The 56,334-nt window shown below is 69.0% G+C and carries 41 protein-coding genes and 6 pseudogenes; 29 read left to right on the forward strand and 18 right to left on the reverse strand.

The window, feature by feature from the left end; genetic code table 11:
- Nucleotides 1-165 precede the first annotated feature (165 nt).
- The 9 genes from ACZ6ZQ_RS33745 to ACZ6ZQ_RS33785 all read left to right on the forward strand — a co-directional run bounded on the left by ACZ6ZQ_RS33745 (nt 166) and on the right by ACZ6ZQ_RS33785 (nt 11,333).
- Nucleotides 166-1,209 (forward strand): peptidase U32 family protein, encoded by a 1,044-nt coding sequence (locus ACZ6ZQ_RS33745; protein ID WP_469772328.1) that lies wholly within the window; start codon nt 166-168, stop codon nt 1,207-1,209.
- A gap of 20 nt (nt 1,210-1,229) precedes the next feature.
- Entirely contained in the window at nt 1,230-2,063 is an 834-nt protein-coding gene (locus ACZ6ZQ_RS33750; RefSeq protein WP_469772329.1) for a hypothetical protein, read from the forward strand.
- An 8-nt stretch (nt 2,064-2,071) separates the two neighbouring features.
- Complete coding sequence (locus ACZ6ZQ_RS33755; protein ID WP_469772330.1) at nt 2,072-3,271, forward strand: acyl-CoA dehydrogenase family protein; 1,200 nt, start codon at nt 2,072-2,074, stop codon at nt 3,269-3,271.
- On the forward strand, nt 3,268-3,573 hold the full coding sequence (locus tag ACZ6ZQ_RS33760; protein WP_469772331.1) for an acyl carrier protein: 306 nt from the start codon (nt 3,268-3,270) through the stop codon (nt 3,571-3,573). Before ACZ6ZQ_RS33755 ends, ACZ6ZQ_RS33760 begins: the two co-directional genes overlap by 4 nt.
- A gap of 8 nt (nt 3,574-3,581) precedes the next feature.
- The gene (locus ACZ6ZQ_RS33765; RefSeq protein WP_469772332.1) at nt 3,582-5,258 is read left to right on the forward strand and encodes an AMP-binding protein; all 1,677 of its coding nucleotides are present in this window, start codon (nt 3,582-3,584) and stop codon (nt 5,256-5,258) included.
- On the forward strand, nt 5,259-5,780 hold the full coding sequence (locus tag ACZ6ZQ_RS33770) for a flavin reductase family protein (protein WP_469772333.1): 522 nt from the start codon (nt 5,259-5,261) through the stop codon (nt 5,778-5,780).
- A 77-nt stretch (nt 5,781-5,857) separates the two neighbouring features.
- Nucleotides 5,858-6,667: a 4'-phosphopantetheinyl transferase family protein gene (locus tag ACZ6ZQ_RS33775; protein ID WP_469772334.1), complete on the forward strand. Its 810-nt coding sequence runs from the start codon at nt 5,858-5,860 to the stop codon at nt 6,665-6,667.
- 201 nt (nt 6,668-6,868) lie between these two features.
- Complete coding sequence (locus ACZ6ZQ_RS33780; RefSeq protein ID WP_469772335.1) at nt 6,869-9,208, forward strand: AMP-binding protein; 2,340 nt, start codon at nt 6,869-6,871, stop codon at nt 9,206-9,208.
- A gap of 532 nt (nt 9,209-9,740) precedes the next feature.
- On the forward strand, nt 9,741-11,333 hold the full coding sequence (locus tag ACZ6ZQ_RS33785) for an ISL3 family transposase (RefSeq protein ID WP_469772336.1): 1,593 nt from the start codon (nt 9,741-9,743) through the stop codon (nt 11,331-11,333).
- Between the two features lie 39 nt (nt 11,334-11,372).
- Here ACZ6ZQ_RS33785 and ACZ6ZQ_RS33790 read toward each other — a convergent pair.
- Both ACZ6ZQ_RS33790 and ACZ6ZQ_RS33795 read right to left on the reverse strand, forming a co-directional pair.
- Nucleotides 11,373-11,921 (reverse strand): annotated as a pseudogene (locus tag ACZ6ZQ_RS33790) (DUF4262 domain-containing protein).
- 300 nt (nt 11,922-12,221) lie between these two features.
- On the reverse strand, nt 12,222-12,818 hold the full coding sequence (locus ACZ6ZQ_RS33795; RefSeq protein ID WP_469772337.1) for a TetR/AcrR family transcriptional regulator: 597 nt from the start codon (nt 12,816-12,818) through the stop codon (nt 12,222-12,224).
- A 169-nt stretch (nt 12,819-12,987) separates the two neighbouring features.
- Here ACZ6ZQ_RS33795 and ACZ6ZQ_RS33800 point away from each other — a divergent pair, with 169 nt between their 5' ends.
- On the forward strand, nt 12,988-13,950 hold the full coding sequence (locus ACZ6ZQ_RS33800) for an alpha/beta hydrolase family protein (RefSeq protein WP_469772338.1): 963 nt from the start codon (nt 12,988-12,990) through the stop codon (nt 13,948-13,950).
- 387 nt (nt 13,951-14,337) lie between these two features.
- On the opposite strand, the gene ACZ6ZQ_RS33805 is transcribed toward ACZ6ZQ_RS33800, so the two are convergent.
- A complete protein-coding gene (locus ACZ6ZQ_RS33805; protein ID WP_469772339.1) occupies nt 14,338-14,511 on the reverse strand; it encodes a hypothetical protein in 174 nt (57 codons plus the stop codon).
- 575 nt (nt 14,512-15,086) lie between these two features.
- On the opposite strand from ACZ6ZQ_RS33805, the gene ACZ6ZQ_RS33810 reads away from it, so the two are divergent.
- The gene (locus ACZ6ZQ_RS33810) at nt 15,087-16,013 is read left to right on the forward strand and encodes a hypothetical protein (protein ID WP_469772340.1); all 927 of its coding nucleotides are present in this window, start codon (nt 15,087-15,089) and stop codon (nt 16,011-16,013) included.
- A 510-nt stretch (nt 16,014-16,523) separates the two neighbouring features.
- Complete coding sequence (locus ACZ6ZQ_RS33815; RefSeq protein ID WP_469772341.1) at nt 16,524-17,690, forward strand: ATP-binding protein; 1,167 nt, start codon at nt 16,524-16,526, stop codon at nt 17,688-17,690.
- Nucleotides 17,691-18,152: 462 nt separating this feature from the next.
- Here ACZ6ZQ_RS33815 and ACZ6ZQ_RS33820 read toward each other — a convergent pair whose 3' ends face one another.
- On the reverse strand, nt 18,153-18,308 hold the full coding sequence (locus ACZ6ZQ_RS33820; protein ID WP_469772342.1) for a hypothetical protein: 156 nt from the start codon (nt 18,306-18,308) through the stop codon (nt 18,153-18,155).
- A 325-nt stretch (nt 18,309-18,633) separates the two neighbouring features.
- Complete coding sequence (locus tag ACZ6ZQ_RS33825; protein ID WP_469772343.1) at nt 18,634-19,218, reverse strand: DUF642 domain-containing protein; 585 nt, start codon at nt 19,216-19,218, stop codon at nt 18,634-18,636.
- Nucleotides 19,219-20,293: 1,075 nt separating this feature from the next.
- Here ACZ6ZQ_RS33825 and ACZ6ZQ_RS33830 point away from each other — a divergent pair.
- Nucleotides 20,294-20,383, forward strand: a pseudogene (locus tag ACZ6ZQ_RS33830) (fic family toxin-antitoxin system, toxin component); the annotation flags it as partial.
- A gap of 36 nt (nt 20,384-20,419) precedes the next feature.
- Here the strand turns inward: ACZ6ZQ_RS33830 and amaB are convergent.
- Nucleotides 20,420-21,952: an L-piperidine-6-carboxylate dehydrogenase gene (gene amaB / locus ACZ6ZQ_RS33835; RefSeq protein WP_469772344.1), complete on the reverse strand. Its 1,533-nt coding sequence runs from the start codon at nt 21,950-21,952 to the stop codon at nt 20,420-20,422.
- A 43-nt stretch (nt 21,953-21,995) separates the two neighbouring features.
- Nucleotides 21,996-23,387: a 2-oxoadipate dioxygenase/decarboxylase gene (hglS, locus tag ACZ6ZQ_RS33840; RefSeq protein WP_469772345.1), complete on the reverse strand. Its 1,392-nt coding sequence runs from the start codon at nt 23,385-23,387 to the stop codon at nt 21,996-21,998.
- Between the two features lie 461 nt (nt 23,388-23,848).
- On the opposite strand from hglS, the gene ACZ6ZQ_RS33845 reads away from it, so the two are divergent.
- Nucleotides 23,849-24,647, forward strand: a protein-coding gene (locus ACZ6ZQ_RS33845) for an IS5 family transposase (RefSeq protein ID WP_469772368.1) whose coding sequence is annotated in 2 segments (ribosomal slippage) — nt 23,849-24,307 and nt 24,309-24,647 — 798 coding nt in all. Because the reading frame shifts where the segments join, the coding sequence is not laid out codon by codon here.
- On the opposite strand, the pseudogene ACZ6ZQ_RS33850 reads toward ACZ6ZQ_RS33845, so the two are convergent.
- Both ACZ6ZQ_RS33850 and ACZ6ZQ_RS33855 read right to left on the reverse strand, forming a co-directional pair.
- A pseudogene (locus ACZ6ZQ_RS33850) lies at nt 24,619-24,954 on the reverse strand (ankyrin repeat domain-containing protein). The gene ACZ6ZQ_RS33845 and the pseudogene ACZ6ZQ_RS33850 overlap by 29 nt on opposite strands.
- A gap of 182 nt (nt 24,955-25,136) precedes the next feature.
- Entirely contained in the window at nt 25,137-28,106 is a 2,970-nt protein-coding gene (locus ACZ6ZQ_RS33855; protein ID WP_469772346.1) for an aminotransferase class III-fold pyridoxal phosphate-dependent enzyme, read from the reverse strand.
- A gap of 81 nt (nt 28,107-28,187) precedes the next feature.
- Here ACZ6ZQ_RS33855 and ACZ6ZQ_RS33860 point away from each other — a divergent pair, with 81 nt between their 5' ends.
- The gene (locus tag ACZ6ZQ_RS33860) at nt 28,188-28,622 is read left to right on the forward strand and encodes an Lrp/AsnC family transcriptional regulator (protein WP_469772347.1); all 435 of its coding nucleotides are present in this window, start codon (nt 28,188-28,190) and stop codon (nt 28,620-28,622) included.
- 527 nt (nt 28,623-29,149) lie between these two features.
- Here the strand turns inward: ACZ6ZQ_RS33860 and ACZ6ZQ_RS33865 are convergent.
- The gene (locus ACZ6ZQ_RS33865; RefSeq protein WP_469772348.1) at nt 29,150-30,481 is read right to left on the reverse strand and encodes a cytochrome P450; all 1,332 of its coding nucleotides are present in this window, start codon (nt 30,479-30,481) and stop codon (nt 29,150-29,152) included.
- A gap of 663 nt (nt 30,482-31,144) precedes the next feature.
- Between ACZ6ZQ_RS33865 and ACZ6ZQ_RS33870 the strand changes: the two genes are divergently transcribed.
- From ACZ6ZQ_RS33870 to ACZ6ZQ_RS33880, 3 genes are all read left to right on the forward strand, one after another.
- Nucleotides 31,145-31,876, forward strand: a complete 732-nt coding sequence (locus tag ACZ6ZQ_RS33870) for a hypothetical protein (RefSeq protein WP_469772349.1) — start codon at nt 31,145-31,147, stop codon at nt 31,874-31,876.
- A gap of 135 nt (nt 31,877-32,011) precedes the next feature.
- Nucleotides 32,012-33,400 carry a cytochrome P450 family protein gene (locus ACZ6ZQ_RS33875; RefSeq protein WP_469772350.1) on the forward strand — a complete coding sequence of 463 codons (1,389 nt, stop codon included), beginning with the start codon at nt 32,012-32,014 and terminating at the stop codon, nt 33,398-33,400.
- A gap of 50 nt (nt 33,401-33,450) precedes the next feature.
- Complete coding sequence (locus ACZ6ZQ_RS33880) at nt 33,451-33,591, forward strand: hypothetical protein (RefSeq protein ID WP_469772351.1); 141 nt, start codon at nt 33,451-33,453, stop codon at nt 33,589-33,591.
- A 469-nt stretch (nt 33,592-34,060) separates the two neighbouring features.
- Here ACZ6ZQ_RS33880 and ACZ6ZQ_RS33885 read toward each other — a convergent pair.
- Nucleotides 34,061-34,569, reverse strand: a pseudogene (locus ACZ6ZQ_RS33885) (winged helix-turn-helix domain-containing protein); the annotation flags it as partial.
- A 49-nt stretch (nt 34,570-34,618) separates the two neighbouring features.
- On the opposite strand from ACZ6ZQ_RS33885, the gene ACZ6ZQ_RS33890 reads away from it, so the two are divergent.
- A complete protein-coding gene (locus ACZ6ZQ_RS33890; protein ID WP_469772352.1) occupies nt 34,619-34,882 on the forward strand; it encodes a hypothetical protein in 264 nt (87 codons plus the stop codon).
- Between the two features lie 233 nt (nt 34,883-35,115).
- Here the strand turns inward: ACZ6ZQ_RS33890 and ACZ6ZQ_RS33895 are convergent, their stop codons facing one another.
- On the reverse strand, nt 35,116-36,267 hold the full coding sequence (locus tag ACZ6ZQ_RS33895) for a Glu/Leu/Phe/Val family dehydrogenase (RefSeq protein WP_469772353.1): 1,152 nt from the start codon (nt 36,265-36,267) through the stop codon (nt 35,116-35,118).
- Nucleotides 36,264-39,185 (reverse strand): FAD-binding and (Fe-S)-binding domain-containing protein, encoded by a 2,922-nt coding sequence (locus ACZ6ZQ_RS33900; protein ID WP_469772354.1) that lies wholly within the window; start codon nt 39,183-39,185, stop codon nt 36,264-36,266. The genes ACZ6ZQ_RS33895 and ACZ6ZQ_RS33900 overlap by 4 nt, the downstream gene beginning before the upstream one ends.
- 158 nt (nt 39,186-39,343) lie before the next feature.
- On the opposite strand from ACZ6ZQ_RS33900, the gene ACZ6ZQ_RS33905 reads away from it, so the two are divergent.
- On the forward strand, nt 39,344-40,258 hold the full coding sequence (locus ACZ6ZQ_RS33905; RefSeq protein WP_469772355.1) for a LysR substrate-binding domain-containing protein: 915 nt from the start codon (nt 39,344-39,346) through the stop codon (nt 40,256-40,258).
- An 8-nt stretch (nt 40,259-40,266) separates the two neighbouring features.
- Here the strand turns inward: ACZ6ZQ_RS33905 and ACZ6ZQ_RS33910 are convergent, their stop codons facing one another.
- The 4 genes from ACZ6ZQ_RS33910 to ACZ6ZQ_RS33925 all read right to left on the reverse strand — a co-directional run bounded on the left by ACZ6ZQ_RS33910 (nt 40,267) and on the right by ACZ6ZQ_RS33925 (nt 43,321).
- The gene (locus tag ACZ6ZQ_RS33910) at nt 40,267-40,410 is read right to left on the reverse strand and encodes a hypothetical protein (RefSeq protein WP_469772356.1); all 144 of its coding nucleotides are present in this window, start codon (nt 40,408-40,410) and stop codon (nt 40,267-40,269) included.
- Between the two features lie 186 nt (nt 40,411-40,596).
- The gene (locus tag ACZ6ZQ_RS33915; RefSeq protein ID WP_469772357.1) at nt 40,597-41,397 is read right to left on the reverse strand and encodes an amino acid ABC transporter ATP-binding protein; all 801 of its coding nucleotides are present in this window, start codon (nt 41,395-41,397) and stop codon (nt 40,597-40,599) included.
- The gene (locus ACZ6ZQ_RS33920) at nt 41,394-42,323 is read right to left on the reverse strand and encodes an amino acid ABC transporter permease (RefSeq protein WP_469772358.1); all 930 of its coding nucleotides are present in this window, start codon (nt 42,321-42,323) and stop codon (nt 41,394-41,396) included. Before ACZ6ZQ_RS33920 ends, ACZ6ZQ_RS33915 begins: the two co-directional genes overlap by 4 nt.
- A 32-nt stretch (nt 42,324-42,355) precedes the next feature.
- On the reverse strand, nt 42,356-43,321 hold the full coding sequence (locus tag ACZ6ZQ_RS33925) for an ABC transporter substrate-binding protein (RefSeq protein WP_469772359.1): 966 nt from the start codon (nt 43,319-43,321) through the stop codon (nt 42,356-42,358).
- Nucleotides 43,322-43,901: 580 nt separating this feature from the next.
- Here ACZ6ZQ_RS33925 and ACZ6ZQ_RS33930 point away from each other — a divergent pair.
- Entirely contained in the window at nt 43,902-44,378 is a 477-nt protein-coding gene (locus tag ACZ6ZQ_RS33930) for a hypothetical protein (RefSeq protein ID WP_469772360.1), read from the forward strand.
- 274 nt (nt 44,379-44,652) lie between these two features.
- Here ACZ6ZQ_RS33930 and ACZ6ZQ_RS33935 read toward each other — a convergent pair whose 3' ends face one another.
- Complete coding sequence (locus tag ACZ6ZQ_RS33935) at nt 44,653-46,773, reverse strand: amylo-alpha-1,6-glucosidase (protein WP_469772361.1); 2,121 nt, start codon at nt 46,771-46,773, stop codon at nt 44,653-44,655.
- 143 nt (nt 46,774-46,916) lie between these two features.
- Here ACZ6ZQ_RS33935 and ACZ6ZQ_RS33940 point away from each other — a divergent pair, with 143 nt between their 5' ends.
- From ACZ6ZQ_RS33940 to ACZ6ZQ_RS33975, 8 genes and pseudogenes are all read left to right on the forward strand, one after another.
- Nucleotides 46,917-47,981, forward strand: a complete 1,065-nt coding sequence (locus ACZ6ZQ_RS33940; protein WP_469772362.1) for a LacI family DNA-binding transcriptional regulator — start codon at nt 46,917-46,919, stop codon at nt 47,979-47,981.
- Nucleotides 47,982-48,104: 123 nt separating this feature from the next.
- Nucleotides 48,105-49,349: a sugar ABC transporter substrate-binding protein gene (locus tag ACZ6ZQ_RS33945; RefSeq protein ID WP_469772363.1), complete on the forward strand. Its 1,245-nt coding sequence runs from the start codon at nt 48,105-48,107 to the stop codon at nt 49,347-49,349.
- A gap of 6 nt (nt 49,350-49,355) precedes the next feature.
- Entirely contained in the window at nt 49,356-50,537 is a 1,182-nt protein-coding gene (locus tag ACZ6ZQ_RS33950) for a carbohydrate ABC transporter permease (RefSeq protein ID WP_469772364.1), read from the forward strand.
- Nucleotides 50,534-51,433: a carbohydrate ABC transporter permease gene (locus tag ACZ6ZQ_RS33955; protein ID WP_469772365.1), complete on the forward strand. Its 900-nt coding sequence runs from the start codon at nt 50,534-50,536 to the stop codon at nt 51,431-51,433. The genes ACZ6ZQ_RS33950 and ACZ6ZQ_RS33955 overlap by 4 nt, the downstream gene beginning before the upstream one ends.
- 470 nt (nt 51,434-51,903) lie before the next feature.
- Nucleotides 51,904-52,296 carry an ATP-binding protein gene (locus ACZ6ZQ_RS33960; RefSeq protein WP_469772366.1) on the forward strand — a complete coding sequence of 131 codons (393 nt, stop codon included), beginning with the start codon at nt 51,904-51,906 and terminating at the stop codon, nt 52,294-52,296.
- Between the two features lie 176 nt (nt 52,297-52,472).
- Nucleotides 52,473-53,581 (forward strand): annotated as a pseudogene (locus ACZ6ZQ_RS33965) (telomere-associated protein Tap); the annotation flags it as partial.
- A gap of 118 nt (nt 53,582-53,699) precedes the next feature.
- Nucleotides 53,700-54,703: pseudogene (locus ACZ6ZQ_RS33970) on the forward strand (IS5 family transposase).
- Between the two features lie 679 nt (nt 54,704-55,382).
- Nucleotides 55,383-55,745, forward strand: coding sequence for a hypothetical protein (locus ACZ6ZQ_RS33975; RefSeq protein ID WP_469772367.1), 363 nt, complete (start codon nt 55,383-55,385; stop codon nt 55,743-55,745).
- The last annotated feature ends 589 nt before the right edge of the window (nt 55,746-56,334 follow it).

Here is a 56,334-nt window from a genome sequence, read left to right on the forward strand (position 1 = left end):
AACGCAGCGTGGGGGCACCTCCCGTGCCCGAAGGGCTACGGGGGAGGGCGTGCCGGGCGTCGCGCGCCAGGCGGGATTTGTCAGACACGGCCTAGGAGACCGGCAGCACCGGCACGGCCCGGTCCACAGCACGACAACACGCAGCGCAACGGGGGCGGATGAACAGTGAGTGACGTAACCGACCAGTGGGAGATGGCCCCGCCGCACACGCAGCGGGAAGCGGCGTTCGTGGCAGTACCCGAGCCTGCCGCGGCGGCATCGGTGGGGCTGGACGCGCCGGTGCGGAACCTGCAGATGCTGGAACTGCAGATCACCGCAGGCGCCACCGAGATCTACCTCGCGCACCGGCCGCCCGCCGAGACGGATGGCAGTTTCGACGCGCTGCCGGGCAAGCGGGACGGGGACCCGACCCAGGTGTCCAACCGGCGCCTGCTCAAGGAGATCATCACGCAGGCCCACGAGGCCGGCATGAAAGTCCACCTGTGCGCGGACGCCCCCGCCGTCACCGCGGGCGACAAGGACGCGTTCTGGGCGCATGTCGCCCAGGGCATCGACGCGGGCGCCGACACCGTGGTCGTCGGCGCCCTGCCCGCCGCCCGGTGGATCGCCGACGCCCACCCCGGGGTTCCGCTCGTCGCGGGCACCCATCTCGGCGTGAGCACCGTCGCCTACGCCCAGCGTCTGCAAGAGGCGTACGGGGTGCGCAGGGTCGTCGTCCCGCACGCCACGACCCTGGACGAGATCGCCGCCTTCTGCGCCGTGGACGGCCTGGAGGTCGAAGTCCCCGTCCAGACCGGGTCCGGCGCGAACTGCCACGCCTGCCGACTGCCCGACCAGCAAGGCTCCGGCCTCGGCTGCCGCGCCGGCTACCAGGGCACCCCCGGCCCCGCAGACACGACCGTGGATCTGGGCGGCTTCCTCGACGGGGCGTCGGACTGCGCCCTGTGCGACGTGCCGTCCCTGGTGGCGCTCGGGGTGGCGGCGCTGCAGATCCCCGGCCGGGAAAGCCCGATCGTCCGCCAGAACGCCAAGATCACCCAGATGTACCGGCGGGCGCTGAACGGGGTCGCCAAGGGATGGAGCACCAAGCAGACCATCGCCGACATCGACCGCGTCGAGCTGATGTGGCAGATGGGCTGGGTGCCGCGGATGTGCGAGCAGCAGCGCTGCCGCTTCCGCGACACCGGCCGCCGCCGCGCCCACGTCTAGGCCGGAAGGGAGAAAGACGCATGACTCTGGAAGTCCGCCTGACCACCCCCGACCGACTCAGTGAAGTCCTTGGCCTGCCCGTCGACGCGGTGAGCATCGGGCAGGAAGGCTGCGCGGCCAAGCTGCCCGACGAGGGCACGCTGCGCCGGGCCGTGGACCGCATCCACGAGGCGGGACTGCGTGCCGGGATCGTCCTGCCGGCCGCCTGGCAGCGCACCGGCACCCAACTCGTCGACACGGCGCTGAGCTTGGTCGGCCAGGGGCCGCTGACCGTGACCGTCAACGACCTCGGCACCGCCGCCGCCCTCACCCCCGCCGCGGGCTGCGAGCTGGTGGCAGGGCTCGCGCTGCTGCCCGGCCGGCCGCACGATGCGGCCGAGACACCGCGCCGCCCGCTCGAGCCGGCCGTGTTCGAAGAGGCCTACCTCCATGAGCTCGAAGCCTTCGGCATCACGGCGTTGGAGGCCGAGGCGGCAGCCACCGTGCCTCAGCGGCAGGGCCTGGTGGTGCGGCGCCTTGCCGATGTCACCCCGCTCGCCTGGGCCCGCTCGTGCCCCACGGCCCGCCACCACCAACTGGCCCCGCCCCACTGCATAAGCGCTTGCGATCAGCCCACCACCATGGTGGCCACCCATCGCTGGCAGCTCGGGCACGGGCACCGTGAACCCATCCCCGTCGCCGACCGGCCCGCCCAGGTGCCGCTGGTGGTGTACGGCAACGCCGTCTACGCCACCACACCCACCGCCCTACCGGCCGGCGACGACGTCATCGTCGACGCCCGCTTCTACACCCCCGAGCAGCTGGCCACCCGTGTGGCCGCGCTGCGGCCCACCGTGTCAGCGGCGTCTTTCTAGGAGCTTTCATGGTTGATCTCGCCTTGAGCAGTGACCAGCAGGACATCGTCGACCAGGCCCGGGCCCTCGCCCGCCGCTGCCTGGCACCCCGCGCCGCGGAACACGACCGCGATGCCGGCTTCCCGGCGCAGAACTTCGCCGATCTCCACGACGCCGAGCTTCTCGGCCTGCTGGTGCCTGCCCAGTACGGCGGCGCCGGTGCCGACCTGACCTCGTGGGGGCTTGCGGTCGCCGAGCTTGCCGAGGCCTGCGGATCCACCGCGCTGATCTTCGCCATGCACTCCGGTGCCGCACGCCTTCTCGCCGCAGACGCCGCGACCAACCCGGTCGCCGAACGCGTCCTGAAGGAGGTCACCTCCGAGGGCAAGCTGCTGAGCTGGGGATTCTCCGAGCCGGGCACCGGCGGCAACATCCTCAACCCGCAACTGCGGGCCACCCCGGACGGCGATGAGGTGCAATTGGCCGGCACCAAGGCGTTCTGCACCGGCGCCGGGCACGCCGACTACTACCTCATCAACGCCCACAGCGGCGAGGCCGAGTTCCGCCGCAGCCAGACCATGGCCGTCGTCCCCGCCGGACATCAGGGCCTGTCCGTCAAGCAGACGTGGGATGCGATGGGCATGCGCGCCAACAGCGCCAACACCCTGCTGCTGGACTGCCGCATCCCCGCCGCGAACTGCGTCGGCGGCCCCGGCGGCGGCATGACCCGCCTCACCCATGCCCTGCCCGCCCTCATCCTCGGCCTGGCCTCCGCCTCCCTCGGCATCGCCCGCGCCGCCCAGAGCTTCGCGAACGACCACGTCATGCGCCGCAAGCTCGCCCCCACCGGCCAGCCCCTGGCCGCGTTCCAGGGAGTGCGGCTGCATGTCGCCGACATGGCCACCACCGTCCACACCGCCCGCCTGTCGCTGCTGCACGGCGCGTGGACGGCCGAGAACGATCCGCTCGAAGCGCTCCCGGCGCTGAACATGACCAAGTACATCTGCAACAAGGCCGCCATCGCCGTCGCCGACACCGCCATGCAGGTCACCGGTGGGCACGGCTTCCTGCGCGCCAACCCGCTCGAGCGGCACTACCGCGACGCCCGCGCCGGCGCCGTCATGGGCGCCAACCTCGACGCCTTGCGCGACATGATCGGCAAAGCCGCCCTCGGCCTCGACCCGCGCAGCGACACCATCACCGCACCCACAGGAGAGAGCACGCCGTGACCGCCACCCCCGCTGCCGCCCCGACCGACGACGAACTGCTGACGGCACTGCGCGAAGCACTCGCCGACATTCTCGACCCGGCCGACCTCGCCAACGTCGACCTCGACGGCCTGGAGCGCGGCACACCGCTGCTCAGCCTGCCGCTGGACTCCATCACCCTGGTCGCCGCGATGAGCCGTATCGAGAACACCTTCCGCGTCTTCATCCCCGAGCAGAAGGCGTTCGCCTTCACCCATGTCGGCGACCTCGCCGACTTCGTCCGCGAGCGGGTGGCGGCCAAGGCCGCCCGCGCCGACAAGTGAGGGACCCCATGGCCGCAACCACCCTCGGCGAAGACCTGCTGGACTACCACCGTCTCGGTGACCACGACGCGGACGTCACCTTCCTCGACTCCCGCGGCATCACCGCATCCCTCACCTACCGCCGGCTCGCCGAACAGGCCAGGGGAGCCGCGGGGGCGCTCCTGGCCCGCGGCCTGACCCGCGGCGACCGCGTCCTGCTGCCGCTCGGCACCGGCCCCGATCACCTGACCGCCTTGTGGGGCTGCCTGCTCGCCGGCCTGGTCCCGTGCACGATCGTCGTCCCGCCCAACCCGGCCGACGACACCGCGACCGGCACCCGCCAGTTCCGTGCCGTCGTCACCGTCACCGAACCCGCGGCCGTCATCACCGCCGATTCGGACACCGCTACCGCCCTCGCCATCGAGAAGGGGCCGCTCCACCTGACCGTGGCGGACCTGGAGCATCCGCCCGTCCCCGACGACCAGCTGCCCGTCCCGGGCCCGGACGATGCGCACCACATCCAGCTCACCTCCGGCTCCACCAGCGCCCCCAAAGCGGCGGTGCTGACCTACGCGCAGGTCAACGCCAACATCCGCGCCATCCACCAGGCACTCGAACTGGACGCGGCACGGGACCGGGTGTGCCACTGGCTGCCGCTCCATCACGACATGGGCTTCATCCTGTCCTTGTCCACCCTGACCCGCGGGGTGCCGCTGGACCTCATGCCGTCCATCAGCTTCCTGCGCGACCCGCTGTCCTGGCTGCGGCACATCTCCCAGCGCGGCGCGACCATCACCACCGCCCCACCGTTCGGCTACCGCACCGCCACCGACCGCTTCCGCCGCACCCCCGACACCGACCTCGACCTGTCCACGCTCCGGCAGGCCTACGTCGGCGCCGAGCCGATCCCGCTGCAGGTCCTGACCGACTTCCGCGACACCTTCGCCAAGCAGAACCTCGGCGAAGACGTGATCATCCCCTGCTACGGCATGGCCGAGACCGTCCTCGCCGCCACCATGTCCCTCCAGCACCGCCCCCAAGGCGACCTGTCCTGGGGGAGGATGAAAGCCCTGCGCCTGGACCGCGAAGACCTGCACCACCACAACAAGGTCACCGACGCCACCGCCAACCGGCCCTCGCTCACCGTCATCGCCTGCGGCCTGCCGCTCGGCGGCCTCACCGTCCACATCCGCACCCCCGACGCCACCGCCTGCGGCGACAACGAGATCGGCGAGATCCACCTCCAGGGCGACTCCGTCATGGCCGGCTACCTCCAGCCCGGCGGCACACCGGCACCGGTGGCCGACCGCACCCACGCCACCGGCGACCTCGGCTTCACCCGCGAAGGCGACCTCTACATCGTCGGCCGCGTCAAAGAACTCCTCATCGTCAACGGCCGCAACCTGCCGCCCTACGACGTCGAGGAAGCCATCGAAACCCACCCCGGCATCGACGCCGGCAACAGCGCCGTCTTCTCCTACACCGACGACACCGGCGAACACGTCGTCGCCGTCGTCGAAACCCGGCTCCGGGCCGATGACCACCCGCGCATCAAGCGCGAAGCCGCGACCCTGGTCCGCCAGTCGTTCGGCTTCAACCTGCACGACGTGATCGTGCTGCGCCGCGGCGGCATACCCCGCACCACCAGCGGCAAGCGCCAGCGCGGCCGCCTGCGCGAGGACTACCTGACCGGGAGGCTGACCTAGATGCCGCACAGCACCGTGCCCCGCACAGCACCCGCCGCCCCCGACACCGACGACCAGGAGCGACAGCAGCGGTTCCGCCGCGTCATGGGTGAACTGGCCGGCGGGGTCACGGTGCTGACCACCATGTCCCCGAGCGGGCCGATCGGCATGACGACCAGCGCCGTCACCTCACTGTCGCTCGACCCGCTGCTCGTCCTGGCCTGCCTGGCCAACCGCTCCGGCACCCTCGCCCTCATCCGCGAGCACGGCACATTCGCGGTGAACATCCTCGCCGCGACCATGGACCACACCTCGCAGGTCTTCGCCGAAAAGCCCCTGCTGGAGCGGTTCGCCGGCGTCCCGCACCACTACCAGGACACCGTGCCGATCCTCGACGAAGCCGTCGCCTCCCTGACCTGCCGCGTCCACGCCACCCACCCCGGCGGAGACCACACCATCCTCATCGGCGCCGTCACCACCACCAGCCACGGACACGGCGAGCCGCTGCTACGCCACCGCGGCACCTACCGCCGCCTCGCCTGACAGGACGGCGCCACCGCTGCCGCCGCCTCCCTCCAACCGGTCGACCACACCGTCCCGCGAGGACGAGAGGAAATCGGATGACAGCCTGGACACAGCACCACCTCCTGCCCCAACTCGCCCTCCCACCGACCGGATACCGCCCGGCCCCCGGCCACATCGACGTCTGGACCCTGCACGCCGACCCGGACACCGCCAGTCGCGCTCAACGTCTCAAAGCCCTGCTCGACGCCTCAGAACGCCACCGCGCGAACAGGTTCCTCAGCACCGACCGACGCGACACCTACGTCCTTGCGCACCTGGCCCTCAGACTCATCCTCGCCAGCTGCCTCGGCACCGCACCGCGAGCCGTCACCATCTCGCGCGCCCCCTGCCCCTCCTGCCACAAGCCCCACGGCAGACCCACGCTGCGCCAGAGGAACCTGCACTTCTCCCTGTCCCGCACCCGCACCACCGTCATGATCGCCCTCGCCCGGACCCCCGTGGGCATCGACCTCGAAGCCGCCGACCGCGTCGAGGCGGCACTGCTGCGCCGACTGCACCCCAACGAGCAGGAAGCCATCCACCGACTGCCACCGGCACACCGCTCCCGCGCGCTGCTTGAATGCTGGGTCCGCAAAGAGGCCCACCTCAAGGGACACGGAACGGGCCTCGGCGCAGGCCACCTTCAGACCACGGACATCGGACTGGGACCCGAGTTCGGCCACAGCGCCGACGTACCCGCCGGCTGGCTTCTGGCATCACTCGCTGCGCCTCCCGGCTACGCGGCCGCCGCGGCCCTGCAGTCCCGCACCGCAGCCTGCCGGCAGCCGACCATCGCCCACCACGGATGCGCCCTGTGCAGCCATCCGGCACACGCGGACGATGCCGGAGCCACGCTGTCGGCGTAAGGCGGCCCGCTCGGTACAGCTGGGTGCCGATGGCTTTCCGGGTGGGTTCTGACCCAAGTGTGGTGAGCGGGGGAGCCGTTTTGGTGAGAACTGGCTCCGCCGAGTACGCCGGGCCACATACGTATCCGTACTCGACATCCAAGGGCAACCATGACGACTGCGATACCAGAATTCCTCAAGGCCTATACCCCGAGCAGGGGCATGAAACGGATTACTCCGTTCTCCCGGACGCCGGCCACCGGTCGTTACGGTGAGGCGTGGCACCTCGCGGCTCAGCGCTTTCCGAACCAGCAGATCATCCTGTCGCGGCCTGCGGACATCGCGCCCGACGCAGGCAATCTCTTCAGCTACCGGCGGTGGGCCGCACTGGTCGATGACGTGGCCGCTCGCCTCTACGCGGCCGGAGTGCAGCCGTGGGACCGAGTCGCGGTGATGAAGGCGAACCACCCAGACGTCCAGGTCATCGGGTCGGCCGCGGCCCGCATCGGCGCCATCCCCTTCCAGCTGGCCTGGAACCACGGCAACGAGGTGGCCACCACGCTGCTGCAGCGGATGGAGCAGCCGTTCCTGGTGACCGACCCGGGCCGTCTGGAGATCGCCGAGCTGGACGCGGAAGCGCTGGCGAAGCTGACCCGCAGGACCATCGTCATCGGCGCCGGTGATGCGCTGCCCGCCGGTGCCATCTCCTTCGAGAGTCTGGCCGGCAGCCCCGCCGCGCCCGTCGAACTGCGCAAGTTCGACGAGCCGATGGTCGCCACCCACACCTCGGGCACCACGGGCATCCCGAAGCTGGCGCTGCACAGCGCCGAGACGCTGCACTCCATCGCGCACGTCCAGACCGAGCGCTGGGGCGGGATGGGTTTCCGGCACAGCGACACCTTCGCCTTCTTCGACCCGTTCTTCCACCAGCACACCCTCACCGCGCTGTTCGCCATCGCCACGGTCGGGCCGAAGTACGTCGCGGTCGCGGACGTGCCCGACGACAGCATCGCGGATCTGATCGCCGAGCACCGCCCGACGATCGTCGACATGCTCCCGAACATGTACCTGCACCAGCAGCACCTCCTCGACGACCCGCGCAGGCTGTTCAAGCAGGTCCGCTTCTACATCAGCTCCTTCGACGCGGTGCACACCCGCTCGATCCGCAAGTTCCTGGGCGCCTCGGACGCGCGGCTGCCGGTCTGGGTGCAGTCCTGGAGCCAGACGGAGAACGGCGGTCTCGCGCTGCGGCCGTACTTCAAGTCGGTGGTGCGCGAAGTCGGTCAGTTCCCGCCGCCCACCCAGTACATGGGCTGGCCACTGCCGACGGTCGCCAAGATCCGTATCACCCACCCAGCCACCGGAAAGCAGCTTCCCAAGGGCGAGGTGGGCCTGGTCGAGATCAACCAGCCCGGCCGTTGCCTGGCCTATGTCGGTGAGCAGGACCGCCACGACAACAAGGTCAGCGGCTTGTGGTGGAACACCGGTGACCTCGGCATCAAGTCGCGCAGCGGGATGATTCGGCTGGTCGACCGGGAGATCGACCGGATCGAGGGCACGAGCGGCATCGCCATCGAGGACGTGCTGCTGGACCGGCTGCCCGAAGCGAGCGAGGTGATCGTGCTGGCCCGCCGGCAGGACAAGCCCGGCGTCGTCTACTCCACCTACTCCGGCAAGGAGATCGACCCGCAGCGGTGGCGCGCGGCGCTTGCCGGTCTGCCCGGCCTCGACAGCCCGATCCACCTGGACTGGAGCGACATCCCGCGCACGGCCACCTGGAAGGTCAGGCGAGTGGCGCTGCGGCAGCAGCTGTTCAACGAGGCGCCTGTCGGCAAGGGCACTGGAGCTGACCTCCGTCCGTACCGGACACACGACTTTTCTACCGAAACGGGGAGACCTTCTCGTGCCCAGGAACCACAAGAGCCAGATGGTACGGCGCCTCCAGGACAACTGGAGCATGAGGATGCTTCGCGCCATGCAGCTGGAAGGCACGTTGCCGTACTTCCGTGCCATGCAGACGGCCAACTCGCCCCGGATCACCATGGACGGCCGCCCCCGCATGATGCTGGGGTCGAACAACTACCTTGGCCTGGCCGACCACCCGCTGGTCATCGAGGGCGCGCGCCAGGCACTGGAGCGCTTCGGAGCCGGATCCACCGGCAGCCGGCTGCTGAACGGCACGATCGACCTGCACCTCGACTGCTCGAGCGGATGCTGGCGAACCCGAAGACCAGCCCGATGCTCTACGCCGACGCCGCGTGCGAGATCGAGGCGTCGATGGCGGCGCTCGAGGCCATCGCCCGCGCCTTCGACGAGGGCGACCGGTCCGACGAGCTCAGCGCGCGGGTGCTGTTCGTGCGGGAGCAGATCCGGCATGGCATCAAGCGCGCCGTGTCGACGGCGGTGGACGCGCTGGGCGGCATCGCCTTCATCACGTCGCCCGAGATCGCCTACCTGCTGGCGGCGGTGCAGGCAGCCGGCTTCCACCCTCCGTCCCGCCGGGCGACAGCGGACACGCTGCACGCGTACCACGCAGGCACCGGCGCGGTGACGCTGCGCTGACCAAGCAGCGTCCCGCCCCCGAGACTGCTGTGTCGAGTCAAGCTGCATGGGGAAGATCTTCAAGGTTCACTGTTCACTCCACCGCTGTGGCTGCGGCTGGCATCCCAAGCCGTCGGGCACGGTCGCTGCACCCTCCAGATCCGCTTTCGCGCACCAGCGCCCTGTGGCGGCTGCTGACCAGCGGGCAGACCTCGACACGAGCATGGTCGCTACCAGTGCGCAGCCCCGGTCGCGACCTCGCGTGTTGCGCGCACCGCCCACTCTCGAGGGGCCTCTCACAGCGAGGTCTCAAACGCAGAAGTCGCCGACTGTTCCTGTCGTGCAGTTGTCCCGGCTGGCTTTGTTCACGAGTTAGGGGTTCTGGCACAGATCTTGGGGAGTCGTCGCAGAGCGTTACCTCAGTGTTCGATTGTGAGGAGACGGGTTCGCGTGAGACCGCGTACGCCTTGTCGTCCAACGATCGGAATTGACGCTCCCTCAGGTGTCTGTCGGCGGCTGCTGGGGTCGATCGTTGACCGTGATGGTGCTGGTCATGCAGACAGAGGCACCGTTCTGGGACTCGCTGGTGTTCGACGGGATCGATGATGTGGACGTCGAGGGGGTTACGGCCGCGTTCGGCACAGTCGAGGTGATGGCGAGAGGCCGCGCGGTGGGGGCGGCATGTCCGGACTGTGGCCGCTTCTCGGACCGAGTCCACGACCGCTATCAGCGCAGGCTGAAGGACCTTCCGCTCGCTGCACAGGGCTTCGTGATCCGGTTGACGGTCCGGCGTTTCATCTGCGGAGTGGCGGACTGCCCGCGCCGGACGTTCGCCGAGCGGTTCTCCCGGTTGGCCGCCCCGCACGCATGGTTCACCACGCGGCTCAACCACGCCCTGGAGCGAGTGGGGCTCGCGCTGGCCGGGCGGGCCGGCGCTCGGCTGGCTGCCCAGCTGGGCTTTGGCGTGGGACGGATGACCTTGTTACGGAGGGTCATGGCATTGCCCGATCCACGGTTCAGCACGCCGCGTGTGCTGGGCGTGGACGACTTCGCGATCCGTCGCGGCCAGACCTACTCCACCGTCTTGACCAGCGCCGAAGACCATCGCGTGGTCGATGTGCTCCCGACCCGCGAAGCCGGGCCACTGGCCGCCTGGCTGATCCAGCGCCCAGGCGTGGAGATCATTTGCCGGGACCGAGCTGGCGCATACGCCGAGGGCGCCCGCCGCGGTGCCCCTGACGCTCTGCAGGTCGCCGACCGGTTCCATCTGTGGCAGGGCCTCGGCCGAGCCGTTGAGACCTGCGTCGCCGCCCACCGCGAGTGCCTGCGCAACCCGTCGCCCACCGGCACGCTGCCAGGCGTGACCCGTCCCGACCCCGGTCGGCCGCAGGACGACTTGGCGCCCGTGGGCCGGCGGGCCGAGCGGAAGAAGGCAGCGCACGCCCTGGTCCACGAGCTCCTTGCCCAGGGCCACTCCCGCCGGGCGATCGCCCGGCACCTGGGCTGGGGTCTCAACACCGTGCTCCGGTACGCGAACGCCGCACGTTGGCAGGACACCTTCCGCGAGAACCGCCCCCGGCCCAGCAGACTGGATCCCTACAAGCCCTACCTGAAGCGGCGATTCGCCGAGGGATGCACCAGCGTCACCCGACTGCACGGCGAACTCATTGCCGCCAACGCGCCCGTCACCTACCAGATGGTCCGCGCCCACATCGCGACCCTCCGCAGGACTCCGGCCGACGCGGCACCGCGGCCGCCGACTGTGCGGCAGGTGACCGGCTGGCTCACCCGGCACCCCACGACCCTGAACGAGGAAGACAGGGCCGGCCTGAAGGAGGTCCTGGCCCGTTGCCCCGAACTGGACCAGGCCGCCGGACACGTCCGCGACTTCGGCGAGATCCTCACCGACCGCGTCGGCTCCACACCCCCCACCTGGATCGACGCAGTCGACGCCAGCCAGCTACCCGGCCTCACCGGCTTCGCACTGCACCTGCACCGAGACTTCGACGCCGTGACAGCCGGGCTCACCCTGGACTGGAACTCGGGCAGCATCGAGGGTGCCGTGAACCGCATCAAGAAGATCAAACGGCAGCTCTACGGTCGAGCCGGATTTGAACTGCTCCGCAAAATGATCTTGCTCCAGTAGTTCCTCGCGACGGTTGCTCTGTCGCTGGCCGGCACGAGGTCATAGTTCGGTCGTCCAGATCCCGACAGGGTGCTCACTCGGTGGCAGCCACAACTGAGGCTGTGATGCCCGATGCCTCACCTCAGCCTGTTCGTCCCAGTGAAAGCGGTCATCCGCGTCGGGCCACGCAACTTGCAGCACAGGGAAAGGAGGCCGCCGGTAGAACCCGATGGCCTGCCCGAAGAAGGTCCGGTATCAGCGCAGATCGACCTGCCTGAGCGCGACTTGGTGACCGTCGACAATGTCGGCATGGCTCTGGCCGTCAGCCAATACAGCGCCCGCAGCGGACTTCGCTCCGAGCCTGTTGAGCATGCGGTGCATGTCATGGATATCGAGTCCGAACATGGCGAGTTCAGGTGCGCCGTGAGTGTGTGACAGGCCGATCGTGTAGGCGAATCCAGGACCGATCTCGTCCTCAGGAACCATCACGACGTGCCATCCGTGCCGCTGCACGTTCTCGATGATCGTCAGATCCATGCGGTCCGCTTCGTCTCGGTCGCCGTAGTCATGGCAGAGGACGCAGCGGCACTGGAACGGATCAGCAGTCATACGCGGAGGCTACGAGGTGAGTGTTTGAGTCGGACAGCCGGGCTCGTGACCACCTTTTCAATCGAACGATACTGTCACCCTCTGCGACCGGTCCCCAAGATCTGTGCCAGAACCGAGTTAGGACAGCGGATGTTCGGGACGTTGAGCAGCGTTCTGATGGGGTCGTGTTCGATGTTCATGAGAAGTGACAGCACCGGCTCAGGGGCGCTGTTGCCTGCTGGCGTCCCCGGCTGTTGAGAGGCGGCCGCCCGGATCGCGTGGAAGCGCAGAGGGGCCAGGTCGCGATGCCGCTCGTCGACATCAGGACGTGTGATGCCGCTGGAGTCCTTGGAGGAGGAGGGCGATCAGGCGTCGGGGGTCGTAGCGGGGGTCGTTGTCGCGTCCGATGCAGAGGTTGCCGATGCCGCGCATCAGCTCGTACGGCTGCGTGCCGGGCCTGATGTCGCCGGCCTCGACCGCGGCGTCGAGCAGTTGGGCGCAGACGGGCAGCAGGCGGTCGAGGAAGTAGGCGTGCAGCGCGGCGAAGCGGTCGTTGTCGGACTGCAGGGCGTCGGCGAGACCATGTTTGGTGACGAGGAAGTCGACGAAGAGGTCAATCCACTGGTGCAGTGCGTCGAGTGGGGAACCGGCACTGGCCAGCAGATTCGGGCCGGCCTCCGCGCATGCCTCGATCTGGTGGTGGTAGACGGCGGTGACGAGATCCGCCCGGGTCGGGAAGTGGCGGTAGATCGTGGCCATCCCGACGCCCGCCCGGGTCGCGATCTGGCGGATCGGTGCGTCGACGCCGGAGGTGACGAAGACCTCGGCGGCGGCGGTGAGTACCGTCTGCCGGTTGCGCTGGGCGTCGGACCGCTTGCTTCGGGCGGGCGACTGCTCTGCGGGGCCCTCGGTGGCCATCACGTTCTCCTTCGACACCTCTTGACAAAACGGAGCGCCGCTCCGGATAGTAAGTGGAGCAGTGTTCCGTTTCAGCTTAGCCGAAACGGCACGCGCCCGACCGTCTTGTCCGCCCGCCGGTCGCAGGAGACCGGCGGGCGGCAGATGCCACCGAAGGGGAACCCACATCGTGAGCACATCCACCACCAGCGCCGACGCCTGGGGCACGCCCGTCCCGGTCCTGTCCTTCAGCCCCGTAGTCCTCGCCGTGCCCGGACGGCCCGTGGACCTCCAGGTGCGCGTCTCCGCACCCGCGACCGGAACCAGCCTCCCAGTCATTCTCCTCTCCCACGGTCACGGCCCCTCGAACAACCTCTCCTCGCTCAACGGCTACGCGCCGCTCGCCAACTTCTGGGCTGCCCATGGATTCGTCGTCGTCCAGCCCACCCACCTCACCTCCAGGACACTGAGCCACCTGGTCGCCGGCGCACCCGGCGCACCCGACTTCTGGCGCTCCCGCGCTGAGGACATGACCCACATCCTCGACCGGCTCGACATGATCGAGAGCACCGTGCCGCAGCTCGCGGGACGGATCGACCACACCAAGGTCGCCCTCGTCGGACACTCGCTCGGCGGCTTCACCGCCGCCCTCCTGCTGGGCGCCGGGCTCACCGACCCCGACACCGGGAACGTGGTGCACCTCGTCGAGCCCCGGATCAAGGCCGGCGTACTGCTCGCCGCGCCGGGTAGGGGCGGCGACGCCCTCAACGGGCCCATGGCCGAGCAGTGGCCGATCATCGGCGCCGTCGACTTCTCCACCATGACCGCACCCGCGCTGGTCGTCGCCGGCGACAAGGACGACTCCCGGCACTTCACGGACATGGGACCGAACTGGCACGCCGATCCCTACACCCTCGCCCCCGGACCCAAGACCCTGCTCACCCTGTTCGACGCGGAGCACGGACTCGGCGGGATCGCCGGATACGACGCCGCCGAGACCACCGACGAGAACCCCGGGCGGGTCGCCGCCCTAGCCCGGCTCACCGCGGCCTACCTCCGTACCCAGCTTCACCCCGGCGCCCCCACGTGGCAGGCCGCGTGCGAGGCACTGACGACCGGCCCTGACCCGGTAGGACGAACCGAATCCAAGTAAGCCCCCGCGGCCATGTCCCTCATCGGACGGCCCGCGCCATCGGGCGCATGGAGTTGGCCAGCAGGGCTGGTACTCGACGACGGTGTCCGGGCAGTCGGCGGCCACGGTGTGAAGCGCCTCGGCATCAGGCCCCTCAGTCGTCATCGGCTGCTGCGGCGCTGCCCGGACTCCTGCACTGTTCGAATCACAGCCGACCGCGGACGCTGCTCAAACCGGTGAACAACTGCTGCTGGTAGTAGTGAACAGAGCCACCCGGCTGTACCCAAGCTCCTGGTGACGTGCTCCTGTGGCTGCCGGGGCAGGCGCGTCAGGTAGAGCCGGCCATGCCCTCTGCTGGTTCACCCGCTGCCCCGGCCTGACAGAGGGCTGGGAGCTTCTCCTGGATGCTTACGGGCGCTGGGTTCCGCGGGCCTGGTCGGCGATCGCCTCCTGCGAGGGACGGTCACGCTGAACGCGGCGCCGCTTGCCGGGGCTCAGTGCCCTCCTCAGAGGGTGCATGAGGAAGATGCGGGTCAGCCCGGTGCCGACGTCCAGGGCTGCCTCGACCGACCTGAGCACCATGCCGTCGGCCTGCGCGGGCGCTAGGCCGTTCCATCTGTCAGCGATGCGCCGATGCAGGGGCCTTCCCCTGTCGCTGCCTTCTGGTGGCCGGTCGGAAGGTTGAGGTTCACCGCTGGGAGAGCTGGCTGTAGTAGCGTCCGGCACTGCCATCTGACAGGTCGTCCTCTCTGCTCTGGGAACCGGAAGTTTAGAGGTGTGCCGGGCCCGGACCACTTCGACCGTGGGTCAGAGATAGGAGACCGAGGCCGCTACTGGTCGTTCCGCTCCTCCTACCGACGCCAATCAGCCGTCGGCGTCCCCGCCCAGCGCGGCCGGGCTTCAGCGATCCGCCAGCTGGTCCTCCGAGCTCCCGCACCCGTCGTCGCTCGGGCCCTCGGCTACCACGACAAGACCACTACCCATCTCGTCGTCGAGGCCGACGGGACCCGGAGCCGATATCCCCCGGCGATCACACGCGGTGGCACCAGAGTCAACTCGCAGAGGGAATGGACGACGCTCAACGAGTGAGTTCACCAGTCCGGAATCCCTCAGCGAAGATCGTCTTAGCGGTCAAGCTGCCCGATATCCTCGCGGACGTGATCTACAAGGGAACGGTGGGCCTGGCTGGGGGCGCGCCGACAACAGCTCGGCTGCGGGATGTGCTGGACCGCGCCGGGCGCGTCGTGATCGTCGAGGGATCGCCGGACGAGGTCGACTCCGCCGACCTGGCGCGGATCGTGGTCACCGGTGCCGAGATCGCCGACTTGGCTCAGCTGCTGGCCGTTGTGGACGGAGGCACCGGCGACCGATGCCTGTGCCACGGCTGGCCGACGATCATGGTGCACGACTCGAACGGCGAACTGATCGCCTGCTGGACGCTTCACCACCAATCCGGTCTCCGAGGGATCGGTAATTGCGACGCCGACCTGCGGGATGGTCCGGCACTCACCGAATGGCTGGCGGAGCGAGGCCTGACCGGATCACGGGATGTCCAGGTGGAGCTGGCCGTTCAAGAGACCGAGGACGAGCGGCGCCGGACGCGCTGGGTACATGCCGCGCCGACCGGGCTGTCCGACGCAGCCGCGGACGTAGCTCACCCGCCGGGTCGCGACCATGAAGCCTGGTCAAGTCAAGTGCAGGACGCCGGAGACCGGCTCGCCGCTCTCACCCGACACCGCTATCCCGACGGGATCGAGCGGGTTCGCGTCCTGCTGGCTTGGGCCGGAATACCCGCCAGGGAGTCCACCGGGGGCCTGAAGTGGTACGACCTGGCAGTGCACCATCAGCTACTCGCCGAACAGCCCGAGCTCATCCTCGCCGCACTCGCCACCCGCGCGCCGAGCCCGTCCCAACTGAACGGCGCGGCCCAGCTCTTCGGCTCCCTTGAGTGGACCAGAGCACACGGCAAGGAATTGCCCGAGCCGCTGAGGTCGATGCTCATCCAGCACATCCAAACAGACGGTACCGACCCCATGAGGTTCCGGATGCGCCACGGCTACTACGGTGCCGAACGATCTGTCTGACAGCACCCTACGGTGACGGTGAGCCGGCCTTCGCCGACACCTTCGCCGGCGTCGAAGGTGCTGACCGCGAGGCAGTCCAGGCGTCCGATGTGGTGATCACCATGGGCTGTGGTGACGCCTGCCCGTGAGTCCTTGGCAAGTGATACCTGGACGGTCACTCTGGGTGGTGAGACCGGTGTCCAGGGGGAAGCGGGTCTCGGAACCAAGGTCCTGCCGGGTGGAATACGCGACCCATCAACATGCGAGCTCACCAGATGGGTGATCGAACTTCCCTGGTGACCTGCCACGTATCGGGATTGGGGACCTCAGCGCCGTCCTGAACGGGGTCGTACGCGGCTTCGGCGGGTCCCCGGACCGCGTTCCGGGCGCGTTGCGCGGCCCTGGGCCGACCGCTTCCCGGCACGCCCTCACCAGCCCGTCCGCGGCCTCAGCGAAATGGCTCTGACCTGGCGTTTTCCTGGGTTCCGCCTAGGCTGGGGAGGTCTGCCGGACGCCATGGGAGGGGTCTTCGTGAGTGGGGAAGGTACGGGATACGACGCTGCCCGGATCGAGGTGCTGGAGGGGCGGGAAGCCGTTCGGAAGCGGCCGGGGATGTATGTCGGCTCGATCGGCGAACGCGGTCTGCATCAGCTGGTGTTCGAGGTCGTCGGCCGGGCGGTGAACCAGCTCCTGGCCGACCGCAGCGGCTCCGTCGACGTCACGCTCACGCCCGACGGCGGCGTGCGAGTCGCCGACGACGGGCCCGGGTGTCCCTTCGAGGCCGCCGGGGACACCGGCGGCCCGAGCCTCGAAGCGGCGCTGACCAGCCTCCACGCCGGGTCCGAGCCCAGTGGCCGGCACATCGCGACCGTGGGCCATTTCGGTGTGGGTCTCTTCGTCGCCAACGCCCTGTCGAGCCGACTGACGGCCGAGGTGCGGTACGAGGGGGCCCGCCGGGTCCAGGAGTACGCGCGCGGTGTCGCGATCGCCCCGCCCGCCATCGTGGAGCCCGCGACCGGAAGCGGGACGACCATCGCCTTCTGGCCCGACACCGAGATCTTCGAGACGACGCGCTGCTCGTTCGCTGTGCTGGCGGAGCGTTTCCGGCAGGTAGCCTTCCTCAACCGGGGCCTGAGGATCTCGCTGACCGACGAACGCCCGGCGGGCGAGACCCGGTCGGTGCTATTCCGGTTCCCGGCCGGAGTGCGGGACTTCGTGGCCGCCCTCGACGCGGAGACAGGGGCGGCCCTCCATCCGGACGTCATCGGCTTCGAGCGGGAGGACCCGCGGATGGCGGGGACGATGGAGGTAGCCTTCCTGTGGAGCGGCTCCCGCGAGGAGCGGATGCGCAGCTTCGCCAACAGCCGGGTCACTCCCCAGGGCGGCACGCACGTGGACGGCTTCCGCGACGGAGTGGCGGCCGCGGTCACCGCGTACGCGCGGGAACGGGGGCTGCTGGCGGCGGAGGACCCCGATCCCGGCGCCGACCGGATCGGCGAGGGCCTCACGGCAGTCGTGTCGGTGAAGCTCGACCGTCCCGAATTCCTTGGCGCCACGCACGGGCTGCTGGGCAACACCGACGTGCGGGTCTGTGTCGGGGAGGCTGTCCGGGAGCACCTCGGCAACTGGTTCGAGGAGCAACCGGAGCGGGCCACGGAGGTCGTCGACCGGATCGTCCGGGGCATCCACCAGGACTGAACAGCAGCGGACGGCCCCGCCAGAAAGCCGGGCGAAAGCGTTGCCGGTTGTAACTGAGCACTGCAGTTGGTTGTGCCCTCGACTCAGTGACTGATCGACTCGACGAAGGACGGGCCGATGATGCAGTGGTCGTAGCCGTCACGGAAGAGCGGTCACAACCCGAATCTTCCCCAGTGCTGCTCTTCGTCCCAGTTGGTTCACGGAGTGAATCAACTGGGGAATGTGGGGAGCGGAAAGCAGAAGGACTCACCGATCACATGGTCGGTGAGTCCTTCCGAGGTGGGCCAGGTCAGTGGGAGGGGACGAAGTCCTCTGACTGGTCGAGATGGAGTGGAGAACCGGGCCGTTCGGGTGTCCATCCGTTGGCGCGAGCAGTGCGAATGCTGTCGGCGACGTCGGAGGGCAGGATGGGGTTGGCCTGTGCGCCGAGCCAGTTGCTTGGGTGCGGGTGGTTGGTGGTGATCACCAGCGTGGTGCCGGAGTCTCGGCGTGTTCGACCGCGTAGGTGAGAGGAGACCAGACCAGTCCCTGGTCGTAGGTCGGCCTTCCGCGAAGCCTCCATCGGTAGGTGGTGCCGTCGACGGCTATGCACCGCGACCCCTTCTTCACCAGTGCCATGCCCACGTCCTTTCTCAGGGCGACGATAGTGAACGGCCACTGGTCATGTCGCGCGGGTTTCCCGCAGGCGAGTTCAGCTTCTGCGCATGGGAATCACGTCGGGGCTTGTTGCGGGAATGGTGGGACGGGCGGCTTCGGGGCGGCGAGCAGAGTGACGATGGTGACCGGTTAGTCGCAGTGGTCCATGCCTGCGGTGATCAGGATCGCCAGGACAGTGGCGTATTCGTGCTGCGCCTCCGGGGTGAAGAGCGACCGTTCATCGCCGGAGCCGAAGGAGCCTTCCGCGGCCCTTGGCCTGTGGGCGATGGAGTTGACGTCCCGGCGGTCAGGAGTGCTCGTGGGCGACGACGTCGGTGATCAGCGGTCCGCAGGCGCCGCTGCCATTCCTGGAGGCGAATTCCAGTGTCGTGTTGTAGCTGGTCGCAGTGAACGTCAGCGCTGCCTTACGCCATCTGCCTTGTGTCGTCGCTGCTCCAGGGTCGAAGGGCTGGGGATCGGCGTCGTTGACCGTCGCGCTGTAGGCCTGACTGGTGGCACTCGAGCATCCGGACCAGGTGTCAGGGGAATGCTGCCACTGGATGACGACCTGACTTCCCGGAGTGGTCTGAAGAGTCTGGATGACGGTGCCGGGACTGCCTCCGTTCAGGGACAGGGCCTGGGTGCGATTGGGCGCGTTCGCGAAGCCCCGGCCGTAGACATCGACGTCACCATGAATGACGGACCATCCCGGTAGGTCGCCGCCAACGCCGACGGTGCGCCAGCTGGTCCCTTCGAGTTCGACGCCAGGTGTGCTGAACGCCGGGTTCTCGACGTCGATGCGCGTTGCGGCGTTGGCCGGAGCGGCCGCACCCACACTCGACAGGGCTGCCACCCCAACGGCCAGGACACGGCAGACCAAGCTCTTATGCATAAAGACTCCTCACCGAGATCATTAGCTGGCGGTGTCCGCTGTGGGCAGAACAGCCCGCTGCCAACGAAGACAGCCCGCAGTCAGCGGGTCATATGAGGGGTCCCGTGTATGAGATTCGAATACACGTAGGTTCACTCAGGTGTATGAATAATCGTCACGGGACATGCCTGCCGGTGAGCGCCTGGCCGGACACCGTGCGGCCTGCAGGGCTTCACCCATGGCTCACGAGAAGCAATGGCCCGTCCACCAACGTCCTGTAGTCGACGGCGAGTTCGGCGTACGACTTGTTAATCCGCAGGTCGTAGAGGTCCGGCTTGTCCACCCCGGTCTTCGGGTTGTCCCTTGTTGAGCGCTCACGTCGCCCTTGTTCTCTTTGGAGCGGTGGTCATGGCGACGGTCGTTGGGGTCCTCGCCGGATGAGAGAGCGGGGGCAGCATCGCCACCGGCTTGATGCTCGGCGTTTCGGCTTTCGGTGCCAGCGCGTTCGGCCTGCACAAACTGATCGGATCCTGAAACTGGAACCTGGGGGCAAGGGACTGTATGCAGTGAGACCTCAGGGAGGTTGACGATCTGGGGACCTTGCGAGTGGTCAGAGAGTGGATGGCCGCTGAGCCCTATCAGCTGGGCGGGCCCAGATTGTCCAGGGATGCCCCGGCGGCCCACTGCTGCAGCTGGCGGGTGTGGAGAAGGTGGACACCCGCTCCGGCAGGAGGATGAGCTCATGGCTCTGGCTTCCGGTACGTACCGCGTGCCGGGAGCCTGAGCCTGGGTTAGTAATCCGAGCCCCTGGCGGGGCCACCCTGAGCGGGTGAAAATCGGGCCGTGGCCGTCTGGCCGACGTCGAGCCGCAATGGCGCGTTCCGAGCCCGAGGGTTAGTAGGACGCTGGGGGTCCATCGACAGGCACCCGGAAGTGTTGCTCCGAGCACGCGTATTAGAGTCTTCTGCCTGCCGGACCCCTGCCGGACGGTCACGCTGCCGTGGCACGGACAGGGAGGGAGGCCGGGGGCAGTGGACGTGATCCATGAGCGATGTGCGGGGATCGACGTCAGCAAGGTCGATGTGAAGGTGTGTCTGCGGGTGCCCGCAAAGACCTGCTCCTCGACCCCGCCTGCACCGCCGGAAAGATCGCCGCACTGCTGCGGACCTGGCCAACTGCCACCTGACGCCGTGTTTCACGTCGCCGGCCTACTGATTCGGTGTCAGAGGAAGCTGACGTTCTGGGCGAGGGAAAGCCGTCCGGAGTAGTTGATGGTGTTGGTCGCGGGGCGCATGTAGGCGCGCCAGGCGTCGGAGCCGGATTCGCGGCCGCCGCCGGTCTCCTTCTCGCCGCCGAAGGCGCCGCCGATCTCCGCGCCGGAGGTGCCGATGTTGACGTTGGCGATGCCGCAGTCGGAGCCCTGGGCTGAGAGGAAGAGCTCGGCCTCCTGCTGGTCGCGGGTGAAGATGCTCGACGACAGGCCCTGTGGGACGTCGTTGTGCAGGGCGATGGCCTCCTCGAATGTGTCGTACGTCAGGACGTAGAGTATCGGCGCGAAGGTCTCCTCCCGTACGATGTCGCTCTGCTCGGCGACGCGGACGATGGCCGGCTCGACATAGGCAGCCCGGGGTGCGGCATCGGCCAGACGCCGGTCACCGCCGACGAGGACCTTGCCGCCCTGTGCCTGGACGCGGGTGAGGGCGTTGTGCATGCCGTCGAGGGCGTTGGTTGAGATGAGCGGGCCGACGAGTGTGTTCTCGTCGAAGGGGTTGCCGATGGGTAGCTTGGCGTACGCGGCGGTGAGCCGGGCGATGAGGGCGTCGGCGATGTCGCGGTGGACGATCAGGCGGCGCAGGGTGGTGCAGCGCTGTCCGGCGGTGCCGGCCGCCGCGAAGACGATGCCTTGGGCGGCGAGGTCGAGGTCGGCGGAAGGCGCGACCACGGCGGCGTTGTTGCCGCCGAGTTCCAGCAGGCTGCGGCCGAAGCGGGCGGCGACGCGAGGGCCGACCTCGCGGCCCATGCGGGTGGAGCCGGTGGCACTGACAAGGGCGACGCGGGGGTCGTCCACGAGCTTCTCGCCGATGGTGCGGTCGCCGAGTAGGAGGCGGTGGATGTCGCGGGGTGCGCCGACCTCTTCGGCCGCCTGGGTGAGCAGCCGGTCGCAGGCAAGGGAGGTCAGCGGGGTGAGTTCGGACGGCTTCCAGACCGCGGTGTCGCCGCAGGCCAGGGCGACGGCGGTGTTCCAGGACCAGACGGCGGCGGGGAAGTTGAAGGCGGAGATGACGCCGACCACGCCGAGCGGGTGCCAGGTCTCGGCGAGGCGGTGGCCGGGGCGTTCGGAGGCGATGGTGCGGCCGTAGAGCTGGCGGGAAAGGCCGACGGCGAAGTCGCAGATATCGATCATCTCCTGGACCTCGCCGAGCGCCTCCGAGCGGATCTTGCCTGCTTCGATGGTGATGAGGTCGGCCAGATCGCTCTTGTGCTCGCGCAGCAACTCGCTCAGGCGGCGCACGAGTTCGCCGCGGCGCGGGCCCGGGGTGGTGCGCCAGGTGAGAAAGGCCTCGTGGGTGGCCTCGATGGCCTCCTCGGTGTCGGCGGCGGTGGCGGCCGTCAGGCCGAAGAGGTCATCGCCGGTGATCGGCGTACGCGCCTGGAAGTCGGTGCCCTCCGGGACGCTGACGCCGATGCGTTCCAGGCTCGCACGGGCGCGGGCGCGCAGGTCCTCGGTGCTGGGCAGGGTGGTTCTAGTGATCATGGTGCTTCCTCGAAGGTCGTGGGTGAGAAGGAAAACGGGCACGTCAGCGGAGCGGGGCGTCCAGTGCGAGCTCCCGGGTGACCTCGTCCAGGGAGTGCTTCTGCTGCTGTTCGTAGAGGGCGAAGGGGTCGAGGACTTCGCGGTCGATGGCGCCGGAGAGGCATTCGGCGTCGTAGGCGCTGCCCTTCTGGTCGTTGTCCCGCGAGCCCTCGCCGCTGAGGTTGGACTGGAAAATGCCAGCCGCGGAGCGGGGAAGGAAGTCCTCGTAGACGATGGGCTCGGCGCGTACCCAGCCCTGTTCCACCAGGGCGGTGGTGCTGGTGGGCGGGCGGCCGCCGTCCCCTGGCCGGTCGGGCGCCACATGGTAGGTGAAGTAGGCCAGCTCCTGGGTGGCGAGCTCTCGTTCGGTGTGGGGCATGAACTGTTCCCACACCGCGCGGGCGAGTTCGTCCCGGTCATCGTGGGGGTGGAGAGCCGCCTGCTCGTCGACGACAGTGAGCAGGCGGTCATAGAGCGCGCGACCCTGGCGGGTGAGGGCGATACCACGGGCCTCGACCTCACCGAACCGCACCCGCAGGGCGCCACTGATCACAGAGCCGTCCGAGGCGCGCAGGGCGCGCGGTTCGGCAAGGGCGCGGAAGGAGGTCTGGCGCAGCAGGACGTCGGATCCCTTCCAGCTGGGGGGTCCCTGAATGGTGTCGATCATCTCGATGCCGCGCTCGGTCATGCGCCGGTACAGCTCGTCGATGTCCAGCACACGCGGGGTGAGGTGGTTGATGTGGGTGCTGCGTACGCCGCCGATGTCCGCGGCGACGGCGGAGATCTTTTCCAGGGTTTCGTACCACGCCTTGTCGACGGGCTCGGTGGACAGCTCGAAGGCCTGCACAGCGAGGTGGAGGAAGCGTTCGGCGTCGGCCTCGGGCAGTTCCTTCTCGGCCTCCGCGCGGTCCGCGAGGGCGAGCAGCTCCGGCGGGAATAGTTCGCGGCCGGCGAGGAAGTTCTCGAGGCGGGAGCGCAGATCCGCGTCGAAGAAGCGCGGGTCCGCGGGAGTGAGCATGGAGGTGAAGACGCGGAAGGGATTGCGTGCCAGTTCGTCGCCGTTGATGGGCCGGAAAGCGGTCGAAACGACAGGGACCGCGCTGGCCGCGGCTTCACGCAGGTCATAGAAGCCGACCGGTTGCATGCCCAGGGCGCCGAAGATCCGGGCGACCTGGTTCAGTTCGCTGGGGGTGCCGACGCGGATGGCACCATGCCGCTCTGCCGTCACGCGGCTGATGGACCCCAGACGTTCGGCATCGGTGCCCTGAGTGCGCAGGACATCCTCGTTGACCTCGCGCGAGACGTCCACGAGCGTGGTGTAGGCGGGGACCTCCTGACCGTACAACTCCGAGAGCCGCGCGGCGAACGCGGCGCGCAGCTGCCACTGGCTGATCATCGAGATTTCTGCCTTTCCGTCAGAGGGGAGTCACAGCATGGATTGCCGGACCGGACGCCGTCGGCGGGGAGCGGTGACGCCGCTGAGCGTCTCCGGTCCGTATATGAGGTCTCGGCGCGATCTCGCCAACCGGCCCGCAGCGCGCGGGAGGCGGAATGACGAAGGCCGATACCGGAGGCGAGGAAGGGGCCTCCGGGGCCTGGGCGCTGAGTGCTGTCGTGCCCGCACTGCCTTTTCGCTCATCGATCACGATCAAGAGGGTCCCTTCGACTATGGGCGTGGGCCACACCCCGAGCAAGGGTCAGCAGCACGAGAGATTTGACGCGCAAGACCCAAAAGTTCTTATGCTCGCTCGGCGTGCTGAAGTTGGTGACCGGCTGCGGCGGCAGAGGGCGCGGCTGCTGCGGGCCTAAGACGTCATCTCATTTGGTTGCCTCGGTAGGCTGTGGGTCGTGGTGGGGATTGTTGAGCGGCTGGTGCCGGATGAGTTGTGGGGGTTGTTCCAGCGGGTGGTGCCGGAGGCGCCTTCGCGGCCTCAGGGCGGTGGCCGCCGCCAGCATGCCGACAGGGAAGTGCTGGCCGCGATCGTGTTCGTGGCCACCTCGGGCTGCACGTGGCAGCAGTTGCCCGCTGCGTCGTTCGGTCCGTCGGGGGCGACGGCTCACCGCCGTTTTGCCGAGTGGACGAAGGCGAGGGTGTGGGCCAAGCTCCACCGCCTGGTCCTCGACGAGCTCGGCTCCCGCGGCGAGTTGGACTGGTCCCGCTGCGATCGACTCGGTGAACATGCGGGCCTTGAAAAGGGGGACCTGACGGGTCCGAATCCTGTCGATCGGGGCAAGTACGGATCGAAGATCCACTTGATCACCGAGCGGACCGGTCTGCCCCTGTCCGTCGGGATCTCGGCGGCGAACCTGCACGACAGCCAGGCCCCTGATCCCCCTGGTGAAGGGCAAACCGCCGATCCGCTCCCGTCGTGGACGCCGACGACGCAGGCCGGGCAAGCTCCACACCGACAAGGGCTACGACTACTCCCACCTGCGGCGATGGTTACGCGGGCGCGGCATCACCCACCGTATCGACCGCAAGGGGATCGAGACCTCGCAGCGGCTGGGCCGCCACCGCTGGACCATCGAACGCACCATGGCCTGGCTCGCCGGCTGCCGCAGACTCCACCGACGCTACGAGCGCAAAGCCGACCACTTCCTCGCATTCACGAGCATCGCCTGCACCCTCATCTGCTACCGCCGACTCGTCTGCTGATGTGCTGCTGCAGGAGTTGCATCGCCGGGTCGTGAGCGTAGTGCTCAGCGAGGTCCATCGGCGTATGCCCATCAGGGTCCGCGAGCTGTGGATCAGCGCCAAAGGCCAGCAGCACCGTTGTGGTGTGCACCGTCAGCGGATGCCCGGACTACAAGGCGCTGTCCCCCTCGATGTCGATCGCGTGCGTCAGCAGCGTCATGTTCCTGAAGACCTCATCTGGATCAGCACCGTTGGCCAGCAGCCGGGCCAAAGTCTCCACATCCTCGTGTTCCACAGCCTGATGGGCTGGTGTCCAGTAGTCACTCACGACGGCATTCAACCGCCCACATACTCATGCTCACCAGTATCTTCACGCGCTCTCAGCCTCCAAATGAGATGACGTCCAAGGCGGGCGATCTGATGGCCACCGCGTCGAAGGGGTGCAGTGGTATCTCGACGTGCTCCACCGTCCGGTGTTTCACGAGCGACGGCTCCTGTGCGCGGTCGGGCTTACCCTGCGGTCACTGCCTGGGCCAGCGCGCGGTCGAGGACGTCGGCGGCGCGGTGGGCCTGCTCCATCCCCAGCACCAGGGGCGGCTTGATCTTCAGCACGTTGTCGCCAGGGCCGTCGGTGGACAGCAGCACGCCGTCCAGCTTTGCGGCCTCTACCACGCGCTTCGCCAGTGCGCGGTCGGGCTCCCTGCTGGCGCGGTCGACGACCAGGTCCACGCCGAGGAACAGGCCCCGCCCGCGGACGTCACCGATCGCCGGGTGGTGCTCGGCCATCGCGGACAGCCGCTGCTGCAGGTAGCCGCCGACACGCGCGGCGTTGGCCGTCAGCCGCTCGTTCTCTACCACGTCCAGTACTGCCAGTGCGGCCGCGCACGACACCGGGTTGCCGCCGAAGGTGTTGAAGTACTCCATCCCGGTCCGGAACCGGCGTGCGACCTCGGGCGTAGTCACCACCGCGGCGATGGGGTGGCCGTTGCCGATCGGCTTGCCCAGGGTGACGATGTCGGGCACCACGCCGTGCCGCTCGAAGGCCCACATGTGCTCACCGACCCGGCCGAAGCCGCACTGCACCTCGTCGGCGATGCACAGCGCACCAGCTGCGCGCGCCGCGGCGTAGGCAGCCAGCAGATAGCCGTCGGCGAGCTCGATCTGCCCGGCGCAGCTGAGAACCGACTCATGGATGAAGGCGGCCGGTGGAGTGCCTGCAGCGGACAGACCGGCGCACTGTGCCTGGACGTGCTCGGCGTAGCGCGGACCGTCCGATCCGAACGCGCCTCGGTAGGGGTCGGGCACCTCGCAGACCCGCACCCGTTCCCCCGGCCCGGTCCCGCCGGGGCGGTTGAACTTGTACGGGCTGATCTCGACCAGTGAGCTCAGGTTGCCGTGGTAGGCCCAGTCCAGCGACAGGACGTGTTCCCGGCCGGTCGCGGTGCGGGCCAGCCGGAGAGCGAGGTCGTTCGCCTCGCTGCCCGAGTTCGTCAGCATCACCACGTTCAGCGGGTCGGGGAAGGTGGCGGCGAGCCGACGCGCGTACTCGGCGATGTTCGTGTGCAGGTAGCGGGTGTTGGTGTTCAGCCGTCCCACCTGCTCCGTGATCGCAGAGACCACCTGCGGGTGGCAGTGGCCCACATGGCAGACGTTGTTCACCAGGTCCAGATACCGCCTGCCGCACACGTCGATCAGCTCCGCGCCCTCGCCCGCCGTGATGTGCAGCGGTTCGGCGTAGCTCAGCGACAGGTTGGGAGAGAGGTTCGCGGCGCGCCGCGCGGCGATCTGCTCGGCGTCGCGGTCCGGGACGACGGCCGTGTTCCCCGGTGCGCGCAGCACGAGGTTCGGGCTGGGGCAGATGCTCTCCCATACGTCGGCCTCGCTCGGGCGGATCGCGCCGGGCAGATCCGTGGAACGGCCGAGAAGCGTGGTGAACAGCTGGATGTGGACGTGCGGAGGCCACCCGCCGTTCTCCGCCGCCCGGCCGATCCATCCGATCGTCTCGCCCCGGCGCACCGGATCACCGGCACGCAGCCGCTCGACGCTGCGCCGATCGAGGTGACCGACCAGCAGCCAGAAAGGTGTGCCGTTGCTGGTGCGGTGTTCGAGCAGCATGACACCGCCGTAGTCGTAGTCCGCGGCGCGGAACTCGACGGCCTCTACCTTGCCGTCGAACGGGGCGAACACCGGCGCGCCCGCGGCGTCGAACAGATCGATCGCCATATGCACGCTGCGCCGCTCGCCGCCGGGACCGCCTGCGAAGGCGTCCGAGCGGTAGACCACGCGGTCCTCGCGGTAACGGCCAAGGGTGAGCGTGCCCCCGCACGCGGCGCGATCCGCGGCGATCGCCGCGTCCACCCCCTCAGCACCGCGCTCGATGTGCAGCTCGGCGGGGCCGTGCGCGCTCCAGTCGATGGTGTGGATCCGCGCGGTGGCCGGGTCGGTGCGGAGCATGGGGGCTGGGTCGCAGGCCGCCGAGCGCATCCAGGAGACGATCTCCCGCTCCGCGGGTACCGCGCGGTACCCGCAGGCGTCGCGGAATCGGGCGACGAGCAGCTCGCGTGGCTCGGCGGAGAGCATCTTCACCAGCTCGCGGATCTGCGGCTGGCTGCTATCCAGATACTCGTTGTCCGGGTCGGCGGCGCGCTGCTCGACGTTGTTGGCGATGCTCATCGCCAGTCGGGCGTTGATCAGATCCGGCAGCAGCCGCAGCTCCGTGGCCGACAGCGGGGCCTCGGCGTGGTACCCGGCGATCACGGCGCAAGCCGCAGCGACCGGATCGGGCTGCCCGAGCTGGGCGTAGGCCACGGCCACAGCCAGGCCACACACCCGCGGGGCGCGCACCACGTCACCGAAGTCGATGATGGTGATCCGCCCGTCGGCGTCCAGGAGGATGTTGTTCTCGTTGGCGTCGTTGTGGATCGCCTGCTGCGGCAGCGTGCGCAGCTCCGGCATCAGCTCGCCGAGCCGAGCGAGGGCGCTCGCGGCGAACTCCCGCTCACCCTCGGCGACGCGCGGCACCGCGCGTTCGAGTTCGACCGCGCGCAGCGGGTGCCAGCGGAAGCCACGGTCCAGCTCGGAGTGCTCGAACCCGGCGAGCATGCTGTCCAGTGCCGCAACTGCGGAGCCGAGGGCTCGCAACCTGCGCCCGTCTGCCGGGCCGGCCTGCGACCACAGGGTCCCCGGAACCCACTCCAGCAGGTGCACGGTCCGCTTCTCCCCGGAGACGGTCGCCGTTGTCGCCGCGACCAGCGCGGCCGTGGGCACGGAGGGTCGGGTACCCGCCAGGTGGCCCAACAGGGCCTCCTGGAACTCGATCTCCGCAGTGCTCGCCTGGGCCGAGTAGATCTTGAGCAAGTACTGCGGCCGCCCCCCGACGTCCAGCCGCGTGTTGCTGTCACGTTCGCCGGGCAGTGGCGCGGCCTCGGCGTGGATGTCGAACAGTTCCGCGGCGAGCGCGGCCAGTGCTGTGGTGTCCATAAGCTGGAAGCTAGGTCTCGGGTGCTCCACATGTCGATGGGAACCTGCGCCATTCCACATCTGAATGCAAGAATCCGGTGTATGGACGAGATCGATCGCGGAATCTTGCATGAACTGATGAGAGACGCCAGAGCCTCACTGGAGCATCTTGCGCGGGTGTCCGGGCTTGCCGCGTCCTCGGTCAAACGCCGCATCGCCCGGCTGGAGGAGACCGGTGTGATCCGCGGGTACACCGTGCAACTCAACCACCGAGCCCTTGGGCTGGGCGTGAAGGCGCTGCTCGCGGTCTACGTCGCGCCCGGCATCCCGCGCGAGTCGTTGATCGCCTCACTCAGCAAGGAGGAGGAGATCGTGCGGGCTTGGACGACGGCCGGCCAATCCGACGCACTGGCCCTGGTGCACGTGCGGGACACCGACCACCTCGAGGAGGTGATTCTCCGGTTGCAGCGGATGCCGGGATTCGCACATACACGCACCCAGATCCTGCTCACCGAGCTGGTGAACCGGGGCGGCTGAGCAGGTCATCTGCAAAGCACTGGGACCGCACGGCTGCGGCGAGCGCTCCTGCGGGGTCATGGAGCCCGCACCCTGCCTCAACATGACTGCACCTCCGAAGCACCGGAGGCGGCCGACCAGGCCTGTCTTGGGCGCCGGTACTGGCCGCCACTGATCATCCCGTGGCGGGTTTCTGGCGTATCTGGGTCATGCCCCAAACTGTCCCTGGGCTGGACCCGGCCGCGGCTACGTGAACCGGAGGCGGCGGCCCGCTGGACCTGGCTCGTGATCACCGCGCACACCCAGCTCCGCCTCGCCGCCCCGCTCGCCACCGACCAGCGCAAGCTCTGGCAGAAGGCCACCCGCCCCGGCGTCGCTCTCACCCCGACTCCTCCAGCATTCCCAGCACCGACGCCATCGCGCACCCCTCGCTCATGGAGCGGAACCAAGACGCCGGAGCCGATGCCGAACCGAGGAACCACGTCTGCTCGATCTTCTCCCCATCCGGCCCGTCGAGCTGTCTGGTGAGGCACAAGTTGCTCGGCGGGTCAGCTGTCGCGACGGTGGATGACCATCGGAACGTGGGTCGGGTGTGCCATCGAGGCGGTGGCCTCGGTGGGCGGCTTGCTTCCGGGGACGGGGCGCAGGCTCCAGCGGGGCAGGATGGTGGCCAGTGTGATGGTGGCCTCCATCCACGCGAACTTGTCGCCGATGCACTTGCGGTTGCCGGCCCCGAACGGCACGACGTGGTCCCGCGGTCGCGCGGCGGCCTGCTCGGGCAGCCAGCGGTCCGGGTCGAAGCGGTCCGGGTCCGGGTACAGCTCGGGGTGGCGGTGCAGGGCGTAGAGGCTGAGGAGTACTTCGGTCTCGGCGGGGATGGCGTAGCCCCCGATGGTGACGGGCTCGGTGGTGCGGCGCATCAGGGTGACTACGCCGTGCAGACGGATCGCCTCGTCCAGCACCCGGGTGATGCTGGGCAGATGGGGTACGTCGGCGAAGGTGACGGGCCGGTTGCCGATCGCCTTGTCGATTTCGGCGAGGAGCTCCGCCTCGACGTCCGGGCGCTGGCTCAGGTGGTAGAGCGCCCAGGTGAGGACGGAGGCGGTGGTCTCGGTGCCGGCGAAGAGCATCGTGGTCAGCTCATCGCGCACTTCGTCGTCGGTCAGGCCGGCTCCGGCGTCGTCGCGCGCGGACAGCAGCAGGGATAGCAGATCAGTGCGGCCCTCCGGATTGGAGGCTCGGGTGGCGGTGATGACGTCGTCGATCACGGTGCGCATCCGGCTGGAGGCTTCGTTGAAGCTTCCCCAGATCGGCAGCTTGTCCAGGGCTTTGGGGGCGAGGGCACGGCGGAGCATGTTCTTGAGGATGACCGGGAGGTCCTGCCGGACCGACTGAACGGCAGGGCCGCCCAGATCGGCGCTGAAGAGGGTGGCCGCGAGCGTCTCGATCGCGTGGGTGCCCATGACATCGTTGGCGTCGATGATTTGACCGTCGCTCCAGGATTCGGCGAGGTCCAGGGCCCGTTCGCTCATGATCGCGCTGTAGTTCTCCAGGCGCTCCTTGTAGAACATCGGCTGTATCAGGCGCCGGTTCTTGCGGTGCTGCGCGCCGTCGGAGTTCGCCAGCCCGTTGCCGACCAACGGACGGACACGCTCGAACAGCCGGCCTTTCCGGAAGCTGCGGCCCTGCTTGACCATCACCTCGTTGACCGTGTCAGCGCTGGTGACCATGACCACCGGCATGGTGCCGATGTCGAGCCGCAGCACCGGGCCTTCAGCATGAAGAGACCTGAGCACGCCGAGGGGGTCACGCACCAGCCGGGGTACGTGGCCGAGGCCCGGCACCCGGCCCTTGGCGCGAGGTATGGAGTCCAGTGACACAGTGCGTCCTCTCTCGGGGGCAGTCTCGCGCCGGTACTCAACTGGCCCGGCGCACTGAGGAGTGAGGTAGGTGATGATGATGTTCGCGATCAGAGGGCCGGCCGAAACGATCTACTAGCCCGCATAGTCTCAGACTTGATCGTCTTCGAACAGGGCGACTGAGGCGCCGCGCTCACGGAACGCGGCCGACGACGATTCGCGCCAGCATGCGGGCGGTGAGGGCGTAGGAGCACGGGTTCCCCCTTGAGTGGAACGCCCCGCCCTGACAACAAGCGATGGCGACAGCCCCATAGGGGGCCTTGGGCCTTGTCTGTGGGGGTTGTTAGCCCTTCGTGACTCAACCATCATGTCGATTTCTCCCAAGTGCGCCAGTGAGGGGAAGCGGGCTTCCCCTCAAAGAAGCCCATGCCATCTGACCTGGTCGGACTGCCCCCGTTAAGGTGACCGCGACCGCTTCACGAACGGGGGACAGATGGGAACCGCTCCCGAGGGGGAAGGCACGACCGCTCCCAGGGCCGCAGCTCGGCCGACGCTCATCGACGATCAGGCCGAGCGCAATGCACGGGTAGTCAAGCTGATCGACGACCTGCGCCAGGCCCGAGGGCTGCAATGGAAGCAGCTGGCTCTCAAGGCCGGTACGACACCCAGAACCTCCGAAACTGGATGGCTCGCGCCTACCGCCTGGATTCCAAGGAGGTGGCCCGGCTCGTAGGCGCGCTGGACATGAGCGCCGAGAACCGCGACAACCTCTACAGGTGGACCAGACGGATCCCGCCGGCGCCTCCCGTGACCGAGCTGCGCCGCACACCTGAAGTGGCCATCTACCAGGCCATGATCACAGGACAGGCGCACCCGACCGTCGCCTACGGGGACTGCTACGACGTCATCATCTTCAATCAGGCGTACATGGACATTTTCGGTTGTGTCCGCCCGCACGCCACCGCGCACCCTCTGCAAAGCACGCAACGGTTCATCCTCTTCCATCCCGACTCCCCCCAGCTGCTCGGCGCCGGCGACGAGGCATACCGCGAGGACTGGCTCATGCCCTCCCTTGCTCACTTCTCTGCCAACCTGCTGGCCCGGCCACACGAACCACGGCTCAAAACGCTCGAAGCTGACGTCCGACAACGGCCGGAGCTGCGCCGTGCGTACGAGCGGTCGACGGCCTGGATCGCGGAGAACGGCGACACCGCGATCCGTCCCACACCGCGCCGCTTCTGGGATCCCCGCGTTGGGCGGGCCGTGGACCCCCATGTGATCACCGAGGTCCACCAGGGCTACCAGAGAATGCCCCTCCACACCGCGACGTTCGTCCTCAGAGAGAGCCCGAAGTCCTCGCGGGCGGACCAGCTGCAGCTCTTCGACAAGTCCGACCTCCTGCAGAAGCCCGGCTAACAGCCTTGCTTCCGGGGCATCTTGACGCCCTGTCGGGGCGAAGTCGCACCGGATATGCTGCCCGGAGTTCAGAGCACGATCATGAGCGCCCCGGTCGCGTCGTGACGGGGGCTGCTGCCCATCTCCGGAGGACCCGTGACTGCCCACCCCCCGATACCCGCTGACGGACTCACGCCGCCGCCCGGGTGTCCAGCCCACCTCGCTGTCGGCGGCCTCCAGCCCCTGCCCGTGCTCGCCGATCCAGCAGAGACGTACAAGGGACTGCGCGATCAGTACGGAGAGGTGGCACCGGTCCTCCTGCCTGGGGGCATCCCGGCATGGCTCGTGCTCGGGTACAGGGAGAACCTGGAGGTGCTGCGCAATCAGAACCTCTTCAGCCGGGATTCACGCCTCTGGAACCAGGCCATGCCCGAGGACTACCCGCTCCGGCCCATGATCGAGTGGCAGCCGCTGTGTGTCTTCACCGACGGCGAGGAACACGCACGGCTCCGGTCCGCTGTCGTCGACGGGCTCGCCGACCTCCACCGCCGCGGCATGCGCCGCCTTGTCTCCCACTACACCCGGCAACTCATCGGCCGCGTCGCCGCCGACGGCAAAGCCGACCTCATCCGCGACTACGCCGAGCCGCTCCCGATGCTCGTCGTCAGCCGCCTGCTCGGCATGTCCCCCGACAAGGGCCCGCTCCTGGTCGAACCGACGCTCGACCTGATGCGGGCCACCGAGACCGCAGGAGCGAGCGACGCTGCGGTGACCGCGGTCCTTATGGAACTCGTCGAACAGAAGAAGAAGACGCCCGGCGACGACCTCGCCTCGCGTCTCATCGCCCACGAGTCCGGGCTCACCGACGAGGAGGCCGTGCAGCACCTTCGCCTGGTGCTCATCGCCGCGCACCAGGGCACGGTCAACCTGATCGCCCAGACTCTGCGGCTGATCCTGACCGACGCACGCTTCCGCGGAAGCCTCTCCGGGTGCCGGATGACGATGCCCGACGCGCTGGAGCAGGTCATGTGGGACAGCCCCAGCATCGGCGTGGTCCCCGGGCGCTGGGCCACCGCCGACACCAAGCTCGCAGGCAAGGACATCAAGGCCGGCGACCTGCTCCTCATCGGCATCGCCGCCGCCAACGTCGACCCCGACCAGCGGCCCGACCTCACAACCCCCATGCACGGGAACCGCTCACACCTCGCGCTCAGCGCCGGCCCTCACGAGTGCCCCGGCGGCGACATCGGCCGCGCCATCGCCGACACCGGCATCGACGAACTCATGGCTCTGCTGCCCGACCTGCGCCTGGCCATCCCCGCGAGCGAGATCCCCATCAATGCCGACCTGCTCACCACTCGCCCCGCCGCACTGCCGGTCGAGTTCAGCCGGCCAGCTTCCCTCGGGCTCGCCGGGCCGCCTCACAGCGCCTCCGGAGTGGCCCAGCCTCTTCCTGCCGCATCGCAGCAGCCGGACACTGCTACGACTCCGACGCAAACGGCAACGAGGGAGCGACGGGGTTGGCGGTCACTTCTGCCGCACTGACCCGCTCCAAGGACTCGAGCGTCCTTGCTCCCGATCGAAACGGAGGAGACATGAACCTTCTCGCATACCTTGCCGTCGGCACTGGCATCGCCGCCGTGGCGGTCATCCTGGTACTCAAGGTCGTCGTGCCGCTCGTCGCCCTGCGACTGATCACCCCACGGCTACCGGAGGCACCGAAGCCGCGCTCCTAAGCGACATCTCCGCGGGTCACCTCGATGCTCCCGAGGTGACCCGCTGGTGTCTTGCGCGCATGTCACGGACCTCGGACGGGCCTAGAGCGGCATGTCAGAAGGTCGCGGTTCACCCTGCTCAACGCCCCGGGCCGTGCAGGCGGACCACCAGCGACTGGTAACCCTGTAGGGATACGGAGCTGAGCCGCTCAGGGACCGTCGCCAGTGTCATACGTGGGAATCCTGCTCGTTGACGACGTGTTCACGACCGGAGCGCAGTTCCACACCGTGGGAACGTTCCTCACCACGCAGGGAAGGGCAAAGGAGGTCCGAGGGCTGGTCCTCGGCCATACGCCCTCGCGCTCGTAACCGGACGCGCCGCCTGGCACAGCGCCCATCGCCGTATGCGGTCACGATTGCCCGGGCGCGGTCGACGATGGCGGGCCAGTGGAGGCGTCCGGCGTGCGTACGGTCGGCTCCAGCCCGGGACGAGCCAGGCTCCACGAGCCGCCGCGAGTCTTCCGCGCAGGGCCACACCTCCTTGACCCACCCAGCGACCGCGTCGTCGTCCCGCTCCGTCGCGCGTCGGGCCGGTACCTGGCACGACCAGCCGTTACGCACCAGCAGCTTCCGCACGCCCTGGATCGTGTAGCTCAGGTGGAAGCGTCGGCCGATCACCGTCTTGACCCGCGCCAGCGTCCACCGCTGGTCCTCCCAGCCGTACGCGGCCGGCCCCTTGGCCAGCTCCGCCTCCAACTGCGCGAACCGCTTCTGACTCAGCCTCGGCAGCGACGCCGGCCCTTGCGACCGCAGAGCTCGCGGACCGCCCTCGTTCCATGTCCGCCGCCACCGCTGCACCGACCGGACGCTGACCCGCAGGTCCTTGGCGATCACCGCACTCGCCTCACCCTGGGCGAACCGCTCGGCCGCCTGGAGCCGTAACCCCTCGCGGAACTGCTGCCGTTCGGCGGACAGCCCGCCCCCTTGTGGATACCGCATGCCCTGGAGATACCGCAGGGGGCTACGGACCGTCGATATCTCATCCCGGGTGAACGCGACCACCGTGCCGGTCCTTCTGGTCGGCGAGCGCCTGACTGGGAACGAGCCGGTGGCGCGGCTGTCGTCCTGCTGGGCGCTGCCCCGGGCGGAGGCTCCCCTGCACAGCCGACGCCTCATCTGGCCCAAGTCGAGGTGCCCCGCACAGTACCGGGGCGCGGCCGTGGTGGAAGGCCACAGCGGCGGGCGCGGGGCCGAGCAGCGGCAGCAGGATGGTGCCGGGGTTATTGCCGTGGGCGAACTCGCCCTGAAGTGAGGGCACTTACGCTCGGTCGACTCAGCCGCTGTTTCGCAAACCGCCCACCGCAAGCGCAGGATTGCACCCGGGCCCGCCTGCATGAGGTGCGGACCCGTTTCTGAGCTGGAGGGAACAGCGCTGATGCAGCTGTCCCCTCCGTGAGGTCGGCGCGTGTGGCCCGCAGCGCAAGGACTGGTTTGGATCGCTTGCCGAAGCCCCTGGCCCCAGGCAGCCACCAGCGCCGCCGGTGATCAGCTGAGGGGGATGCGCCCCTTGCTGCGCATGGCGGTACGGACGCGTTCCTCGGCCAGCGCGCGGCCGGCGGCGTGCGCAGTGATCTCCCGCCGCTGGGCCTCTGTGATGACGGTTGTGGTGTTGGTCCGCAGCTTCGTCGAGATCGTCGCGAAGATCTCGGACATGTCGGGCCGGAAGCCGGAGTAGCGGGAGTCCATCGCGAAGGCGGCCGCGACGACGCCGCCGGCGTTGGCGATGAAGTCGGGGAGCACGGTGATGCCGCGTTCGGCGAGGATGACCTGGGCGTCGGGGGTGGTCGGCAGATTGGCGCCCTCCACGACGAGTTTGGCTTTGATCTGGTGCGCCGTGCCGCTGGTGATGACGTCCTGCAGCGCCGCCGGCACGAGGATGTCGCAGTCGACGGTGAGCTCCGCACCGAGGGCGGTGAGCGCGGTGCCCTGGTCGGAGCGGGTGACGAAGTGGTCGCCGTGCTCTTCACGGGCGGCCAGGAGACGCTCGACGTCGAGACCGCTGGGGTTGTGCACTGCGCCGTGGGCGGTGGACACCGCGACGATGTTGGCGCCCAGTTCGGCGAATCGCCGGGCGGCCGCGGCGCCGACGGCGCCGAAGCCCTGGATGGCCATGCGGGATCCAGCCAGTGGCAGGTCCAAGACTTGCGCGGCGGCGTCCGTGGCCTCGGCGACGCCGTAGCCGGTGACGCCGAGTCTGTCGTAGGCCACGCCGCCCAAGTGCTCGGGCGTGCCTACGGCGGCGCCGCGGTTGCCGAGCTCGTCCTGGATGATGGCGGCGTCGCTTTCGGTCAGTCCCATGTCCAGGCCCATCACGTACTCGCGCGGTACTTCGTTGGACAGCGCCCGGGCGAATGCACGCAGGATGCCTTCCTTGTCGGGGGAGGCGGGATCGGCGACGATGCCGGCTTTGGCTCCGCCGTAGAAGAGGTCGACACCGGCCCACTTCCATGTCATGACGCGGGCCAGGCGGGCCACCTCGTCGACGGTCACGCCGGGGATCATGCGGGTGCCGCCCTTGCCCATGCCGCGGGCGGTGTTGTCGATGACCAGGACGCCCTTCATGCCAGTGCGGCGGTGAGAGACGACGACGATCTTCTCGGGGCCCCAGTCATCGATGAGGGAGAGTGCGTCAGTCACGAATTCTTCCTTTGTTCCTTGTCGGAGGCAGAGGGCAGTGCGTCGGCGATGAGCTCGGCGAGGTGGGTTGCTGTGCGGTCGGTCTGCTGTCTGATCTGGGTGCGGCAGCTGAAGCCGTCGGCGAGGACGACCGTGTCCGGGGCGGCCGCCCGCACGGCGGGCAGCAGGACCTGTTCCCCTGCGGCGACGGACACCTCGTAGTGGCCGCGTTCGAAGCCGAAGTTGCCGGCCAGGCCGCAGCAGCCCGAGTCCAGGACCGTGTTGTCGACGCCCATGCGGCGCAGCAGTGCGCCGTCGGCGCCGAAGCCGGAGGTGGCGTGCTGGTGGCAGTGGGTCTGGCTGATCGAGCGAGCCCGCAGTTGCGGGGCCTGCCAGTCGGGCGCGTGCTGGACGAGGAGTTCGGCGAGAGTAAGGGTGGAGCGGGCGAGGAGACGGGCGGCCTCGTCGCCGTCGAGAAGCCCGGGCAGTTCGCTTTTCAGCGCTGCGGTGCAGCTTGGTTCCAGGCCGACGACAGGGGTACCGGCGCGGACGGCAGGCCCCAGGGCGGTGGCGGTGCGCCGGGCGATGCGGCGGGCGATGCCGAGCTGTCCGGTGGTGATCCAGGTCAGCCCGCAGCATTGGGTGCCCTCGGGGACCTGGACGTGGAAGCCGGCGTTCTCCAGCACGGTTACCCCGGCCTTGAGGACCGCGGGGGTGAAGTGGTTGTTGAAGGAGTCGACCCACAGCAGGGCCGGGCCGCGCCGGCCCTCGCCCCGGGGCGCGCGGCGGCGGAACCAGGACAGGAAGGTCTGCTCGGCGAAGCGGGGGATGTGCCGCTGCGCGGCGATCCCTCCGAGCCGCTTGATCAGCGGGGCCGCGGGGGAGGAGGTGAGCGCGTTGACCAGCCGCGGCATGCGGGCCGCCGGGCGGGAGAGCAGGGGCAGCCAGCCCATGGTGTAGTGCGAGGCGGGCCTGATGCGCCCCTGGTAGTGGTGGTGCAGGAACTCAGACTTGTAGGCGGCCATATCCACGCCGACCGGGCAGTCGACGCTGCAGCCCTTGCAGGACAGGCACAGATCGAGGGCGTCGCGGACCTCGGTGGACCGCCAGCCGTCGGTGATCACCTCGTCCTGGGTCATCTCGTACAGCAGGCGAGCGCGGCCCCGGGTGGAGTCCTTCTCGTCCCGGGTGACCCGGTAGCTGGGGCACATGACGCTGCCGCGGGGCGTGTGGGAGCGGCACTTGCCGACGCCGACGCAGCGGCGGGTTGCCTTGGCGAAGTCGCCGTCGTCGGAGTGGAACGGCAACACGGTGGCCAGCGGCAGGGGCGTGCGCTGTGGGCTGACGCGCAGGTCGGCGTCCACGGCCCGAGGCTGCACGATGATGCCCGGGTTCAGGCCGTGATCGGGGTCCCAGACGTTCTTGAACTCCTCGAACAGGGCGATGACCTCAGGCCCGTACATCAGCGGCAGGAGTTCGGAGCGGGCCTGCCCGTCGCCGTGCTCGCCGGAGAGTGAACCGCCGTGCGCGGCAACCAGTTTGGCCGCGTCGGTGAGGAAGGCGCGGAAGACCGCGGTGCCCTGCTCGGTGGTGAAGTCGAAGTCGATGCGCACATGCAGGCAGCCTTCGCCGAAGTGCCCGTAGACGGCGCCGTGCAGCCCGTGCTGCGCCAGCAGCGCGGTGAACTGCCTCAGGTAGGAGCCGAGTTGGTCGGGCGGGACAGCCGCGTCCTCCCACCCGGGCCAGGCTTCGGCTCCCCCGGGCAGGCGGGTGGCCAAGCCTGCACCGTCCTCACGGATCCGCCACAGCCGGCGAGCCCGGGCCGGGGCAGTGACGACCTCGCTGCCGGTGCAGCCCGCGATTCGTTGCGCCTGTGCGGCAATCGCCCTTGCCCGGTCGGAAAGTTCGTCGGCCATGCCTCCGATCTCGGTGAACAGCCAGGCCTGGCCAGCGGGCAGGGTGTCTATGGCCGCGCGAGTCTCGGCCCTGGTGACGATGTCGGTCAGGGCACGGTCGAGCCCTTCCAGCGCCAGCGGCCGGTGGTCCAGCAGGGCGGGTACGGCCTCCGCCGCGGCGACCGCGTCGCAAAAGCCCAGTACCACCAGGGCGCGCGCGGGCGGCGGGGAGATGAGACGCACCTTGGCCGAGAGAATCACGGCCAGCGTGCCCTCGCTGCCGACCAGGGCCCTTGCGAGATTGAAGCGGCGCTCGGGCAGCAAGTGCTCCAGCGCGTAGCCCGACACCTGCCGGGGGAACTGCCCCAGCCGGGTGCGCAGCACGGCCAGGTTGTTCCGGGCCAGCCGGTGCAGTGCGCCGATCAGCTCCCCGCGCTCGCCGCCGGCGGCCACGGCCATACTGATCTCTGACTCGGTCATCTCGCCGATTCGCAGCATCGTGCCTTGGTAGGTCACGACCTCCAGCTCCACGACATTGTCGGCCGTGCGCCCCCAGGCCACGGAGTGCGTTCCGCAGGCGTTGTTGCCGATCATGCCGCCCAGCGTGCAGCGGCTATGTGTCGATGGGTCCGCACCGAACAGCAGGCCGTGTTCGGCAGCGGCCCGCTGCAGTTCGTCCAGGACGATGCCCGGCTGCACGGTCGCGGTCCGCTCCTGCGGATCCAGGACGATCAGCCGGTTGTAGTGGCGGGAGAAATCGAGGACCACTCCGCGGCCCACCGCCTGCCCCGAGGTACTGGTGCCCGCCCCGCGTGAGGTGATCGGCACCCCGAGCCGACGGCAGACCTCGACGGCATTGAGGACATGCTGCCGCTTGCGCGGGAAGACCACGGCCAGCGGGACCCGACGGTAGTTCGAGGCGTCGGCCGAGTACTGGGACCGCCGCCCCGCGTCGCCGGCGACCTCGCCGCAGTTCCCTCGGCTGAGGGCCTCGAGCACGGCCGCCGTGTCGAGGCCGCCAACGCCCTGTGCTGTCGTGGTCACGGCGCTTCCTCCTTCATGCACCGACCACTCTCGACCGGGCCCAGTCCACGATGGCCGGGGACCGGGCGGGCGACAAGACCCAGCAGCGCGAAAGGTTTGACGCTTCAGGGCCACAGATGCTTATCCTCAAAGCCCCGTCTCCCGCCAAGGAGCCCGCGTTGCTGAGACCTCTGCATCTGCTCACCCTGAAGGCCGCCGTCCGCAGCGGTTCGTTCGCCGTCGCGGCCCGCGACCTCGGCTACACCGCTTCCGCGGTCTCCCAGCAGATCGCCGCGCTGGAGAAGGAGACCGGACTGGTCCTCTTCGAGCGCGAGGCCCACGGCATCCGCGCCACCACCGCCGCCCACCGCCTGGTCGAGCTCGGCACGCCGGTGCTGGCGGCCCTGGACGACCTGGACTACCAGGTGCAGCAGCTCGCCACCGGCGCCGCGGGACGGCTGCGGCTCGGCAGCTTTCCCACCGCGAGCGTCCGCTTGGTGCCCGCGGCCCTCTCCGCGCTGGTCGCCACCCATCCAAAGGCGCAGATCCAGCTGACGGAGGGCGAGCCCGGCGAACTCGTCGCCGCGCTCGGCCAGGGAGAGCTGGACCTCGCCCTGGTGTACGAGTACGCATTGAGCCCGCGCCATTGGCCGGACGAACTGACCCACCATCACCTGCTGCGCGAGGACCTTCTCCTCCTGCGCCCCAGCGGCAACCGCCTAAGCGCCGGCCTGCCCGGGCTGTCCCGGGCCCGGTGGATCACCAGCCGCGAGGGCACCGGCGGAGCACAGGCCCTCATCCGGCTGTGCGCGGCCGCCGGGTTCGACGCCGACATCGCCTTCCGCAGCAACGACTACGACGTGGTACGCGAACTGGTCTCCGCCAGCCTCGGGGTGGCGGTCGTCCCCGCGCTCGGCCACGCGGCCACCGCAGGCATCGACGCCACCCGGCTCACCCAACGCTTCGCTCACCGCACCGTGCTGGCGCTGCACCGCACCGAGAACAGCAATCCGCTGCTCGGCACCATGCTGTCGGCCCTGCGCAACGCGGTGCCTGAGGCCGAGGACCACCTCCACCCCGCAAGCACCACCTAGCCGTCGGCTCAGCGGGCCGGCTCGGTCTCTTCGGCGACTGCCACGGCCGCTTGCACGGCTCCGGCGCCCATCGTCGAGTGCACAGCCGGATCGTTGACGCCGAGGCTGAACGCCATCACCACGACCAGATCCCGCCACTCGACGATGGCCATGCTGCCGCTATACCGGCCGAGGTAGCCGATGAGGATCAGCCCGTCGAACCCCGGCCACACCCACGCCGCGGCCCTCCGGTGAAGGTTCGGGCGCCAGTCCGCCGGGGGCCGAGGAACCACGTATCGAGGAAGAGCAGCGAAAGGGGCGGTACGGAGATCCCGTACCGCCTCTCGCCGTGCGTACCGTCAGAGCACCTTGGACAGGAACGAGTTCGTCCGCTCGTGCTGCGGGTTCGCCAGCACCTCGCGCGGGTGACCGGATTCCACCACCACACCGCCGTCCATGAAGACCAGGCTGTCGCCCACCTCGCGGGCGAAGCCCATCTCGTGCGTGACGACGACCATGGTCATGCCAGACTCGGCAAGGTCGCGCATGACGTCCAGGACGTCGCCGACCAGCTCCGGGTCGAGGGCCGAGGTCGGCTCGTCGAAGAGCATCAGCTTCGGTTCCATCGCCAGCGCGCGGGCGATGGCGACGCGCTGCTGCTGACCGCCGGAGAGCTGCGCTGGGTAGTGGCCCATGCGGTCGCCCAGGCCCACCCGGTCCAGCAGCCGCTCGGCGCGCTGCCGCGCCACGGCCTTCGACTCGCGCCTGACCTGGATCGGCGCCTCCATGGCGTTCTCGAGCGCCGTCATGTGCGGGAAGAGGTTGAAGCGCTGAAACACCATCCCGATGTCCCGCCGTTGCGCCGCGATCTCCTTCTCCTTCAGCTCGTAGAGCTTGTCCCCCTTCTGTCGGTAACCCACCAGGTCGCTGTCGACATACAGCCGGCCAGCGCTGATCTTCTCCAGGTGGTTAATGCAGCGCAGGAAGGTGGACTTGCCGGAACCGGACGGGCCGATCAGGCAGAACACCTCGCGCGCGTGCACCTCCAGGTCGATGCCCTTGAGGATCTGCGCCTGCCCGAAGTGCTTGTGCACGCCCTCAGCCGTGACCATCGGGTGGCCGCTCGTGCCTTTGACCATGTTCTTGATGAGATCGCTCATCGGGCCACCTCCGGGCGGTGGAAGGAAGCCCACCGGCACACGTTCTTCTTCAGCCGCTGCAGCACGGTCGGCGGCAGGTTGCGCGACGAACCCCGGGCGTAACGGCGTTCGATGTAGTACTGGCCGATGCTGAAAACCGTGGTCAGGAGCAGGTACCAGATACAGGCCACGAAGTACATCTCCACGACCGCCAGCGAGGTGCTGGAGATGTCGGTGGCCTTCTTGATCAGCTCGGGGAGCTGGACCGCGTAGGCCAGCGACGAGGTCTTCAGCATGTTGATGAACTCGTTGCCGGTCGGCGGGATGATGACCCGCATGGCCTGCGGGAGGATCACCCGGCGCAGCGTCTGGCCCTGGGTCATGCCCAGCGCGTGCGACGCCTCCGTCTGCCCCTCGTCGACCGACTGGATACCGGCGCGGACGATCTCCGACATGTACGCGGCCTCGTTCAGGCCGAGTCCCAGCAGGGCCGTGAGGACCGGCGTCATCACCTGGTTCATCTCGTCCTTGTAGAACCCCAGGTTCAGGATGGGGAAGACGAGCGAGATGTTGTACCAGAGCAGCAGCTGGACCAGGACCGGGGTGCCGCGGAAGAGCCAGATGTAGAACCAGGCCACGGTGCTGGTGACGGGGTTCGACGACAGCCGCATCACGGCGAGGACCACGCCGAGGACGACGCCGAGCACCATAGCCAGCACGGAGATGTACAGCGTGGTCCAGGCGCCGGACACGATGCCCGGATCGAAGAGGTAATCGGGGATGATGCTGTAGTTGATCTTTGCGTTGGAGAAGGCGACCCCGATCAGCGCCACGATGGCGACGACCACGACGCCGGACACCCAGCGGCCGTAGTGCCGCACAGGAATGGCCTTGATCTGCTCCGGCGGCAGCGACGGCGCCGGAATCTTGTCGATCGGAACAGTCACAGTGACAGCCCTTCAGTGTTGCTCGAAGCTGCTCAGGAGCCGCCATTGATCTTCGACTCGGTGACCGCGCCCTGCGTGACGTTCCACTTCTCCAGGATCTTCTGGTACTCGCCGCTCTTGATGATGGCTGCCATGGCGGCCTGGAGGGCGTCCCGCAGCTGGGCCTTCTCCTTGCTGACCGCGATGCCGTACGGACCTGCCTCGATCTGGTCGCCGACGACCTCGAAGTCCTTGCCGCCGCCGGAGGTCTTCGCGTTGTAGGCCGCCACCGGGAAGTCGTTCAGGTCGGCGACGGACGCACCCTGCTTCAGACGGAGCAGCGCCTCGGGGTCGGTGTCGAAGGTCTGCAGGTCGATGGCCTTCTTGCCATCCTCCGTGCACTTCTTGCTCTGCACCTTGGCGATGCCCTCGGACGTGGTGCCCTTCTGCAGGGCTACGACCTTGCCGCACAGGTCGTCGAGCGACTTGATCCCCTTCGGGTTGCCCTTCTGGACCAGGATCGAGGTGCCGGCGGTGAAGTAGTCGACGAAGTCGACGCCGTTGCCGACCTTCTTGCCGGTGTCGGAGTCGATGCCGTTCTGCCGGTCCTTGGTGTCGCTCATCGCCGACATGATCGCGTTGAACCGGTCGGCGTGCAGACCCACGATGAGCTGGTCGAACTTGCCATTCTGGAACTCGAGCTTCACACCCAGCTGCTTGCCCAGGGCGTCCGCGAGGTCGGGGTCAATTCCGACGGCCTTGCCGCTCTGGATGTACTCGACCGGCGGGTATGCGATGTCGGAGCCGACCTTGATGACACCGGCCTTCTTGATGTCCGCGGGCAGCTTCTCGGCCAGCGGAGCCGACGACGAGGGAGCCGAGCCGGAGCTCGCGTTGCCGCTCTTGTCGGTCTGGTCGCCGCAGCCGGCGAGAAGCAGGGCGCCGGCGACCGCGATCGCACCGACCGCTTCCAGCCGGGAGTGCACGGCGGTCGGACGACGGGTGGATCTTGCGGTCATGGTGGGTTCCTCCGGCGGATGGGTGGAGTTGCCGATGGGGCGGCGGGGCACTGCCGATGACTTCGGCATCGCCCTGTTCCGACACCTTCGTCCACCTGCCGACGTGGGGGAAAGAGCCCTCAGCACGAAACCTTGCAGGTCTCAGGGCCAGTACGCCTGATCCGCGCAGGTTGCCGCCGGCTACTGCGCGGTGTCGCGCACGGTCCCGAAGACCGCATCGAAGACCTTGAGCAGGGACCATTGGCCGGTGCTGGGTGGCGTCGCGGAAGACCACGACGCTGTGCCCCTCAATCGTCTCCCTCAGCCAAACCACGTCGAAGTGCGAGGCGCGCAGCCGAGCAGGCAGCAGAAGCCGGTCAGGGATCGCAGGTTGGCCCACCGGACGCCGGTGTCAATGTCGACGACATGACGAACCGTATCCGGCATCACGATGGCAGGCCCCTCCGGGCCGCCAGTCGCGTGCCTGAAGCCGCGCCGGACCGGGGCGATCCCGTGGCCACGACGCCACGGAATCGCAGCCCAGAGGAGGCGAGGGTGGTCGCCAGACAACCCGAGGCGGGCAGACGGCGTCCCTCTGGGCGTGATCGAATTCCTTGACCCTTCCATCGCCGACGACGAGGAGGCCGTGAGGCCTGGGCCGTTGTGGCGCCATGCCATATGGGTGCTGGGCATCACCGCCCTCGGTGTGGGCCTGGGCTGGGCCACCGCTCTGTTCCGATTCGGCCCGGCGGAGTACGGCCTGCCCAGCGCCGCCAGCGGGCCGGTGTGGCCCTATCTGGCGGCCTGGACCGGCACCGGCCTGGCAGCGGCCACCGTACTGAGGGTTGCGGCCGCCCGGGTGCCGGTCTACGCACCGGGCCGGATCGCCGCGGTACTCACGGTGCTCGGAACCCGGTTGTCGCTCGGATGGCAGCCTGAGCCGCTGGTCCTGGCCGCGATGGCCACGGCCGCATTGACGGCGGCGACCATGTGGTCCCTCTTCGCCCTGCGCCCCGGTTCCCAGAGGAAGGCGACACAGCAGCTCACCACGGAGGGCGACGTCAGCGCTCACGCGTAGCGCGGCACATCGGCCCGCCGGTGGCCGCCTCTCGCGAGGTCGCCACCGACGCCTTCCGCCGCCGGCCCTTCAGCGTCCACGGCTGGTCCGCTCCTCGGCCGTGATGTGAGACTTAGCCTTGATCCACCGACGTGGTTTCGATGATCTCCGAGGGTTTTGTGGGGCGAGTTCTGGGCTGTCGGCTGGGTGCGGGCAGGGCGTGTCCGCTGGTCTCCGGGATGCTGTGAGCTATGCCGCGATGCCGCGTCTGACTCGCCTCACCCCCTTTGAGACCTCAGTCCTTGAGTACTGTCAGCCCTTTCGGTGCCTTCACGTTTGCCGTGCCGTCGGCTGTGATGGCGATGTCCAGTCGGCTGCCGTCGACCTGAAGCCCGGTCAGTGTCAGCGGGCCGTACTCCCATGCGAAGGCAGGCGCGACGGTCACTGTGCCGTTGGGGACGTCTGCGTTCAGGCCCAGAGCGGACCGGAGGACATGGACCGACGCGGCTGCCGCCCACGCCTGCGGCCGGCAGGACGCCGGGTAGGGCGCGGGCCGCGCGGCCCCGGTGCCGTGGCCTGCGAACAGTTCGGGCAAACGGGCGTCGAAGCCGACGGAGGCGGTGAGCAGGCCCGCTGCCAGCGGGGCTGCCGCCTCCGGGAAACCGGCCCGGACCAGACCGTGTACGGCGATCGCCGTGTCGTGCGGCCAGATCGAGCCGATGTGGTAGCCGTACGGGTTGAAGCCCACAGACTCGCTGCTCAGCGTGCGCAGCCCGTGGCCCGAGTCGAGGTCCGGCGCGCTGAGGCGGGCCGCCAGCAGGGCGCTCTCCTCATGGTTGAGCAGACCCGTGCCGAGCAGGTGGCCGAAGCCCGAGGTCACCGAGTCCACCGGCTGGCCGTCACGGTCCAGGGCGACGGCCGGGTACGGGCCCCGCGCGTCCTGAACCCAGAACCGCTCCCGGAAGCGGCCGGCCAGCCGCTCGGCCCACTCCTCCCACTCGTCGGCCCCCCGGCGGTCGAACGCGCGCAGTAGCGCCGCCCCGCCCCGCGCCGCCTCGTACGCGTACGCCTGCACCTCGCACAGCGCGATCGGCGGGGCAGCGAGGCGGCCGTCGCGGTGGCGGATGGAGTCGCCGGAGTCCTTCCAGCCCTGGTTGGCCAGGCCCCGGCCGCTGTGGTCGATGTACTTGAGGAAGCCGTCGCCGCCCGCGTCGGCGGACGCGCGCATCCAGGCGAGCGCGGACTCGGCGTGCGGCAGTAGTTGTTCGACCTCCTCGGGGGCCAGGCCCCAGCGCCATGCGTCGTGCAGCAGGGTGATCCACAGGGGGGTGGCGTCCACCGTGCCGTAGTAGACCGGAGGCAGGGCGAAGGTGTCGGTGAACTCCTGGGTGGAGCGGCGCACTTCGTGCAGGATCTTGCCCGGCTGCTCCTCGGCCGCCGGGTCGACGACCCGGCCCTGGCGTCGGGCGAGCGTGCGCAGCGTGCCGGCTGCCAGGTCCGTGCCGAGCGGCAGCAGCATGCGGGCGGCCCAGATCGAGTCGCGGCCGAAGAGGGTCAGGAACCAGGGGGCGCCGGCGGCCAGAAACTGGTCGGCGCGCCCTCGGGTACCGTCGCAAGAGAGCGGGTCGGTCAGGCGCAGCCGGTCCAGGTCCGCGAGCGACTGCTCCAGCCAGTGGTCGAACCGCCGGTCTGCGCTGCACAGGACGGGAGTGCGCCAGGGCAGCTGGTCCGCGGGCGCGGCCGGGAACTGGTCGCCGTCGTCGTACGCGGCCGTGCAGGCCAGGAGTGCGCTCCAGGACTGGCCGGGGGCGAGTTCGACGTCGTACGACAGCCGCCCGGCCGTGGCGTCCAGCGCGCCGGGCGCTGGGGTGCTGAGCAGGCGTACCGCGAATCCGTCGCGGGACCAGAGCAGTCCGCCGGCCACCGCCTGGGCCGGTACGTCGTTCAGGATGTGGCCTGACTTCACCCGCTCCATCGGCGCGAGGTCGGTGGCCGCCTCGATGAAGAGCCGGAAGCGGACGTGCTGTGTGCCGGCGTTGCTGACCTCGAAGGTCTCCTCCAGTCGGCCGGAGGAGACGGTGCGGCGCCGGTGCAGGGCGAGGGCCGGGTCCGCCGTCACCTCGCCGAGGCCCCGCAGGATCGCGCGGAAGTCTGCACGGTCGGCACCCTGCAGACCGCCCCCGACCGGTGCGAGCGCGATGCCCTCGACGGCGACGGCGAGGTGGGCCAGGGCCCTGCGATCACCGTGATAGAAGCCGTCTGCGCCGCTGCCGAGCTGTCCGTCGGCGTGCGAGATCACCAGGCTCGGCGCGCTCAGCGTGACGACGGCGTCGTGCAGGAACGGCTGCAGTCCCTCAGCTACGGGAGGGGCCGTGACCGAGTCGTTGGTGTCTGGGGTCTTGACAGTGGTGTCCACAAGAGCAGAACCTCTCAGGCGTTGGATCGTTCCAAGGACATTAACGACGACGCCACGGCGATGGCAATGCTCTTGTAACGTTCAAATGCGGGGCTGGAGGATCACGTTCCAGCACGCTCGCACGACCGATCCGGGAGACCCGTATGCCCCGCTCCACCAGCATGAATTCTTCGGCCGACGGCGGCCCGGTGACCCTCGCCATGGTCGCCCGCCGGGCCGGCGTCTCCCCGCAGACCGTGTCCAACGCGATCAACTCGCCGGACCTGCTGCGTCCCGAGACCCTGGAGCGGGTCCGCCGCGCGATCGACGAGATGGGCTACCGCCCCAGCCGCGCCGCACAGACGCTGCGCACCCGTTCCAGCAAGCTCATCGGCTACGGCATCCGGCCCACCCCGCCCGGCACCACGGCCCCGGTCATGGACCGATTCCTGCACGCCCTGTCCGAGGCCGCGGACGAGGCCGGTTACCGGATCCTGCTTTTCGCCGCACGTGCCGGCGGCGCGAGCCTCGACGGCCACGAGGAACTGCTCGACAGCCACGACGTCGACGGCTTCGTGCTCAGCGACACCGAACGCAACGACCCGCGGCAGGCCTGGCTGGCCAAGCGGGGCGTGCCGTTCGTGGGCTTCGGCCGGATGTGGTCGGCGCGGCAGATCGGCGACTGGGTCGACGTGGACGGCGCCTCGGGCACCGACGCGGCGGTGGAGCACCTGATCGCCCTCGGGCACCGCAGGATCGCGTTCCTCGGCTGGCCGCGCGGCTCCGGCGTCGGCGACGACCGCGCCGAGGGCTGGCAGCGGGCCATGCGCCGGCACGGACTGCCCACCCGCGGGCGGCGCGGGCAGAGCGTGAACGACATCGACGCGGCCCGCGCCGCTGCGAAACCGCTCCTGGACGCAGGCACGACCGCCGTGATCGCGGCCAGCGACATGCTGGCGCTTGGCTGCTATCAGACGCTGCGCGAGCGCGGCGCCCTCCCCGGGCGGGACGTCGCCGTGGTCGGCTTCGACGACTCGCCGACCGCCGAGATCCTCTCGCCCGCTCTGACCTCCGTCGCCCAGCCGCTGGAGGAAGCCGGCCGGGAATGCGTGCGGCTGCTGCTGGCCCGCATGGCCTCCCCCGACGCGCCGCCCGAGCGGCTCCTGCTGGAGCCGTCCTTGGTCGTCCGCGACAGCACCACCACGCAGGCGTCCACCGCTGCCGAGTAGGCACCTGCCGCCAGTCGGCCCCTCACCCAGTTCCACCCTCCTCGACCCCCACACCCCGGGCCCACGCCCCTGTGCCGCCCGGGTGGAGCCGTCTTGTACCACCCCGGACCCTCGGAGGAAACCATGGTCAACCGTACGGCCGCCGCCGCCCTCCTCACCTGCGCGGCACTGCTGACCGCCACCGGCTGCTCGTCGAGTTTCGACAGCAGCAAGGAGACGGCGCAGAACACCAGCTCCAGCCAGCACCTCACCGTGCTGATAGCCACCTCGGGCGACGCCGAGACCAGCGCCGTCAAGCAGGCGGCAGCCGCCTGGGCGAAGAAGTCCGGCAACACGGTGACCGTGGAAGTCGCCAAGGACATGAACCAGCAGCTCGCCCAGTCCTTCGCCGGACACAAGCCGCCGGACGTCTTCTACGTCAACTCCGACCAGTTCGCGAACTACGCCAAGGCCGGCTCCCTGTACGCCTACGGCGACCAGATCAAGGACGCGGACGACTTCTCCGCCCAGCTGCGCGCCTCCTTCACCCACGACGGGAAGCTGGTGTGCCTGCCGAAGGACACCTCCACCCTCGCCCTCGCCGTCAACACCGGGATGTGGAAGAAGGCCGGGCTGACCGCGAAGGACTACCCGAGCACCTGGGCCCAGCTCAAGACGGTCGCCGCCAAGCTGACCAAGGGCGACGTCACCGGGCTGGTCATCAGTGGCGAGTACGCGCGGGTCGGCGTCTTCATGAAGCAGGCAGGCGGCTGGATCACCAACGGCGACCAGACGAAGATGACCGCCGACAGTACGCCGAACACCAAGGCCCTGGACTACGTGCAATCGCTGCTGGAGTCCGGCGCCCTGAAGTACGCCAAGCAGGTCGACACAGGCTGGGGCGGCGAGGCCCTCGGCAAGGGCAGGGCTGCCATGACCATCGAGGGCAACTGGCTCACCGGCGGAATGAAGGCCGACTACCCGGACGTGAAGTACACGGTGGTCCCGCTGCCTGCCGGTCCTGCCGGGAAGGGCACGCTCGCCTTCAGCACCTGCTGGGGCGTGGCCCAGGAAAGCGCCCACCGGTCGGCCGCCGTGGACCTGGTGAAGTACCTCACCACTGCCGCGCAGATGGTCAAGAACGCGGACGCCTTCGGCGTGATGCCCTCCCGTACCAGCGCCCTCGCCGAGTACGCGAAGAAGAACCCTTCCGCCAAGGCATGGGCCGAGGCCACCGCCTACGCGCAGGGCCCGGTGACCGTCGGCGGCTTCGACAAGGTCCTCACCCAGTTCAACACCGACCTCGCCGCACTGAGCACCGGCGACCCGAAGAAGATCCTCGCCGACCTGCAGCACAACGGCGAACAGGCCCTGGCGAAGGGCAACTGAGCCTCCATGTCCCCGCGTACGTCACAGCACCCCCGCCCGGCCCCGCGTTCCCGCGCGGGCGGGGGTCCCCGTACGGCCGTCTCGCCGGGCGCACCTGACACGCCCGGCGAGACGGGCCCAGCCGCGGCGCCCCGCGCCAAGCCCGCCCCGCGCGTGGGGCGCCGCGCCGAAGCCGCATGGGGCTGGCTGTTCGTCAGCCCCATGGTGCTCATCCTCGGCCTGTTCCTGGTACTGCCGATCCTGATGGCCCTGTGGGTGAGCCTGCTGGACTGGAACGGGCAGTCCAACCCATTCAGCGGACAGACGGAGTTCGTCGGCCTGGACAACTACCGCACACTGTTCACCGAGGACGGCCTGGACCGCACACTGTTTGCGACCTCGCTGCGCAACAACGCCTACTACGTGCTGCTGACCGTGCCGCTCCAGACAGGCCTCGCACTGGCGCTGGCCCTGATCGTCAACCAGAGGCTACTGCGCGGCCGGAGCGCACTGCGCACCACGTTCTACTTCCCCTCGGTCACCAGCTCCATCGCAGTCTCCACCGTCTTCCTCTTCCTGTTCCAGGGCAGCGGCGCCGTCAACACGCTGCTGTCGTGGATCGGGGTGAAGGGCCCCAACTGGTTCGCCGACCCCCGCGGCGTGCTGTCACTACTCCTCGGCACCCTCGGAGTCATCGACCCCGACAAGCCGTCGGGCCCTCTCGCCGACCAATCCTTCATGGGACTGTCCTGGTACGAGTGGCTGTCCGGGCCCTCCGTCGCGATGTGCACGATCATCCTGCTCGCCGTGTGGACAACCTCCGGTACCTTCATGCTGATCTTCCTCGCGGCTCTCCAGGACATCCCGCGCGAGCTCGAGGAGTCGGCCGCGCTGGAAGGGGTGAGCCGTCTCCAGATGCTGCGGTACGTGACGCTGCCCACATTGCGGCCCGTGCTCTTCCTCGTCCTGACCCTGGGCCTGATCTCCACCTGGCAGGTCTTCGACCAGGTGTACGTGATGAGCCAGGGCAGCCCGGGCAACACGACACTGACGCCGGCCTACCTGTCGTACTCGGCAGCCTTCGACGACGCCGATTTCGGACAGGGCGCGGCCATCGCGTTCGTGCTGCTCGCACTGATCCTCTTGATGACCGCCCTCCAGCGCTGGGCGCTTCGGGAGCGCGGCGCCCACTCCCGGAGGCTCCGATGAACACGAACGCCGCGGTCCGACAGGCGCAGGGGCGCCCCGTCCTCGGCCGATTCCCTCCGCTGCTGCGGCTGCTGGGATACGCGCTGGTAGTGGCGCTCGGGCTGCTGTACCTGCTGCCGTTCGTGCTCCAGTTGGTGACCGGGTTCAAGACGGACCCGGACGCAGCCGCACATCCCCTCGGGCTGATCCCGACCACACCGACGACGGCCGCCTACCAGCGGCTGTTCGGACTGGGCCGGGCCGGGGACGGGGTACCGTTCGTGCGCTGGCTGGGCAACTCGGCCTACGTATCGGTCGTGGTGACGGCCGGCCGCGTGCTCTTCGCCTCGATGGCCGGGTACGCGCTGGCACGACTGCGTTTCCCGGGCCGTACGCTGCTGTTCGGCTTCGTGCTCACGGTGATGGCGGTGCCGGGCGTGGCCCTGCTCATCCCGAAGTTCCTCGTGCTGAACACCTTCGGCCTGTTCGACACCTACACCGGCATGATCCTGCCGCTGCTGGTTGACGCCGGATGCATCTTCATCATGAAGCAGTTCTTCGAGTCCATCCCGCGGGAGGTCGAGGAGGCTGCGCGAGTCGACGGGGCCGGAGTGTGGCGCATCTTCCGGTCCGTGGTGCTCCCCATGGCCCGGCCCGCGCTGATCACCGTGACAATCCTGTCGTTCCAGGGCTCATGGAACGAGTTCACCCACTTCCTGGTGGCCACCCAGTCCGGCCAGTACGAGACACTGACCACCGGTCTCGCGCGATTCGTCTCAGGCGGACTTGGCGGCGGTACCCAGTACCCGCTGAAGCTGGCGGCGGCCCTGCTGTCGACGCTGCCGGTGGCGGCGCTGTTCTTCTGCTTCCAGCGCTACTTCGTCCAGGGAGCCAACTCGGGGGCGGTCAAGGAGTAGCCGAGGGCAACATGCCGCAGAACTCCACCTCTGGCCGACGCCTCGCGCGGGCATGGGCGTGGGCGCCGACGGCACCCGTCCCGCGCATACCTCCACTCATTCCCTCCCATCGACCGACACCCCCGCTCCGCCTCCAACGCACCAGCGAAGGCCGCCCACCACACCCACAGGCGGAACCTGCTTCCGTGGTGGGTTCCGCCCCCCGAAGGGCCGTCCGGCTCCGGTACCTCCGCACACCGGAATTCCCGGATGAGTCTGGAAGGTGTTCAGCGGCGCCTTCAGCACATGGTCCACCGCTTGCGGCCTTCTTTCCCCGCGGAGCCGACTCACGCCAGGGGCCGGCTCACCGTACCCGGTAGGTGAACGTCATGCCTCACAGTAGTCCGTATGCCGCCCGCAGCCCGGTTCCTCGTGCCGAGCTGTTGGTTGCACAGTCGGGGAACACGTGCGCGCCCATTGCGCCCACTCGGATGGTCGTCGTCGGTATCGCTGCTGACCCCGCCCTGGTAAGCCTGATTCGGAACGTGATAAGGACCGCGCTACGGGCCTTCGACCTGGCCGTAGTGGCTGACGACATGGCGCTGGTGGCCAGCGAACTGGTCGGCAACGCCGTCCGCTACGCCTCCTCGCGCGGTGTGGGTCTCCGACTACACGTCGAGGACGGCGCGGTATTGCTGGAAGTCGTCGACTCAGCGGACCAGCCGCCGACCCTGTGCGACGCCGCCGCGGATGACGAGCACGGCCGGGGGCTTTCGCTCGTGGAGGCGCTCTGCGATGCGTGGGGCTATCAAACCTACAAAGCCGGGAAAGTCGTGTGGGCGAAGGTGGCCGTGCCGGTCATGAGGCGGACCGGCATCTGTTGAGAGCCGCACACAGCGCACACGTGCGGTCGGCCCCGCTGACAGCGAGCCGGACGCCAACCCCACCGGTGGCGTCTGTGATCATCGACGACCTCTCGTCCTGCAACAGCGTTGCCACCACCCGTACATGGCAAGCGGAACACCCGGCTTCCCGCACGTGTTCGTCCGCTTGGCTTGGCGGCACAGGGAAGGCCGCCCCCGCCAGCACCCCGGCAGGCGGGACCGATGCGCGGTTCGAGAACGGTCCGCTCGCGGTCGTCGACGTCGACGCAGATGGTCAGGCGCTGGCGTACTGCGTCGGCGGCCTGGTCCTGGACGTGCCCGCCAAGTCGCTTCCTGCGCTGGTGGAGTGGACGCTGCGCGAAGGGCGGCTCGGTCAGCCGAAGTTGTCGGGCCCGGGCAAAGACGCCGACCCGCTGACCGGGGCCGCATGCGAGCACTACGGCTTGCCCATCACGCTCACCAAGGAGGAGCGCCTAGCTGGCCGGATCCCGGAGGGCCACAAGGTCATCAAGCAGCTGACGCGCGCCGGCTGGCAGCTGACGAAGCGGGGGTTCGGGCCGTGGGCGAGGATCTACCGCCCCGCGCAGGGCGCGGAGCGCTCCTGCGTGCAGTTGTGCATCCCGTCGTGGGACGCGCTCGAGACCCGGCACTGGGCCGACGCCGCCCAGCTTCCGCCAGCCGAACTCGCGCGGCTCCTGGGCACGTATGCGGCTCGGGTGACGACGCCGCGCGGCTCCACGGCCGTGACCGGTCTGGAGCTGATGACCGCGCTGCACCCGCCGACCCGCGCCTCCGAACCGGATGCGACGGGCAAGCGGCACTCCGAGCACAACCCCGGCTCGTTGGGGAAGGATCCGGTGGACTGCGCGCCGTGCGAGGCACCCGACGGGCACCCGCTCCTCGCCGACCTGCCGCGCTTCCACCACCGCACCCCGGCTGAGGTCTTGGTGGAGGAGGCGTACGACTGGGCGCGCCCGCTCACCGACGCCGAATGCCTTCGCCCCCACCTGGTGGGCATCGACGTGAACATGGCCTTCGCCGCCGGCGCGAACGGCCTTACGGCCGGCCTGGGCGCGCCGACGCACGTCAAGAACCCCGTCTTCGATCCGAAACTGCCCGGCTCCTGACTGGTCGACCTGAGCCACGTCGACCTGTCCCGCGTGATGCTCGCCAAGCAGTGGACGGACCTGGACGGCGAGCTGCTGCCCAGTCCGTCCACACCGAAAGGCGAGTGCCCGACAGGGCTGGCTACGCCACGCCGACCGTGGCGTACGCGGTGGAACTCAGACCTCGCTCACCCGTCCACAACCTCCCGGGACAGAACACCTAGGGCGCGTATCTGGTCGTGATCAATCTGCGGGATTCTCCCTCGCAGCTGGTCCTGATCCGGTAAATCATGTTGCGTGACGCGAGTACAACTGACGGACGCAGATTGGGAGTTCATCGAGCCGTACCTGCCGATCGGCGAGTACGGCCCGTACCCCGAGCGGCTGCGGCAGCAGTTCGAGGGCGTGATCTGGCGCTTCAAGACGGGCGGGCAGTGGCGGGAGATGCCGCAGGAGTTCGGTGCCTGGTCGACCGTCCACAACCGCTTCCGGCAGTGGAGGGACGCCGGTGTCTTCGAAGCCCTGATGGAGGGACTGATCGCCGAAGCCGCCAAGCGCGGTCAGGTGGACTTGTCCTTGGTCAGCGTGGACTCCACCACCGCCCGGGCCCACCACGACGCTGCGGGGATGCACCTGGACCCCGACGCCCTGACAGCCCTGGAGAAGGCCGCCGACGAGGCGGAGAAGGCCCGCCAAAAGGGGGCGGCACGGAAGAACAAGGCGGACAGGGCCCGGGAAGCGACCCGGAACGGGAAGAACGACGACGCGTCCGGCGACGGCGCAAGCTCCGGCTGAAAGCGGCACTGCTCGGACGCTCCAGGGGCGGGCAGACCAGCAAGGTCCACGTCGCCGGCGAGCGCAAGTGTCGGCCGCTGGCGTTCGTCCTGACCGAGGGGCAGGCCGCCGACAGCCCGCAGTTCATCCCTGTGCTGAGGAAAGTCCGGGTCCGCGGGCCGGTCGGCCGTCCCCGCACGCGCCCCGACGCGGTCGCCGGGGACAAGGCCTACTCGTCCCGATGCAACCGCGCCCACCTGCGCAAACGCCATATCAAGGCGGTCATTCCGGAGAAGAGGGACCAGGCCGCCAACCGGAAGAAGAAGGGCAGCCAGGGCGGCCGACCCGCCAGCCACGACGCCGAGCTCTACAAGGAACGGAACACCGTCGAGCGCCTGATCAACAAGCCGAAGGCCTGGCGAGGCATCGCCACCCGGTACGACAAAACCCCGGACAGCTACCTCGCCGGCCTCCACCTTCGCGGCGCGATGATCTGGATCAAAGACCTCACCAGGACCGGCCCTTGATCACGACCAAATACGCTCCCTAGGGCGGCCGCCGTGAGCATCATCAGAACCGCCAGCACCTTGCAGAGGGTGGCGGTGCGCATGCGCACCGCCCAGGTCGCTCCGGCCGCCAGCGTGCGGCCGCTTCGGAGGCCGGGACCGCCGGCAGGCGGGCGGGCAGCTCGACCAGGACCACGACCAGGCTCGCCTTGTTCAAGATGACCGCCGAGAGCGCGGCGAACCCGAAGAGGCTGATCAGCAGCGGCAGGCGGAGCTCCGCGCCGCCCAAACCGATCATCCCGCCCAGAACGCCGATGGCCGCCCTGCGGCTGATGCGCCCCTGGTGCGCAGCGAGGGATCCGCCGTGCTCCCCGCCGCTCTCGCACGTTGCTGACTCAGGGACCTTCCAGGGCTGCCAGGTGAGACGCCACCACGGCTAGCCAACACCCTCAACGCTGTCAAGTCCCGAGTTCTCGGAACGTGACACCGCTGTGTACCTCAGGCCCACTGGACGTGCGAGCCTCACCAAATTGAGGACACGAGGCCGCACGACAGGCGGAAATCCTCGGCGAGGATCCTCCCTCCCACCAAATCCCGGCCATCCCGGCACGGCGATCCCGGTCGGAACCGATCCACCGACCCCCACCCCCGCACTCCCCGAGGCCGGCAGAGATCCCCTCGGTGTCAAAAGGAAAAGACCATGATCCACGACGTCCACCCCCGCGCCGACGCCAAGCCCCAGCGGCGGGTCACCCGCATCGCACTGGTCGTCGCCTCGACCGCGCTGCTCTCCGGAGGGGTCATCCTTCCGGCATCCGCCGCGACGCCGAGCCTGAGCCACCCCACGGCCACGGCAACCGTCATCCCCAACTGCGACGGCGACAGCGGCGTTTTCGACGGCAACACCATCGACTTGACCGAGGACGCCACTAGCGACGGTTCCGGCAACCCCAGCGACTTCTTCGGCGACGGTTACGTATTCCCCGGCGACGAGACTCAAGACCTCACCGGCGTCGACCCCTATACCGGCCCCGAACCGGTTACCGTCGACGAAGGGTGGTAAAGCGACCACACTGTGACCACCCCGCGCCAGCGGCTTGGGGTGGTCCGCGACCTGCCGGGCCGCAACGGCCACCACACCTCGAGCGGCTATGTGCGCGGCTCGGCTCCCAGAATCGCTCTCGCTCGGGGTGTGGCCGTCTCTTACGAAACCCGGCGGATCAAGGAGCAGCCGACGCCTGGCCTTGAAGCAGGGCCGTCTCAACCTGGTTCAATCTTCTGATCCGTAGCTCTAGCCGGATCGGTCAGCGATGGTCATACCGGTCGCGTCAAGGCCCCGGAGGGACGCTACTGGACATGGGCGGCTGCTGGGTTGCTGTACTCCGCTGCTGTACGGCACGGCCGCTGACCACCGCTTTGTAAGTTCCATCATGGTAGGTGCCGTCTGCTGGACCAGCGCGCTTACGGTGCGGCACCTTCTCCATCGGGCAGCGTCGTGATCCGCTCGCGCGAAGGGGGCCATGATCACCAGGACCCACTTCGCGAAGCGCGCACCGGCTAGATGAATGAGTCCGATGTTTTCAGTGGTCGTAGGCGATCAGAGATCGTTTGGTCTTGGCGTTGGTAGTCCAGTTGTGCCAGATGCCGGCTGC

Source organism: Streptomyces sp. NPDC053673, from assembly GCF_055585225.1.

Coding starts and splice junctions, on each gene's coding strand:
- ACZ6ZQ_RS33910 (WP_469772356.1), bottom strand. CDS start 40,410: ATGGCCATCGTCGAGTGGCGGGATCTGGTCGTGGTGATGGCGTTCAGC.
- ACZ6ZQ_RS33820 (WP_469772342.1), bottom strand. CDS start 18,308: ATGGCACTGGTGAAGAAGGGGTCGCGGTGCATAGCCGTCGACGGCACC.
- ACZ6ZQ_RS33750 (WP_469772329.1), top strand. CDS start 1,230: ATGACTCTGGAAGTCCGCCTGACCACCCCCGACCGACTCAGTGAAGTC.
- ACZ6ZQ_RS33955 (WP_469772365.1), top strand. CDS start 50,534: ATGAACACGAACGCCGCGGTCCGACAGGCGCAGGGGCGCCCCGTCCTC.
- ACZ6ZQ_RS33915 (WP_469772357.1), bottom strand. CDS start 41,397: ATGAGCGATCTCATCAAGAACATGGTCAAAGGCACGAGCGGCCACCCG.
- ACZ6ZQ_RS33770 (WP_469772333.1), top strand. CDS start 5,259: ATGCCGCACAGCACCGTGCCCCGCACAGCACCCGCCGCCCCCGACACC.
- ACZ6ZQ_RS33785 (WP_469772336.1), top strand. CDS start 9,741: ATGCAGACAGAGGCACCGTTCTGGGACTCGCTGGTGTTCGACGGGATC.
- amaB (WP_469772344.1), bottom strand. CDS start 21,952: ATGATCACTAGAACCACCCTGCCCAGCACCGAGGACCTGCGCGCCCGC.
- ACZ6ZQ_RS33940 (WP_469772362.1), top strand. CDS start 46,917: ATGCCCCGCTCCACCAGCATGAATTCTTCGGCCGACGGCGGCCCGGTG.
- ACZ6ZQ_RS33975 (WP_469772367.1), top strand. CDS start 55,383: ATGATCCACGACGTCCACCCCCGCGCCGACGCCAAGCCCCAGCGGCGG.
- ACZ6ZQ_RS33775 (WP_469772334.1), top strand. CDS start 5,858: ATGACAGCCTGGACACAGCACCACCTCCTGCCCCAACTCGCCCTCCCA.
- ACZ6ZQ_RS33765 (WP_469772332.1), top strand. CDS start 3,582: ATGGCCGCAACCACCCTCGGCGAAGACCTGCTGGACTACCACCGTCTC.
- ACZ6ZQ_RS33860 (WP_469772347.1), top strand. CDS start 28,188: ATGGACGAGATCGATCGCGGAATCTTGCATGAACTGATGAGAGACGCC.
- ACZ6ZQ_RS33825 (WP_469772343.1), bottom strand. CDS start 19,218: ATGCATAAGAGCTTGGTCTGCCGTGTCCTGGCCGTTGGGGTGGCAGCC.
- ACZ6ZQ_RS33945 (WP_469772363.1), top strand. CDS start 48,105: ATGGTCAACCGTACGGCCGCCGCCGCCCTCCTCACCTGCGCGGCACTG.
- ACZ6ZQ_RS33795 (WP_469772337.1), bottom strand. CDS start 12,818: ATGGCCACCGAGGGCCCCGCAGAGCAGTCGCCCGCCCGAAGCAAGCGG.
- ACZ6ZQ_RS33780 (WP_469772335.1), top strand. CDS start 6,869: ATGAAACGGATTACTCCGTTCTCCCGGACGCCGGCCACCGGTCGTTAC.
- ACZ6ZQ_RS33855 (WP_469772346.1), bottom strand. CDS start 28,106: ATGGACACCACAGCACTGGCCGCGCTCGCCGCGGAACTGTTCGACATC.
- ACZ6ZQ_RS33880 (WP_469772351.1), top strand. CDS start 33,451: ATGAACCTTCTCGCATACCTTGCCGTCGGCACTGGCATCGCCGCCGTG.
- hglS (WP_469772345.1), bottom strand. CDS start 23,387: ATGATCAGCCAGTGGCAGCTGCGCGCCGCGTTCGCCGCGCGGCTCTCG.
- ACZ6ZQ_RS33950 (WP_469772364.1), top strand. CDS start 49,356: ATGTCCCCGCGTACGTCACAGCACCCCCGCCCGGCCCCGCGTTCCCGC.
- ACZ6ZQ_RS33960 (WP_469772366.1), top strand. CDS start 51,904: ATGGTCGTCGTCGGTATCGCTGCTGACCCCGCCCTGGTAAGCCTGATT.
- ACZ6ZQ_RS33925 (WP_469772359.1), bottom strand. CDS start 43,321: ATGACCGCAAGATCCACCCGTCGTCCGACCGCCGTGCACTCCCGGCTG.
- ACZ6ZQ_RS33805 (WP_469772339.1), bottom strand. CDS start 14,511: ATGGTGCTCAGGTCGGTCGAGGCAGCCCTGGACGTCGGCACCGGGCTG.
- ACZ6ZQ_RS33870 (WP_469772349.1), top strand. CDS start 31,145: ATGGCTCGCGCCTACCGCCTGGATTCCAAGGAGGTGGCCCGGCTCGTA.
- ACZ6ZQ_RS33755 (WP_469772330.1), top strand. CDS start 2,072: ATGGTTGATCTCGCCTTGAGCAGTGACCAGCAGGACATCGTCGACCAG.